47 protein-coding genes and 3 pseudogenes (1 of these 50 running past the window's edge) are annotated in these 57,671 nt (G+C 44.1%); 27 read left to right on the top strand and 23 right to left on the bottom strand.

The window, feature by feature from the left end; genetic code table 11:
- A pseudogene (locus L1D37_RS00005) lies at nt 1-1,297 on the top strand (IS3 family transposase); the annotation flags it as partial.
- 82 nt (nt 1,298-1,379) lie between these two features.
- Here the strand turns inward: L1D37_RS00005 and L1D37_RS00010 are convergent.
- Together L1D37_RS00010 and clcA are read right to left on the bottom strand one after the other, a co-directional pair.
- Nucleotides 1,380-2,360 carry a TDT family transporter gene (locus L1D37_RS00010; RefSeq protein ID WP_239846416.1) on the bottom strand — a complete coding sequence of 327 codons (981 nt, stop codon included), beginning with the start codon at nt 2,358-2,360 and terminating at the stop codon, nt 1,380-1,382.
- 229 nt (nt 2,361-2,589) lie between these two features.
- Nucleotides 2,590-3,996 (bottom strand): H(+)/Cl(-) exchange transporter ClcA, encoded by a 1,407-nt coding sequence (clcA, locus tag L1D37_RS00015; protein ID WP_210447712.1) that lies wholly within the window; start codon nt 3,994-3,996, stop codon nt 2,590-2,592.
- Between the two features lie 609 nt (nt 3,997-4,605).
- Here clcA and L1D37_RS00020 point away from each other — a divergent pair.
- From L1D37_RS00020 to L1D37_RS00040, 5 genes and pseudogenes are all read left to right on the top strand, one after another.
- Entirely contained in the window at nt 4,606-5,589 is a 984-nt protein-coding gene (locus L1D37_RS00020; protein ID WP_239846417.1) for a GTP-binding protein, read from the top strand.
- A gap of 521 nt (nt 5,590-6,110) precedes the next feature.
- A complete protein-coding gene (locus L1D37_RS00025) occupies nt 6,111-6,446 on the top strand; it encodes a hypothetical protein (RefSeq protein WP_239846418.1) in 336 nt (111 codons plus the stop codon).
- A gap of 121 nt (nt 6,447-6,567) precedes the next feature.
- Nucleotides 6,568-6,681, top strand: a pseudogene (locus L1D37_RS00030) (GTP-binding protein); the annotation flags it as partial.
- A gap of 181 nt (nt 6,682-6,862) precedes the next feature.
- Nucleotides 6,863-8,149, top strand: a complete 1,287-nt coding sequence (locus L1D37_RS00035) for a DEAD/DEAH box helicase (RefSeq protein WP_017631840.1) — start codon at nt 6,863-6,865, stop codon at nt 8,147-8,149.
- Nucleotides 8,150-8,285: 136 nt separating this feature from the next.
- A complete protein-coding gene (locus tag L1D37_RS00040) occupies nt 8,286-8,906 on the top strand; it encodes a LysE family translocator (RefSeq protein WP_239846419.1) in 621 nt (206 codons plus the stop codon).
- A 236-nt stretch (nt 8,907-9,142) separates the two neighbouring features.
- Here L1D37_RS00040 and L1D37_RS00045 read toward each other — a convergent pair whose 3' ends face one another.
- Entirely contained in the window at nt 9,143-11,170 is a 2,028-nt protein-coding gene (locus L1D37_RS00045; RefSeq protein ID WP_239846420.1) for a PhoX family phosphatase, read from the bottom strand.
- A gap of 254 nt (nt 11,171-11,424) precedes the next feature.
- Here L1D37_RS00045 and L1D37_RS00050 point away from each other — a divergent pair, with 254 nt between their 5' ends.
- From L1D37_RS00050 to L1D37_RS00070, 5 genes are all read left to right on the top strand, one after another.
- Entirely contained in the window at nt 11,425-11,766 is a 342-nt protein-coding gene (locus L1D37_RS00050; protein ID WP_008219317.1) for a YggL family protein, read from the top strand.
- A 385-nt stretch (nt 11,767-12,151) separates the two neighbouring features.
- The gene (locus L1D37_RS00055) at nt 12,152-12,835 is read left to right on the top strand and encodes a spondin domain-containing protein (RefSeq protein ID WP_239846421.1); all 684 of its coding nucleotides are present in this window, start codon (nt 12,152-12,154) and stop codon (nt 12,833-12,835) included.
- A 9-nt stretch (nt 12,836-12,844) separates the two neighbouring features.
- Nucleotides 12,845-13,525: a spondin domain-containing protein gene (locus L1D37_RS00060; protein WP_239846422.1), complete on the top strand. Its 681-nt coding sequence runs from the start codon at nt 12,845-12,847 to the stop codon at nt 13,523-13,525.
- An 81-nt stretch (nt 13,526-13,606) separates the two neighbouring features.
- Nucleotides 13,607-14,338: a response regulator transcription factor gene (locus tag L1D37_RS00065; RefSeq protein WP_239846867.1), complete on the top strand. Its 732-nt coding sequence runs from the start codon at nt 13,607-13,609 to the stop codon at nt 14,336-14,338.
- A 45-nt stretch (nt 14,339-14,383) separates the two neighbouring features.
- The gene (locus L1D37_RS00070) at nt 14,384-15,757 is read left to right on the top strand and encodes a HAMP domain-containing sensor histidine kinase (RefSeq protein WP_239846423.1); all 1,374 of its coding nucleotides are present in this window, start codon (nt 14,384-14,386) and stop codon (nt 15,755-15,757) included.
- A 64-nt stretch (nt 15,758-15,821) separates the two neighbouring features.
- Here the strand turns inward: L1D37_RS00070 and L1D37_RS00075 are convergent, their stop codons facing one another.
- Complete coding sequence (locus L1D37_RS00075; protein WP_239846424.1) at nt 15,822-16,286, bottom strand: exoribonuclease R; 465 nt, start codon at nt 16,284-16,286, stop codon at nt 15,822-15,824.
- A gap of 146 nt (nt 16,287-16,432) precedes the next feature.
- Nucleotides 16,433-17,362 (bottom strand): DMT family transporter, encoded by a 930-nt coding sequence (locus L1D37_RS00080; RefSeq protein WP_239846425.1) that lies wholly within the window; start codon nt 17,360-17,362, stop codon nt 16,433-16,435.
- Nucleotides 17,363-17,511: 149 nt separating this feature from the next.
- On the opposite strand from L1D37_RS00080, the gene L1D37_RS00085 reads away from it, so the two are divergent.
- Entirely contained in the window at nt 17,512-17,970 is a 459-nt protein-coding gene (locus L1D37_RS00085; protein WP_239846426.1) for an Lrp/AsnC family transcriptional regulator, read from the top strand.
- Between the two features lie 170 nt (nt 17,971-18,140).
- On the opposite strand, the gene L1D37_RS00090 is transcribed toward L1D37_RS00085, so the two are convergent.
- Complete coding sequence (locus tag L1D37_RS00090) at nt 18,141-18,383, bottom strand: hypothetical protein (protein ID WP_146490726.1); 243 nt, start codon at nt 18,381-18,383, stop codon at nt 18,141-18,143.
- 270 nt (nt 18,384-18,653) lie between these two features.
- Nucleotides 18,654-19,229: a hypothetical protein gene (locus L1D37_RS00095; protein ID WP_239846427.1), complete on the bottom strand. Its 576-nt coding sequence runs from the start codon at nt 19,227-19,229 to the stop codon at nt 18,654-18,656.
- Nucleotides 19,230-19,325: 96 nt separating this feature from the next.
- Here L1D37_RS00095 and L1D37_RS00100 point away from each other — a divergent pair, with 96 nt between their 5' ends.
- From L1D37_RS00100 to phaC, 5 genes are all read left to right on the top strand, one after another.
- Nucleotides 19,326-20,006, top strand: coding sequence for an SH3 domain-containing protein (locus L1D37_RS00100; protein ID WP_239846428.1), 681 nt, complete (start codon nt 19,326-19,328; stop codon nt 20,004-20,006).
- A 585-nt stretch (nt 20,007-20,591) separates the two neighbouring features.
- A complete protein-coding gene (locus L1D37_RS00105) occupies nt 20,592-21,332 on the top strand; it encodes an SDR family oxidoreductase (protein WP_239846429.1) in 741 nt (246 codons plus the stop codon).
- A gap of 26 nt (nt 21,333-21,358) precedes the next feature.
- The gene (locus L1D37_RS00110; RefSeq protein WP_239846430.1) at nt 21,359-22,570 is read left to right on the top strand and encodes an acetyl-CoA C-acetyltransferase; all 1,212 of its coding nucleotides are present in this window, start codon (nt 21,359-21,361) and stop codon (nt 22,568-22,570) included.
- Between the two features lie 121 nt (nt 22,571-22,691).
- Complete coding sequence (locus tag L1D37_RS00115) at nt 22,692-23,039, top strand: phasin family protein (protein ID WP_239846431.1); 348 nt, start codon at nt 22,692-22,694, stop codon at nt 23,037-23,039.
- Between the two features lie 75 nt (nt 23,040-23,114).
- On the top strand, nt 23,115-24,941 hold the full coding sequence (phaC, locus tag L1D37_RS00120; RefSeq protein WP_239846432.1) for a class I poly(R)-hydroxyalkanoic acid synthase: 1,827 nt from the start codon (nt 23,115-23,117) through the stop codon (nt 24,939-24,941).
- Nucleotides 24,942-25,116: 175 nt separating this feature from the next.
- On the opposite strand, the gene L1D37_RS00125 is transcribed toward phaC, so the two are convergent.
- From L1D37_RS00125 to napF, 6 genes are all read right to left on the bottom strand, one after another.
- Nucleotides 25,117-25,254: a TIGR02808 family protein gene (locus L1D37_RS00125; protein ID WP_010430103.1), complete on the bottom strand. Its 138-nt coding sequence runs from the start codon at nt 25,252-25,254 to the stop codon at nt 25,117-25,119.
- A gap of 11 nt (nt 25,255-25,265) precedes the next feature.
- Nucleotides 25,266-25,847 carry a NapC/NirT family cytochrome c gene (locus L1D37_RS00130; RefSeq protein ID WP_170964248.1) on the bottom strand — a complete coding sequence of 194 codons (582 nt, stop codon included), beginning with the start codon at nt 25,845-25,847 and terminating at the stop codon, nt 25,266-25,268.
- Between the two features lie 29 nt (nt 25,848-25,876).
- Nucleotides 25,877-26,338: a nitrate reductase cytochrome c-type subunit gene (locus tag L1D37_RS00135; RefSeq protein ID WP_017062614.1), complete on the bottom strand. Its 462-nt coding sequence runs from the start codon at nt 26,336-26,338 to the stop codon at nt 25,877-25,879.
- Nucleotides 26,339-26,448: 110 nt separating this feature from the next.
- Nucleotides 26,449-28,938 carry a periplasmic nitrate reductase subunit alpha gene (gene napA / locus L1D37_RS00140; RefSeq protein ID WP_239846433.1) on the bottom strand — a complete coding sequence of 830 codons (2,490 nt, stop codon included), beginning with the start codon at nt 28,936-28,938 and terminating at the stop codon, nt 26,449-26,451.
- Nucleotides 28,935-29,240, bottom strand: a complete 306-nt coding sequence (locus tag L1D37_RS00145) for a chaperone NapD (protein ID WP_017058194.1) — start codon at nt 29,238-29,240, stop codon at nt 28,935-28,937. The genes napA and L1D37_RS00145 overlap by 4 nt, the downstream gene beginning before the upstream one ends.
- A gap of 22 nt (nt 29,241-29,262) precedes the next feature.
- Nucleotides 29,263-29,742 (bottom strand): ferredoxin-type protein NapF, encoded by a 480-nt coding sequence (gene napF / locus L1D37_RS00150; protein WP_239846434.1) that lies wholly within the window; start codon nt 29,740-29,742, stop codon nt 29,263-29,265.
- Between the two features lie 253 nt (nt 29,743-29,995).
- Between napF and narQ the strand changes: the two genes are divergently transcribed.
- Together narQ and L1D37_RS00160 are read left to right on the top strand one after the other, a co-directional pair.
- Complete coding sequence (gene narQ, locus L1D37_RS00155; protein ID WP_123285647.1) at nt 29,996-31,726, top strand: nitrate/nitrite two-component system sensor histidine kinase NarQ; 1,731 nt, start codon at nt 29,996-29,998, stop codon at nt 31,724-31,726.
- Nucleotides 31,713-32,345 (top strand): response regulator, encoded by a 633-nt coding sequence (locus L1D37_RS00160; protein WP_239846435.1) that lies wholly within the window; start codon nt 31,713-31,715, stop codon nt 32,343-32,345. The genes narQ and L1D37_RS00160 overlap by 14 nt, the downstream gene beginning before the upstream one ends.
- A 197-nt stretch (nt 32,346-32,542) precedes the next feature.
- Here the strand turns inward: L1D37_RS00160 and dcuC are convergent, their stop codons facing one another.
- The 3 genes from dcuC to L1D37_RS00175 all read right to left on the bottom strand — a co-directional run bounded on the left by dcuC (nt 32,543) and on the right by L1D37_RS00175 (nt 35,561).
- A complete protein-coding gene (gene dcuC / locus L1D37_RS00165) occupies nt 32,543-33,910 on the bottom strand; it encodes an anaerobic C4-dicarboxylate transporter DcuC (protein ID WP_123285646.1) in 1,368 nt (455 codons plus the stop codon).
- A 447-nt stretch (nt 33,911-34,357) separates the two neighbouring features.
- Nucleotides 34,358-34,864, bottom strand: a complete 507-nt coding sequence (locus L1D37_RS00170) for a hypothetical protein (protein WP_239846436.1) — start codon at nt 34,862-34,864, stop codon at nt 34,358-34,360.
- The gene (locus tag L1D37_RS00175; protein WP_239846437.1) at nt 34,857-35,561 is read right to left on the bottom strand and encodes a winged helix-turn-helix domain-containing protein; all 705 of its coding nucleotides are present in this window, start codon (nt 35,559-35,561) and stop codon (nt 34,857-34,859) included. The genes L1D37_RS00170 and L1D37_RS00175 overlap by 8 nt, the downstream gene beginning before the upstream one ends.
- A gap of 357 nt (nt 35,562-35,918) precedes the next feature.
- Between L1D37_RS00175 and L1D37_RS00180 the strand changes: the two genes are divergently transcribed.
- The 4 genes from L1D37_RS00180 to L1D37_RS00195 all read left to right on the top strand — a co-directional run bounded on the left by L1D37_RS00180 (nt 35,919) and on the right by L1D37_RS00195 (nt 43,909).
- Nucleotides 35,919-38,180 (top strand): lipase, encoded by a 2,262-nt coding sequence (locus L1D37_RS00180; RefSeq protein WP_239846438.1) that lies wholly within the window; start codon nt 35,919-35,921, stop codon nt 38,178-38,180.
- Nucleotides 38,170-39,363, top strand: coding sequence for an outer membrane protein transport protein (locus L1D37_RS00185; RefSeq protein ID WP_239846439.1), 1,194 nt, complete (start codon nt 38,170-38,172; stop codon nt 39,361-39,363). The genes L1D37_RS00180 and L1D37_RS00185 overlap by 11 nt, the downstream gene beginning before the upstream one ends.
- Nucleotides 39,364-39,573: 210 nt before the next feature.
- Nucleotides 39,574-40,845, top strand: coding sequence for an efflux RND transporter periplasmic adaptor subunit (locus L1D37_RS00190; protein WP_239846440.1), 1,272 nt, complete (start codon nt 39,574-39,576; stop codon nt 40,843-40,845).
- Nucleotides 40,832-43,909 carry an efflux RND transporter permease subunit gene (locus L1D37_RS00195; protein WP_239846441.1) on the top strand — a complete coding sequence of 1,026 codons (3,078 nt, stop codon included), beginning with the start codon at nt 40,832-40,834 and terminating at the stop codon, nt 43,907-43,909. Before L1D37_RS00190 ends, L1D37_RS00195 begins: the two co-directional genes overlap by 14 nt.
- Before the next feature lie 144 nt (nt 43,910-44,053).
- On the opposite strand, the gene L1D37_RS00200 is transcribed toward L1D37_RS00195, so the two are convergent.
- From L1D37_RS00200 to L1D37_RS00220, 5 genes and pseudogenes are all read right to left on the bottom strand, one after another.
- On the bottom strand, nt 44,054-44,965 hold the full coding sequence (locus L1D37_RS00200) for a 2OG-Fe(II) oxygenase (protein WP_239846442.1): 912 nt from the start codon (nt 44,963-44,965) through the stop codon (nt 44,054-44,056).
- A gap of 269 nt (nt 44,966-45,234) precedes the next feature.
- Nucleotides 45,235-46,234: pseudogene (locus L1D37_RS00205) on the bottom strand (polysaccharide lyase family 7 protein).
- A 211-nt stretch (nt 46,235-46,445) separates the two neighbouring features.
- Nucleotides 46,446-47,264 (bottom strand): DUF481 domain-containing protein, encoded by an 819-nt coding sequence (locus L1D37_RS00210; RefSeq protein WP_239846868.1) that lies wholly within the window; start codon nt 47,262-47,264, stop codon nt 46,446-46,448.
- Between the two features lie 178 nt (nt 47,265-47,442).
- Nucleotides 47,443-48,339, bottom strand: coding sequence for a hypothetical protein (locus L1D37_RS00215; protein ID WP_239846444.1), 897 nt, complete (start codon nt 48,337-48,339; stop codon nt 47,443-47,445).
- A gap of 221 nt (nt 48,340-48,560) precedes the next feature.
- Nucleotides 48,561-49,277, bottom strand: coding sequence for a GntR family transcriptional regulator (locus L1D37_RS00220; protein WP_123285640.1), 717 nt, complete (start codon nt 49,275-49,277; stop codon nt 48,561-48,563).
- A gap of 317 nt (nt 49,278-49,594) precedes the next feature.
- Between L1D37_RS00220 and mngA the strand changes: the two genes are divergently transcribed.
- The 4 genes from mngA to manA all read left to right on the top strand — a co-directional run bounded on the left by mngA (nt 49,595) and on the right by manA (nt 56,824).
- Nucleotides 49,595-51,529 carry a PTS 2-O-a-mannosyl-D-glycerate transporter subunit IIABC gene (mngA, locus tag L1D37_RS00225; RefSeq protein WP_239846445.1) on the top strand — a complete coding sequence of 645 codons (1,935 nt, stop codon included), beginning with the start codon at nt 49,595-49,597 and terminating at the stop codon, nt 51,527-51,529.
- A gap of 238 nt (nt 51,530-51,767) precedes the next feature.
- Nucleotides 51,768-54,422, top strand: a complete 2,655-nt coding sequence (gene mngB, locus L1D37_RS00230) for a mannosylglycerate hydrolase (RefSeq protein ID WP_239846446.1) — start codon at nt 51,768-51,770, stop codon at nt 54,420-54,422.
- Nucleotides 54,423-54,467: 45 nt separating this feature from the next.
- Nucleotides 54,468-55,634 carry a glycerate kinase gene (locus L1D37_RS00235; protein ID WP_239846447.1) on the top strand — a complete coding sequence of 389 codons (1,167 nt, stop codon included), beginning with the start codon at nt 54,468-54,470 and terminating at the stop codon, nt 55,632-55,634.
- A gap of 2 nt (nt 55,635-55,636) precedes the next feature.
- Nucleotides 55,637-56,824, top strand: a complete 1,188-nt coding sequence (gene manA, locus L1D37_RS00240; protein WP_239846448.1) for a mannose-6-phosphate isomerase, class I — start codon at nt 55,637-55,639, stop codon at nt 56,822-56,824.
- Between the two features lie 231 nt (nt 56,825-57,055).
- Here the strand turns inward: manA and L1D37_RS00245 are convergent, their stop codons facing one another.
- The gene (locus tag L1D37_RS00245) at nt 57,056-57,346 is read right to left on the bottom strand and encodes a putative quinol monooxygenase (protein WP_239846449.1); all 291 of its coding nucleotides are present in this window, start codon (nt 57,344-57,346) and stop codon (nt 57,056-57,058) included.
- Between the two features lie 205 nt (nt 57,347-57,551).
- Nucleotides 57,552-57,671: the 3' end of an endonuclease/exonuclease/phosphatase family protein gene (locus tag L1D37_RS00250; protein ID WP_239846450.1), read on the bottom strand. The gene runs 1,251 nt beyond the window's last position; only the last 120 of its 1,371 coding nucleotides appear in the window; its start codon lies beyond the right edge, outside the window — the gene reads right to left on this strand; the stop codon is at nt 57,552-57,554.

Here is a 57,671-nt window from a genome sequence, read left to right on the forward strand (position 1 = left end):
CGTACGTAACCCAAGTTGAAAAAGGCGAAATGACTTATAAGCAAGCTCAAGAACGTTATGGGATCCAAGGTCGCTCTACCGTTTTAGTTTGGCTTCGCAAACATGGTCAACTAGATTGGTCTAAAGGAACAGAACAATCGAGAGCGTTAGGAGCGACTATGTCAAACTCTTCCTCAACTCAAACCCCAGAGCAACGAATCAAAGAACTCGAGCAGCAATTAGAAGAGACTCAGCTCAAAGCTGAGTTCTTTGAAGCGGTAGTAAAAGTCATGGATCGAGATTTCGGAGTCCGAATTTCAAAGAAGCGCAAGGCCGAGTTATTAAGGAAAAAACGGTCAGAAAGTTGACCGTCACTAAGGCTTGTCGCTTCATCGGTATTACACGACAAGCTTTCTACAAGCGCTGTGTTGCAGAAATTCATCAGACAAAGAAAGATGAATCAGTACTCGGTTTTGTGAAGGAGAAAAGGATGATGCACCCTCGTATAGGAACTCGTAAGCTCAAGTACTTACTTGCTCAGAACGATATTGAAATCGGGCGAGACCGCTTATTCTCTCTGCTGAGAATGAATCGATTATTAGTGCAGAATCGAAGGGCTTATCATCGAACCACCAACAGTAATCATCGCTTTTATTGCCATCCAAATCGAATCAAAGAAGGCTTAATACCGGAAAGACCAGAGCAATTATGGGTTGCCGATATTACTTATCTAGCAACGCGGTGTGGTAGTACTTATCTCAGTTTAGTGACGGACGCTTACTCAAGAAAAATCGTGGGCTATCACATAGGTGATGATATGAAAGCTCRCACGGTCAAGTTGGCCTTTTTAAACGCGTTGAAAGAGCGGAAGAATGCAGGTGAGCTTGTACATCACTCAGATCGAGGTGTTCAATACTGCTCTGTGGAATACCAAGAGTTGCATCGGCAGTATGATGTATCTTGCTCAATGACTGATGGCTATGACTGTTATCAGAATGCGTTGGCAGAGAGGATCAACGGAATATTGAAGATGGAGTATCTGTTGAATAAACCGAATGATTTAGATGAAGCAAAGAAAATGGTCGCTGAATCAGTAAAAATCTATAATGAATATAGGCCTCACACAGCTCTAAAATACAAAACGCCCGATGAAATACATCGAGCGTTTTAGTCAATCAAGTGTCAACCCATATCAGGACGGGTCAATTTAGATGAAGCAAAGAAAATGGTCGCTGAATCAGTAAAAATCTATAATGAATATAGGCCTCACACAGCTCTAAAATACAAAACGCCCGATGAAATACATCGAGCGTTTTAGTCAATCAAGTGTCAACCCATATCAGGACGGGTCAGGTGTAGCGCTGAATAGATAGATCTGTAGAAAAGAGAACTTGAGTTGATTAAGAGCGCTTCGCCTTTTTCGACATGTAGTGAGTATCAAAAAACTCGGGCCAGTACATTTTCACGTAACCGCCGGCGACCCAAATGACCAATATCGTAGCGATGGTCAGCTCGAAGAAACCAAACTTGTGTAGCCAGTACCATTGCGGGAATTCAGCCCCGAAAAAAGTGGTTAAGCGATGCATCGCAATGGCGCTGATCACTGATGGGAAGGTAACCGCAGCAATCGAAGGTTGGAACTTCAAACGCATTAAGCGGATATAACACAAGTAAATCAGCAGCGTCATGGTGATGGCGATGCCCGCCAATGCGCCCGTCAGAATAGGATCTGGATGATCAAAGTTGACCAAGTAAGCGGCCAAAGACAAGTTTACTGGTGCGGCCATGATTGCCAGTGTTGGTCTTGCTCTGCGCGGTAGGTTACCTTCAAATACTAAGCGGTACAGCACGACGGGCAGCATGAAGAAGTAGATGCCAATACATGTCGCGGCTAGCGTTTCTGAGAATACGGTGTGTCCAAACTGTGTGCCCGCTAATGAACTACTGATTAAACCTACTGGGTACAGAAACCAACTCGGGACGATGTTCGACATTTTGAAGTTGATGATCTGAAAACCGAAGAACAACACCATCATCGTAAAGTGCAGTAATAACGCACAGAACCAAATCGGGTAGGCGATTATTGGCGATATTTCGGCTAAGTAGTCACATAGAATCAACAGTGCCATGCTCATTGGCGCCATTAAGCTTCCGCTGAGCGGATGACGGATGTCATTGATGAAGGTATTAAAACTGGTGAGATAACGAAGTAAAACGGGCAGTAATAACAGCGCGCCGAATGCTGCAAGGTAAGGGCGAATAATCTCTCCAACCCCCGGGAGATACAGTGCCCAAGCTTGTCCTAGTCCAATTACACCAAGTGCTAAAGACGCCTGAGAGGGCGGTACATTTTTGACTTGGGTTAATCTTCTCCAGTTCAACAGCTTGCTCCAATTTATTTATAGAATGTGGGTTGTTTTCAGAATGTCAGTGCGTAATAGTTTTTTGCTCTAGTTAGAGCGTGCAGTTGTTCCATCAATAGATGTTAAGGGTATTCAACTAATTTTGAGTGGATGATACCAAGTTTAACGTTTGCTTTTTTGATTTTGATGCGGAATCGGGACATTAAGCACGTTGAATGTGTGCTTTTGTTTCATGAGTCTTTTGTAATTAACGCACTTCCTCTTGCTGAGGGAGATCTTGTTGTCTTAACTTCTCGTTTTTCAGCGTGCGGTTCAGTAGTTGGCTGTAGATCGGCTGACCCCCTAACATCTGCGCAATGATTACGGCACCTAGGCAGGTGATGATCAACGGCAGGATAAGGTAATAGTTGTTGGTCATTTCGATAACCAACAATATACCTGTAATTGGTGCTCGCACAGTTGCAGCGAATAAAGCACCCATTCCCGCAATCGCAAACATACCCGGTTCGATATTCAGTTCAGGAAAGAATGCCGCGGCGATAAGTCCAAATGCGTAACCAAAGAGTGTGCCGAGTGCGAGCATCGGCGCAAAGATACCGCCCGGAGCACCAGAGCCAAAACAAAGTAGGGTGGTGATAACACGGCCTAGGAAGATCAGTAGCAATATGTTTGTGCTGTAACTGCCGTTAGTGATGTTTGGGATGATACCAATACCACCGCCAGTCAATTCAGGAATATAAAGCAGTAACAGGCCAAAGCAGCCGCCAAGCAGGGTTCCAGTTATCAAGTAGCGTTTGCGGTCATTCTTGTGTATTGCAACAAACATATCTTGCGAAAGCGTTATTAGCTTATTGAAGATCACGCCAAACAAGCCGAACAACACGCCTAGTAATAGGAATAGCCAAAGTGCGCTCAGTTCAGGTTGTTGGTACTGAGGCATGGTAATAACAGCAGATTGACCATTGATCGAACGAAACACGATGTTGGCTGAGATCGCAGAGATGATAACGGCTTTGATTGAAATGAGTGAGTATCGAAATTGTGGTCTCATCTCTTCAACAACGAACATAATCCCAGCTAGTGGTGCATTGAACGCTGCAGCCAAGCCACCAGCCGCACCTGAAGCAAGTAATGAGTGTCGAGTATCGTCATCTTTTACTCGGAATATGTCAGTGACCATACGACCGATGCTTCCGCCCATTTGCACGGTTGGCCCTTCACGACCTAATACCATGCCTGAACCTAACGCGCCCATACCACCAAAGAATTTTACTGGAAGTACTCGCCACCAACGAACAGGTCGCATACCGTCCATCGCGCCTTCTATTTCAGGGATGCCAGAACCAGCAGCTTCTGGAGCAAAGCGGTGAACGAGGAAATAACCAATGAAGGCAAATGCAGCACTGATAAGAAAAGCAGCAAGCCAAAGTGGTAAATAGCTACCGATTTCATCTTTCAGCCAATCGGTACGAGTTTCTGTGATGAAATGAACCGCAACTTCGAAATAGGTGCCCACCACGCCAGCGAGGATTCCGACAATGCAAGAAAGGACAAGAACGGAAGCGGGTGTTTTGTCTCTAGAGAGAAATTGGTTGATAGCATCCCTTGGCATTTTTGCTAAAAGGGATTGCTTAATTCTCTCTCTATTGGTCATTTAAGTTTGGTTCCTGAGTTGATACGGGGAGGGCCTTAGTAAATTATACGCCTCCTCTGCATATCCTATAGCAGCAAAGATGCAAAGTTGAATTTCATTTATGAAAGAAGTGTATTACATAAATGGAATGTATGGACAATATAGTGGAATCGCCGTCACAGTTTTGATCGATTCTCAGGTAGCAACTTGTATTACGCCAAAAATGAACCATAGTTAAATCGTAAAGCAACATAACGAACCGCAAGGAGAAGTGAGGTTTTACACACAATTTGGATGGATTCAGAAACAAAGTTTTTAGTTCCTCGTTAAATGTTCAGGTCGATATTTAAGGCTTCCTGATTCGCGAACTCACGATTGAGTAACGAGGGTGAGGCGTACTGACAAGTACGCCTTTAGTACGTCTGGAGCATCCAAAATTCTGCTTTTCACTTTTATTATCTATTTATTTGTTCAACTCTTCACACTTCGCTAAGCACTAAATCTCTGTAAATCAGTCTGACCCTCGATTTAGTTAACCTATTCTTCTGCTCGCCAATCTGAGTATAAACAAGCGATTGGGGTCAACTTTTTGGTAATTGAGTATATACTCCCTAAAAAAGGAGAACTGATATGACCAAAAAAGTTCCTACAAACATAATTACGGGTTTCTTAGGTGTTGGTAAAACGACAGCTATTTTGAATCTGCTAAAAAACAAACCTGAGAATGAAAACTGGGCTGTTCTGGTTAATGAGTTCGGGGAGATCGGCATCGATGGCGCATTGATGACAGACCAAGGCGCTTTGATTAAAGAAGTGCCGGGCGGATGCATGTGCTGTACAGCGGGCGTGCCTATGTCTGTAGGTATTAATGCGTTACTTCGCCAAAAGCCAGACCGTTTGTTGATTGAGCCAACAGGTCTTGGTCACCCTAAACAAGTGATTGCGACGCTGACTTCAGAGCAATACACGCCGTATGTTGATCTAAAAGCGACACTAGGCTTGGTTGACCCACGCAATCTATCTAATGAAAAATACACGTCTAATCAGAACTTTAATGATCAATTGGACAGTGCAGATGTAATTCTAGGCACCAAGGTCGATCTTGTGCATTCTGAAGACATCGATGTGTTTAACGATTGGGTGACGGATCAAACGCCAGCAAAAGTTTTCCATAAGCTGATTCACGATGGTGAAGTGCCATTAGAAGTGTTGGACATTGAAAGAGTACATGGCAGTGCTTCAACTCATATTGAATCGCACCATCATGATCACGCTGAACAAGAACCTCAATTCGAACTTCCTCCGGGCGAAGCGTTCATCCGAAAAGAGAACAAAGGGCAGGGCTACTACAGTTGTGGTTGGCTGTTTGGTGCAGAGCATAAGTTTGATTTCGATGCGCTATTCTCAATGTTGTCTGATCTGACGGCTGAGCGTGTAAAAGCTGTGGTGAACACAGACCAAGGTTGCTACGCGTTCAACGTGGCAAACCAAGTCGTGTCAGTGAATGAAATCACACTCGATGGCTTTGAGTCTCGATTGGAAGTGATCGACTCGCAGCTCATGCCGTGGGGCGATCTAGAACAGATTCTACTCAAGCTGTGTGGCATCAAATAACATCATAAATTAGTGCTCACATAACCTGTTAGTCTAGAGTTATATATGTCGGTTTAATGGTTGGCATATATAACTTTATGTTCATATCTTACTATTGCTTACTTCTATAGCATTTGGTCTGGATTCATCACGCCGTTTCCCTCTCTAAATACCTATCGATATTTCCTTTACCCAGAACAGTCCTAATGAAGGATGTTTCCGGCCTCATTGATATTAAAAGAACCTCATTGATAGCTTTGGCATATTTTCATTCATATTTTGGCCGATGATACTGTAGCTCAGGTAAATCATGTGCTTACGTCACCTTTTTTGGTTACGTATATTCGCATTAGATGATGAAACCTAAAACCAGGCTAAGCACCTAATTGCGAGGTGATCTAAGCCTGATTAATACGATGAAGATAAGATGATTTTTAAAAATAGTATGAACGGCCTTGAGGTTAAACTGTGTCTTTTATTGTTTATAGGCCTAGTACTAATAATCTACTAAATAGATTCAAATATTCGATAACGGGGACATTGTGAGCGTAATTTCATTGACGGTACTTTTTTTACTTACTGGGTTGATACTCATGAGGTGTTATGGACGAAGTACTAAGAAAAAAGCTAAGCATTTCGTTTACTTTGGAGACGGATCTTATTCGGAATATCAAACTAAAAAGTTAGCGATGGCTAAGGTGACGGAAGTGTTAGTGGAAGCAAAGAAAACCAAAGCGTCTCTACGAGCTAAAAATATGCGTAAATCTGAGGTAAGATTTGCTTATCACAAAGCTGATTTGATGGAACACACTCATTATTCAAATGAGACACCAGAGAAGAGTGACCCGGACAACGCGATAAATCTTGATATTAGGTAGATGATTTTGGGGTGTACTGAGCTTCTCTACTGTTCGAACTAAGTTTTAACTCTAGAAGTTCATGCCTTGCAAAACGTAGTAAGTTGTATCGGTATTCATTAAAATGCTCATTCTGTCAGTATTGAGCAAGGTTCTCTTTGAGGGCTTTGAATCTCGATTGGAAGTGATCGACTCGCAACTCATGCCTTGGGGCGATCTCGAACAGATTTTACTCAAGCTGTGTGGCATCAAATAGGGTTTAATCTCTGTTTGAACTGAATAATCGGGTGTTTGCTTCGTCGATGGCGTGGTAAACACCGGATTAAATGAGAAAGTTTGCGTTATATCACGATAAATGTGAGATAAATCACTCTAATTACTTTATAGTGCTCGGCTGAAATAAGAATGTAGGCTGTCTGCTTAAGGAACCCGTAACAATGTCATTTTCCTCTCAAGGTTTTGCTCCTGAATTAGTCAAAGCGTTGACTGAGTGTGGTTATGAAAAACTCACTCCAATTCAACAAAAAGCGATTCCAATGGCTCGTAAAGGCCATGATATTTTTGCTACTGCTCAAACCGGTACGGGTAAAACAGCGGCATTCTCATTGCCTGTTATTCAGCACCTACTGAACAGCGGTAAAAAAGCATCTCGAGGAACGGCTCGCGGCCTTATTCTTGCTCCAACTCGTGAGCTTGCTGCGCAGATCGCTCAAAACATCAAAGACTACGTTAAATACACTGAACTAAGCGTTTCAGCGGTTTACGGTGGTAACAAGATGTCTTCACAGGTTCGTCAATTAGAGCTGGGTGTGGATATTTTGGTTGCGACTCCAGGCCGTTTAGAAGAGCACTTAGAAGCGGGTAACGTGTCTATTGCTAACCTAGAATTCCTAGTATTTGATGAAGCTGACCGTATCCTAGATATGGGTTTCATCAATGCCGTTCGTAAGATCATGTTGGATGTAGAAACCTCTCCACAGATCATGATGTTCTCGGCGACAACATCGACTCAGTTGAACCAACTGTCAGTTGATATTCTACGTAAACCAAAACGTATCAGTGTTGAACGTGAAAACTCGACGGCTGCTACTGTCGGCCACGTGGTTTACCCAGTGGATCAAGAACGTAAAACAGAACTGCTTTCTGAACTGATTGGTCGTAAAAACTGGCGCCAAGTGCTTGTTTTTGTGAACTACAAAGAAACAGCGAACGATGTAGTTAAAGAGCTTAAGCTAGACGGCATTAAAGCAGTACTGTGTCACGGTGATAAGGCGCAAAGTGCTCGTCGTCGTGCTCTAGACGATTTTAAAGAAGGTAAAGCGCGTGTAATGGTAGCAACAGACGTTGCGGCTCGTGGTCTTGATATCGAAGACTTACCACACGTAATTAACTACGACATGCCTTTCCTAGCAGAAGACTATGTTCACCGTATTGGCCGTACAGGTCGTGCAGGTAAGCAAGGTCACGCTGTGTCTTTTGTTAACCGTGAAGAAGAGCTGACTGTGGTTCAAGTTGAGAAACTGATTCAACAGCGCATTCGCCGTGTTGAGCAACCGGGTTACGAACCGAAGAAGCGTGATGCTTATATTGAAAAGCTGAACACTAAGTCGGCTTACAAAAACCGCCAAGGTCGTAAGAACAACGCGAACGAAGAGCCTCAAGATCAAGCAAGCGCAGAACGTCGTTTGACTATGATGAAGCGAATTAAAAACCGTCGTAAGTAAAATTACGGTTGGTAATGAAAAAGAGCCACTGTATTGTGGCTCTTTTTCGTTGTGTCGCTAAATACAAGGTCGCTCCTTACAAAGACAACTCAACAAGCTGAACACTCAAATAAAAATAAGTCGATAAGGTAATAATATGGATAGCGCGCTACTTTGGGCTTTTATTCCCACGTTTTTCTTTGTATCAATCACGCCCGGCATGTGTATGACTTTGGCGTTAACGTTGGGTATGAGCATCGGTTACAAGCGTACATTATGGATGATGGTCGGTGAACTGGCTGGCGTCGCTGTGGTGTCAGTGGCCGCAGTATTAGGTATCGCTTCAATCATGCTGAATTACCCATGGTTATTTACGGGCTTCAAGTTTGTGGGCGCAGGGTACTTGTTTTATTTAGGTGTTCAGATGTGGCGTTCAAGAGGCAAGTTGGCGATCAGTACTGATAATCAAGAAGCTCAAGTGAACAATGATTGGGACTTGGTGGTTCAAGGCTTTGTTACTGCGATTGCTAACCCGAAAGGCTGGGCGTTTATGATTTCTCTACTTCCTCCTTTTATTAACAGCAGTAAAGACTTAGCCCCACAGTTGTTGATTCTTGTGTCGATTATTCTTGTCTCTGAATTTGTTTGTATGACTCTGTACGCGACAGGCGGTAAGAGCCTTAAGCACATGCTTGGTAAGGCAGACAATGTGAAGCTGATGAACCGTATTGCTGGTACTTTGATGATGGGTGTTGGTGTTTGGTTGTTCGTGAGTTAACTGTGATTAAGGGTATTGCGATTAACTATTACGGGTAGAGAGATCCCCGACTCAGTCGTTCCTCCTTCTCGAGGATGACGAGCAATTGGGATGATGAGATCGAGGGCTAGGACTCTTGTTTCAACCGAAGATTGATAGAATAGAAAAAGAGCGATAGGGCATTTGGCCTTATCGCTCTTTTTGATTTTACATAGCTAGATGTTAGAAATGTTTCTGATCTTAGCCAGTTCTACCGATTAAACCGCGATTTCACCACCGTCTTCACGGCGAATGACAACCGTTGACGCTCTTGGGCGAACGTTGCCTTGAGTTTGAGCCGTTGCATCTTCTGAAGATGGCCAGTTTGCAGGGTGTTGAATATTCACAAACAGTGATTTGAAGTCTGGGCTGATAGTAAAGCCAGTGACTTCACATCCGTTTGGACCCACAAAGAAGCGTTTAAGCTGTGCTTGGTTGTTTGCATCAATCACCGCGCTGTTGCCTTTGTCATCAGTTAATTGAGATGGAACCACAGCCAGCATTTGATCGTTGGTGTAGCCAGTCACTTCGTCTGCGCCGTTATCAGTTTGAATCCACAGGATGCCACGAGCATCAAACGCTAAGCCGTCAGGGCTCGCGAACTGGTTCATGTCTGTTAGACCTGAACGGTTGATAGACTTGTCTTCCACTGCAGGAGAGCCGAATACAAATATATCCCAATCGAATTCGCCTGCCGATTTGCCTTCATCCCAACGGATAACATGACCAAACTTGTTGTTTACGCGAGGGTTCGCTGAGTTCGCTTCTTTACGCTTGTTGTTATTAGTCAACGTTAGGTAAGCTGTACCTGTCATTGGGTCTACAGAGCACCATTCAGGGCGATCCATTGGCGTTGCGCCTACAAGGTCGGCTGCGCCTGCTGTATTAATGATAAGTGCGGCTTGAGAGTCAAACGTATCACCTAGCTTGCCACCGTTAGTGGTTTTGCTGCTTAGTGTTAGCGGTAACCATGTGCCCGAACCGTCGTCGTTGAACTTAGCTACGTAAAGCGTGCCTTTGTCCATGTACTTGTCGCCCGCACTTAGTCGGTTGCTTGGCTCAGCGTCACGCGGGTCCCAATTTGCTTCAGAAACAAATTTGTACAGGTATTCGAAACGAGAATCGTGGCCAGAGTAGAATACGATCGGCTCGCCTTCAGTTAACTTACCAAATGTACAACCTTCATGGCGGAAGCAGCCTAGAGCAGAGCGTTTCTTCGCGCGAGAGTTTGCTGTGTATGGGTCGATCTCGACAATGTAGCCGTGACCGTGTGCTTCGTTACGGTAATCGTCCATTGGTGAATCGGCGGTTGGTGTTACGTCAAAGCGTGCAAACTCATCCAAGCGTTCTTGTTTGTCACCAGAAAGCGTGTCCCAACCGTAGCGTGTTTTGTCAGTAGCGATGCCGATACGTTCTTGAGCTTGTGTCGTTGTACCTTTGTTGACGAAGTAACCCGGCCAGTTCTCTTCACAAGTCAGGTAAGTGCCCCAAGGTGTGTAGCCGTTACCACAGTTATTCAATGTGCCACGAGCTTGGCTACCGTCTTGTGAGAATTTGGTTTTGGTAAACTCACTGTGAGCGACAGGGCCAGACAGGTCCATCACAGTTGCGCCAGTGTAGCGGCGGTTAAGTGGATCGTTATCGACCATTACCCATTGATTACCTTCAAGCTTAACGCGAACCACACTCACTCCGTGCGCGTTGATCTCTTTGCGTACTTCATCAATGTTAGGACGAGCGCCTTCATTGTATGTCGGACCATTAGCGTGCAGGGCTTTTTGGTCAATGTATTCGTGGTTGATCACCAACAAACCATCATTGCTGTTGCCATCAAGCGGGAAGAAGTGCATCCCATCGTGGTGCATTCCCAGTGCGTTGGCTTGGTCTTGTGCGTTGTTTGTTCCGTCTTTTAGCCAAGCATTACCTTGCTTGTTAAGTGGCGTGCCCCAAGGAACGAGCACTTGTGCTGTGTAGCCTTTCGGTACGACAACACTGTCAGTCAATGAGCCTTTAACCGATTCAAATGCTAGCGTTGCGGTGCTTTTCTGCGCGCCCGTTGCTTGCATTGTTGCGGCGTTCGCTGTGCTGTGACCCGCTAAACCAAACGCGCCAAAAGCGGTCATTGCACTGATGCCTAAACCTCCTTTTAATACGTTTCTTCTTGAAAGGTTTGCATCTAGAACTTCTTCGAAGGGTTTGTTTTTACTCTTGTTAAAACGAGTGCTATCAAATGTTTCCTTGCTCATCGCGACTGCTTCCTATTGGCTGACTTTATTATTCGTTATTTATGACTTACCCATGTACTAACGAATTGGTTAATAAGTTGGGTAAATGTGTGACCAATCGTGAAGTAGTTAAGTGACAGATTTTTATAGTTTTTATTAAGCTTTTGTTTCTGTAGCACGATTTTTGCCATAACACTTCTCATGCAAGACAAAACACTTGGGGATTGCGTTGGAACTGTGTATTAATGCTTAATCAAATGAAAAGAGAGACAGTTATGAAATTAGATAAAATCGAAAACAAAAATCGTCGCCTACGTAAAAAGCTATACCTAGGTGAATTCGCGATTCTGGGTTTTGAAGTAAGCTGCAAGACATCGATTGCTGATTTTGACCAATACGATGTGTTCATTGACGAGTTCATCGATTTCATCGACAGCATTGGTTTATGCTTTGGTGGCGGTGGTCTTGAGCTGTTTGAAGGTTTCTTGTGTTCTATCGAGCGATACCGTTCAGTAACTGAAGCTGAACAACTTCAGGTTGCACAATGGCTTGAAGCGCGTGCTGAAGTAACGAAAGTTGAAGTAAGCGAGCTTATTGACGCAAACTACGCGTTCTAAATTGATGTTGTGTTGTTAGCTTAATTTAAAGCCCAAATTCGGCTTTCGAAACGAGCAACAGTACGTCAGAACAGAGGCCGAATCGGTATGTCGATTCGGCTTTTTTGCATTTTCTTCCTTCCTTATTCTCTTTTTAATGTTTCTCTTTTGCTTTGCGAGGCGACTAATTTCGCTTAAATATCAGCGATCTATGGCTACTTATCTGGGCTGTAATAAGTTTGGATAAACTTGTGAGACTTTTATGAGAATTCAATGAAGTTGCTGATAGATTTGACCGCCATTCTTAGAGTCAACAACACCACAGTTCGTGGCTGACTAGATAACACGTATTTCGATGTTATTGATTCGCCGGTCACGAAAGGACTCAATAAAGGATGGAATCAAAATGAATAAACGTACTCAAATCAGCTTAGTGATTGGCTCTGCGATGTTCGCTTTTGGGGCTGTTCAAGCTCAGGCAGCGCAGCTTGAGGTGACAGTGACTAATGCGACTAAAGGAATCTACTTTACGCCAATCTTGGCAGCGGCTCATGATTCAAGCTTGTTCATGTTTAGAACGGGGGAGGCAGCTTCTGCTGAGTTGGAATCCATGGCGGAAGGCGGAGACATCTCGGGCTTATCTGGTGTCATCGCCAATGCTGGTGGTGTAGTCGTTGAAAACCCTGCGAGCGGTATTCTTGACCCAGGTGTCGTGACCACATTCGATATTGATACAGGTGATCTGGCTTACTTGTCGCTCGGCGCAATGTTATTGCCGACCAACGATGGCTTTGTTGGATTAGACAGCTGGAAGATCCCAACTCAAGCAGGTACCTATAAAGCCACACTGAATGGTTATGATGCAGGGACTGAAGCCAATGATGAGCTGGCTAGTAGTATGCCAAATCCTCCCTTTATTACCTTTGGTGCTGGTGGTACAGGTGTAGAGACTGCCGTGTCTAACGCTAAGGTTCATATACATCCGGGCAACATTGGTGATAGTGATGCTGCGGGTGGAATTAGTGACCTTGACAGCAGTAGCCATCGCTGGTTAAACCCTGTGGCAACTATCACGATCGTTGTGAAGTAAGGGGGATGTATGAAAGCTAGAATTTTATTTATCGCTGCTTCTGTCGCCGTATTGGCCGGTTGTCCTGATGATGACGATGATTACTACCGCTACGATGTGAGCGTTACCAACCTCACGCCCAACCAACCTATGTCGCCACTTGCGATACTGACGCACAACACTAGTTTTGAGCTGTTTGAGATCGGCCAAAGTGCTTCCGTAGACCTTGAATACTTAGCTGAAGGCGGCAGCAATGCTGAACTCATCGCACTCAGCGACAGCGACGCTAATGTTTATCAAGGCATCTCAGGTAATGGGCTGATCCTTTCCGGAGAACAAGACACAGTGTCTATTCGTGTCGACCCGAATCAAGAAGGGTATATCTCTGTTGCTTCAATGTTAGTGAACACCAATGATGCGTTTGTTGGTGAATCTGGTTTATCGCTGAAGTCGTTAGCGGTGGGCGACACGTTCACGATGAATATGAACGTGTGGGATTCAGGAACGGAACTCAATGACGAACTTGCAGCAACGATTCCTGGGCCTGCAGGTGGTGGGGAAGGCTTTAACAGTGATAGAAACGACACCGATGTAGTGAGCTTCCACTCTGGTGTCATCAGCCAAGATGATGGCTTAGCTACTTCTGCATTAAGTGGCAATCATCGTTTTCTTAACCCCGGTGCGCGAATCACGATTACTCGCACAGAGTAATTGGGTGAACACACGATGAAAGAATTCCTGCTCTGTTCCGGTCAATTGAAAAGTGGGCAGACTCCGAATAGAGCAGGGATCATGAACAGTGCTGCAGTAAATTTGATGGCAAACATTTTGTTGGTCGAAGACGATGATGACTTGGCTGAGCTGGTGCAGATGCACCTCAAGTTCCAAGGACATGATGTTGTAAGAACTAACTCAATTGAAAAGGCTCAAGCGGTATATCAGGGAAGCCAGTTTGATTTGATCGTGCTTGATCGAGGCTTACCTGATGGCGATGGTCTCGATTTCTGTCGATTGTTACGTCAGCAAGAAGACTGGACGCCTGTGCTAATGCTCACGGCAAGAGATACTGAGCTAGATAAGGTGTCGGGTTTAGAAGCTGGGGTTGATGACTACATTACTAAGCCTTTTAGCGTGCTTGAGTTTCAAGCACGAGTAAGGAACGTGTTGCGTCGCTTAAGTCACTCTGACGCAATAGTGAAAGATCCGCAATCAACCGAACCCGTAATGAGTTTTGGCGGGCTTACCATCCAACCTGAGCGTCATCAGGTTTCATTGAATAATCAAGATGTCCCATTGACTGCAACCGAGTTTACTTTACTGCACTTTTTAGCTACTCGACCGGGACGTGTCTATAGCAAAGACGAGCTGCTTAACCACGTTTGGAATACCGACCATTCTGGTTATCACCACACGGTGTGTAGCACGGTCAACCGATTGAGAACAAAGTTGGCTATGCCGAATAGCGACGATGACTTCATCAAAACCGTTTGGGGTGTGGGCTATAAGTTCGAATCGAAAGTTTAGGCCTATGTGTCGCGTCCTAAGCTTAAGAGTCATCGAGGAGAGAACATGAGTTTCAAATCGCGTTTAGTGCTATTTACCAGTTTGTGGTTTCTGCTCGTAAGTGTGGTTATCGCCTATACCTATCATTGGCAAAAAGAGACCATAGAACAAAGAACTAAGCAGAGCTTACACAAAGAGCTCGCGGTTCACATGCGCGATGATAACCCTCTGATGATTGGCACGGACTACAACCCAAAAGCCCTTAAATCCATATTTCATACCTTGATGTTGATTGGTCCCGATTTCGACATCTACTTTCTCGATAGTCAGGGCAATATCACGACACACGCCGCACCAGAAGGCACGGTCTTGGCAAACCAGATAGACTTAGCACCCATTAAACAATTCTTAAATGACGAGCCTTACCCGATTCTTGGCGAAGACCCGATCAATCCTGATTCTCGTAAGGTATTTTCCGTTGCTGCGATTGAAGAGCTGGGTTCAACCGTGGGGTATCTGTATGTATTGATTGGCAGTAATCGCCATACCGTGATTGCCAATTCACAAGTCGACACCCCTTATATGGCGCTAGCAGGTCTTATGATGATCTCTATTCTAGGTTTTGCTATCGGTGCTTACCTACTCGTAAAACGCAGCCTTTTGAATCCTATCGAAGAGGTCACCAACAAACTACAGCAGCAAGCAGAACAAGATTTCCGTCTTGACCCTAACTTTATTCACCAAGTGCCAGAGTTGGTACCGATTGCACGTTCTTATCAGTTGATGGCGAAACACATTCAACAGCAATTCTTACAGCTTGAGTATCAGTCTTCGCATCGTAGACAAAGTTTATTGCAGCTGAGCCATGATTTGAAAACACCGTTATCAAGTGTGTTGGGTTATCTCGAAACATGGAAGATCCAAAACCCACATTCAGATCCTCTGATAGATGTGGCTTACCGTAATGGCAATAAACTGTCTGAACAACTGCACTCATTACTTGATAGTGCTAAACATGACAATCCTGTTCCTACCTATCAATACGCGTCGATAGATTTGAATGGGTTACTCAGTGAGTGCTTAGAAACGATTCAAAGCCAGTACCGCCATAAAGATGTCGAACTTAAGGTGGATATGCCTGATGGAGTAAAGGCGGCTGGCGACAGTGACTTGCTTGAAAGGTTGATTTTGAATTTGTTGGATAATGCGTTGAGGCATAGCCCAAGTGGAACAGCAGTCTCACTGAGTGTCGATTTAGAGCCGGAATCGAAGCGGGTTAGAGTCGTGATTCACAACGAGGTGGAGCAGGAAGCGCCGAATGGTTCATTGGGTATAGGAACCAAGATAGCTCAATCGATACTGATGTTGCATCACAGTGTGTTAGAAACAACAAAGGCAGAGAACTCATTTCAGCAAAGCTTTTACTTGCCTTCGATATAGTTCTTTCTGCCTTTGGTATTCGCTGGGCTGTTTTGAATTGCAGCTAGCTAAAGATTAAGTGAGGTTATGCGTCTTTCTTCTCTTCGTTACCTTCATTCACTTTTGCGTAGAAGTGAAGCAACTCAGTTAACTCTTTAACCCAACCGAATGCATCTTTAGGTGCGTTCTTTAAGATCTTATCTACTTTCTCGCAGTGCACTTCAATCGCAATAGCTTCTTCAAGGTTGAAAGAGATTGAGTAGAAGTGCCAAAGCAGTAGGCGAGTCATACGCTCAATGTTCTGTTGTGAATTGTCCGACTCAGAAAACGCTAGGTTAACTTCGCCAAGTGCAATAGCTGTCATTCGTAGCATCGCATCGAATTTTGCCGACTGCATGCGCTCTTCGCTGGTCACTTCTTCTTGTTCGAACGTGAACAATTCTGTCATTGCGTCTTCAGGAACAAGGCGATGGATCATTCTTAAACTAAATTCTTCTAGTTCATGGCGAGGCATGGTGATTAAACAATTTAAGGTGTAGTCGCGTTGCATGGTGTTCTCTTGAATCTGCAAAAAGGTCGGACAGTTTAATGGAGAAGCGAGCTTAGAAAAAGCAGATTTTAGATAAGCCTATCTTTGTAGGCTTATCTGGATGCCATGTACCAGAAAACTAGTGGACATGGTGAACATTAACAGCGCTACGCTTTGCTATGACTTGGCGGCTGATATTGCATGGATTGGTCGTTTCTCATGAAGATATTGCTCGCGACTAAGCTACCAATGCAAATAGAACCAAGGGCAACCCAAGTCATTGTATCTGGCACTTCGTTAAACAGTGGAATCGCCAATAGTGTCGCAACGGCAGGTGTCGCGCTTCCAAACGCAGCAGAACGCTCAGCCCCTAAGGTATTCACCGCATATAGGTAAGTGAATGCGGCAATCAAACCCGCTCCAACACCTTGTACCATTGAATGAATGGCTAGCTCTGCGAAAGGCCATTGAGCGATAGGGGCATCCATTAAGTGACTAGGGAGCGTTTCTGTTAGGACAAGAAGCACTAATAACAAAGTAGAGCAGAGAGAAATGAAACCCGCACTGACCAAAGCATCTAAGTTGGCAACACGAGCGGAGATAGTGAAGGTTGCCCACATCAAGCTCCCGCACAGGAACAGCAAGTGACCTTTGGTGTATTCAAAATTGAAGCTACTCAAACTGCTTCCAAGGAACAACACAATACCAAGTAGCACCAAAGTTAGGCCAACGATTCGGTGGCGGCTGAGTGGTTGCTTGAAAAAGAGCACCGCAATCCCGGTAACAAACAGAGGGAGTGTTCCGGGCACTAAAGCACTGCCGTGAGAAACCGGAACGAATTGCATCGCTGTGCCTGCAACCAGCAGATAAGGCAGGCCACTACCGACAAACATACCTGCTAAGTAACGGTTAGGCACAGCTGTAATGGTACTACGCGCTTTCCACACCAAAGGTAATAGTACCAAGGCGGGAATAAGGAAGCGTGTGAGTGCGATATCTGCAGGTGTTAAAGCTGAATTCGCGCCGCCTTTTAGAGAAAGAAAAAAGCTTGCCCAGATGAGTAACGTAACAGTAATAGATAGGTAGCCAAGATTCATAATAAACAATGAAAGTGAATGATGACTCATTATGAGGGAGAGCTCGCGCCTCAAGTTGGCAAGTTTCATTCTAATTTGCCCTAACGTTGATGATTTCTGCTAATATTCTTTCAATCGTTAACGAATTTAACTAATGAATGGCTTTCACTATGGACAGAATTGATAGACATCTTCTCGAGTTATTGCAAAAGGACGGCAGGTTGACCACGGCAGAGTTAGCTGATGAAGTCGGCTTATCCCCGTCACCTTGCGCGAGGCGTATCAAAAGGCTTGAAGAAAAAGGCATTATCGACGGTTACCGCGTGAGCTTGTCCCGAGAAAAGGTGGGTGTGGCGATGAGTGTGTTTGTTGAGGTGAGCTTAAACAATCACCAAGAAGTGTCGATCGATAAATTCGAAGGTGCCATTGTCGAGATGGAGGAGGTGATCAGTTGCCATGTGGTGTCTGGCGCTTATGATTATCTGTTAGAAGTCGTTAGCCCGAACCTGATGGCCTATGAAGCGTTTACCAGAAAGCTTCAGCGTCTCTCTAACGTTAAAGACATCCATACTCATCTCGCGATAAGACAAGTGAAAGGGAACGCGCCGCTCCCTATTTATACCGACTAAGCAGAGGGAAAGGGTGAGTGTTATCGAGTAGAGTGAGCTGAAAACGAAATGGTTTGATCTTTGAATAGGGATGCGAAGGTGACAAAAGATCTTCCACAAAATGACAAACTCTCGGCAATAAAAAACGGAGCACCTCGTGAAAGGTACTCCGTATATGATAGGTGCAAAACTTAGTGATACTTAAAGTGAGAGATTGAACAATCCCCAGTTTGTGCATTAATTCTGAATGAAAAAGCATGTGAATGGTAATCCACACCATCATTCCAAATTGTTTCTCCAAATATCTTACATAGCTCTAGCTCACTTACTGAACCGAACTCTTCCATGTGTTTAGCTACAGATAAAAGTTTACCTCTTATCTCTGCAGTCCATTCCGTGTTACTCAAGCAGTTGAAAGCCATAGTTTTTTGCATATTACCTAGCCAAAATGTTTCTTGTTATTAAGTTATATGAAGATTCATGATAACAATTTTCTGGCGTTTGTAAATCTATTTTGTGATGAATATCTCACATACTCGCTTGCATTGATTGGAAATTGAACTTTATTGTTGATAGTTAGCACATTAGTTTCACAACTTATTGATAAAGCTTTGATTAACGATTTAGGGGAGTGTTTTGGTTAGAACGCTAGTTCGTTATCACAATAAATCCAGTCAAAAAGCAGTGAAAGTAGGGTTTGGATTTTAGTTTGGCACATCATTTTGCGAGGACTTTGAGTGGCGCGCTTCATCTATCATAGTGGCCTCTTGACGATACTTTGATGACAGCTGGCGGAATTTTTCGCTGAGTGTATGGAGATCTTGAGAAAGTGATTGTGAGCTTGCCACATGCACCTGTGCGCTCTCTGATTGGCGCGGAAGCTTGGCCTTTGTGCAATGCTTAGCGACAGCCTGCCATGAACGAGTGAGCGACTGAGCCCCTTCAAGTTCTGTAGATACAACGTATGCTTGCTTGAGCAAAACCTCAGACACATCATAAGCGGTATTCATATGACTTTTGAGCTGCACATTAAACCTTTCTTCGTACTTTGCCCAAAGCTCAATGATCTGTGTTTCGGTGAAATGTTTAGAGAGTAGGGTTTGGGAGTCATAGGTGGAGAGAACTTGGTTAAATTCTTTGGTGTATTGATTGTAACGCCCTTCAAATGCCAATTGACGATCCAACAATATTTGCCAGTTTTCACGGTCACAATGGCTTGCGAACGCAATATTAGTACTTAAAGGTACACCCACAATTATAACCTTCACCCAAAAACGCATGACTTTCCTCGACTTACCTTGTTCTCATTAGAGAGTATAGATGAGTGACAGCATGAGTTGATGTACACTTGAACCATACCTAAAACGGAAGAGCTGGTGGATTTGATGAAAAAAGCGCTGATCGCTTTACTTGTGTTGTTAGTACTGGGCGGAGGAGGAGTTGCGTATTACTTCTTCGTTATGAAAAAAGACCCAACACCACCAGAAAAAATTGAAGAGCCCGTTGCAGAAGTTGCTCCACAGTCTGACGCAGATCTAGAACCAATCATGGAACTTAAACCTGAGCCAGAACAGACAGAGTTTTACGTTCAAGATAGAAAACTAGAAGTGGTAGAACAGCCAGAAGTTGATGGCTTGATAACTGATTACCTCTATAAAGGCGAAAAAGTCGAAGTATTAGAGAAGCAGGGTGATTGGGCTCGCATCTCAGATTACATCGTCTTAAAAGAAGGGGGCCCACAGACTGCTGAATGGGTTTCGATGTCGGGCTTATCTAACGACGAAGTGATTATTTCTGAGAAAGAAAATAAAGAGATATTGGATTCTTACTTGGTTAAATCCGATGACCTTAAGATCCATCAAGAGAAGTTTCGTAATACGGTCGCGAAGCTGATCTCTGAAGGCGAATGTGCCCCAAGTGATTTCGAAGAATTAGGCGGTTGGGTTAAATCGGTGAAGTACAGTGACCGAGATGTCTATTTTATCTATTGCGGTGGTTTATCTCTTGAAAATAAAATTTATTTGGATGTAAATACAAATGAAATATTTACTAAGTAAGATCCACTCCGTTATTAATATTAGATGTATTAATAGCGATTAACCTTTCTATTTATTGATTTAGACCGAAAGCCTACTCTCTGTGAGAGTGGGCTTTTTATTGCCCATTTGTTTTTATCATCCTAATCAAACGGTTAGTTACTATGAATTTAAGCATTGAATTATATTGAACTCGATATAGGTTAGCTTCGATAGATTTATTAATAAGAAATAATGGTCTGATTATTATTTGCACCGTCAATTGTTTAATTTTTCAATGTTGCATTATTCTTGAAATAAGTTAAAGAACATTATTTTATTTAATGTAAACAATGGCTTATCGACTTGGTGATATAATTGAAATTAAATAAATCCACATAATATCAGCGAGTTACCGCTATTTACATGCTCATAACATTTCATGGGTTTTGAGATGCAAGTCAAGTTTTGAGTCATAACATCAAAATATTTTGTATTTGTAATAATACTTTTTGATTTTGAGATGTAGGGTTTAATTAAAGCAAAACGTAAAGTTTAATTATCAAATAAGACATTATCTTATTAACACCATTGTTATTTAATTGCTTGTAAGGGATGGAACCATTAATGAAAAAGCTTGCTTTAATTACAGGGTCAAAAGGCGGTATCGGATCAGCAATATCTTCGAAATTAGTCGCGGATGGATATCGTGTGATCGCGACCTATTTTACTGGGAATTATCAATGTGCATTAGATTGGTTTAATGAAAAACAATTCACTGAAGATCAAGTGAGACTGTTTGAATTAGATGTAACTAACACCGCTGAATGTGCACTGAGCTTAAGCAAGTTGTTGGAAGAAGAAGGCACGGTTGATGTGTTGGTAAACAATGCAGGCATTACGCGTGACAGCGTCTTTAAAAAGATGGACGCGGAAGCATGGAAAGAGGTGATTGAGACTAACCTCAACAGTCTTTTCAATGTAACACAGCCTCTGTTTGCGCCTATGTGCGAAAAGGGCAACTGCCGAGTCATCAATATTTCTTCAGTGAACGCTCTTAAAGGTCAATTCGGGCAAACTAATTACTCGGCGGCTAAAGCGGGAATGATTGGTTTCTCTAAAGCGTTAGCTGCAGAAGGCGCTCGTAGCGGCGTAACAGTGAACGTGATTGCCCCTGGCTACACAGCAACACCTATGGTTGAGCAAATGAAGCCTGAAGTCCTTGATTCAATCAAGAACCAAATCCCAATGAAGCGCTTGGCTACACCTGTTGAGATTGCAGATGCAGTGGGCTTTTTAGCGAGTGATTCCGGTGCGTACATTACAGGCGAGACTCTGTCTGTGAATGGCGGCTTGTACATGCACTAATCGGTGAACTTCAAGGGAATGGAATGATGGAAAAAGTATTTATTGTTGCAGCAAAGCGTACACCCATTGGCGCATTTACAGGTTCGCTTAAGAACGTGTCAGCGGGCGAATTAGCTGGGGTCGCGATTAAAGGTGCATTAGAAGCTGCAGACCTTCCGCTAGATGCGGTTGATGAAGTGATCGTCGGTAACGTTATTTCTGCTGGGCAAGGCATGGGCGTAGCGCGTCAAGCTTCAATCTACGCAGGGCTTGCAGAAGAAACGCCAGCGTACGGCGTCAACATGATTTGTGGCAGTGGCATGAAGTCAGTCATGGACGCTGCGGCGCACATTAAGGCGCAAGACGCTGAAGTGGTGGTTGCTGCCGGTGTCGAAGTGATGTCTCAAATCCCTTTTGTGGTTCCGCCAAGTATTCGTAACGGACACAAGATGGGCGACATTTCGATGAAAGATCTGTTGGTAGGTGATGGTTTAACGGATGCGTTTAACAACTACCACATGGGCATGACGGCTGAAAACATCGCGAATGCGTTGAACATTTCACGCCTTGCTCAAGATAACTATGCGTTAGAAAGCCAACAGAAAGCGGTCGCGGCTATCGAAGCAGGCAAATTCACAGAGCAAATCGTGCCCGTTGAAGTGAAGCAACGCAGACAGACTGTCACTTTTGATACTGATGAGTATCCGAAATCTGACGCAACATTCGAAGGCCTACAAAAGCTTCGTCCGGCATTCGACCGTGAAGGAACCGTAACGGCGGGCAACGCTTCAGGTATCAATGACGGCGCCAGTGCAATTATCTTGGCATCAGAGAGTGCAGTCGCGAAATACGGACTAACACCACTGGTTGAACTAAGCAGCTATGCACAATCTGGCTTAGACCCAAAAATTATGGGCTTAGGTCCTGTAGAAGCTGTATCGAAAGCACTCGACAAAGCTGAACTAACGCTCGAAGAGATCGATTTATTCGAACTGAATGAAGCCTTTGCAGCACAAGCGCTTGGCGTGATGTATCAGCTTTCTGAGCAACACGACCTGCCTCTAGAAGCGTTCAAACCTAAGGTCAATGTGAATGGTGGAGCGATCGCGCTAGGCCATCCTCTAGGAGCTTCAGGCAATCGAATCATTGTTTCACTTATCCATGAGATGCTCGAACAAAAGACAACTTATGGTGTTGCTTCACTTTGTGTGGGTGGAGGAATGGGAACCGCTGTTTTGCTTAAAGGTATTGAAGGCTAACCCCGACTTGCCTGTGGCAGCTTGACAATTTATCGAAGTCGCTTATCTCAATGATGAGCCTTCGTAGAAAGACGTTACCTAAACTTGTATTACTAAACTATGTATTCATCAGGAGTTACTTATGTACACGGATATTTTCAAAACAATTACTGACCAAACTGAAAAGCAATTTGAACCGTACTTCAAGTTCAACAAGTTGGTTGCAAAGAACGTCCAAACAATGACGGAACTGCAAATGAATGCGATGCAGACTTACACGGACATGGGTCTTGCACAAATGAAAGCAGTAAGCGACATCAAAGATGTAAACAGCCTAACTGCATTCAATAGCCAACAGCTAGCAGCGCTAACTCAACTGTCTCAACAGATGATGAGTGACAGCTCTAAGCTTCAATCAGTGGCTAAAGAATTCAAAGAAGATGTTGAAACACTAACAACTGAAAACTTGAAAACAGTTACACCTGCATAAATTTAATCGCCATCGAGTTAGCACAGTGTTTACTGTGAGGCTCGGTGGCGATTTTCCGATTATTGGAGTCATGTTATGTTTCAACACTTCTTTTCGGACTACCTTGTTAAACTTCAACAAACAAACCAGCAATGGTGGGATAACTTTGAACAAAACAAGGAAGCCGCGCAATCTCCCCTCAATCAAGCGATGCAAGAACTGAATTTTGATGACGCATCAAAAATCTTCGAGCAAGCCGCTAACCAACCCGCTGTTCTTCTTCAGTTACAATCCCAATGGTGGGAACAGCAACTCAAGATCTGGCAAAATGCCGCGCTGATGGGCAACACCGAGAGTGTGATAGCTGAAGATCGTAGCGACAAGCGCTTTATTGATGAGGCGTGGAAAAACGACCCGTTCTACAGCTTTATCAAGCAATCTTATTTGTTATTCAGCAAAAGCTATATCGATACCATCAACTCTATTGAAGGTATTGATGAAAAAACCAAAGAGCGTGTGGCGTTCTTTTCTCGTCAGGCCATCAATGCTCTCTCTCCAAGCAACTTCATTGCGACTAACCCAGAGCTGATGAAACTGACGCTTGAGCGAAATGGCGAAAACCTGCTTGATGGGTTAGAGCAACTACAAGCAGACGTTGAAGCGAGTGCTGATATCCTCAAGATTCGTATGACCAACAATAACGCCTTCCGATTAGGTGTTGATGTTGCAAATACTGAAGGTGATGTTGTTTTTCAAAACGACCTGTTCGAGCTTATTCAATACTATCCAAAGACACCTCAGGTGAATGCGACGCCTTTGTTGATCGTTCCGCCGTTCATCAATAAGTACTACATTCTTGACCTTCGTGAAAAGAACTCGATGGTACGTTGGTTGCTTGAGCAAGGGCATAGTGTGTTCATGATGTCTTGGCGTAATCCGGGCGAGGCTCAGAAAGACCAAGAATTCGGTGACTATGTCACGGAAGGTGTAGTGAAAGCGGTCGCGGCGATTGAAGACATTACAGGTAAAGAGCAGATCAATGCGGCGGGTTACTGTATCGGCGGCACGGTATTGGCCTCTACGGTTGCTTACTATGCGGCGAAACGCATGAAGAAGCGCATTAAAACCGCGACCTTCTTTACGACCTTGTTGGATTTCTCGCAGCCGGGTGAGGTTGGCGCATATATCAACGAAACGATCATTAACGCGATCGAGAAACAGAACGACGCCAAAGGCTATATGGATGGTCGCTCATTGAGCGTGACGTTCAGTTTGCTTCGTGAAAACAGTTTGTACTGGAACTACTACATTGATAACTACCTAAAAGGCAGCAGCCCAATGGAGTTTGACTTGTTGTACTGGAATAGTGACAGCACCAACGTGGCTGCCAAGTGTCATAATTTCTTGCTGCGAGAGCTTTACCTTGAGAACAAACTCGTACAAGACAAAGGCGTGAAAGTAGGTGGTGTTTGGATTGATTTGAATAAGATCAAAATACCGAGCTACTTCATCTCAGCCAAAGAAGACCATATTGCCTTATGGCAGGGGACTTACCGTGGTGCCTTGAACACAGGTGGCAACAAAACGTTTGTTCTGGGTGAGTCGGGTCATATCGCAGGTATTGTTAATCATCCAGACAAGAAGAAGTACGGGTTCTGGTTGAATGACAACCTTGATGATTCAGCTGATGAGTGGCTATCAAACGCGAGCCATAATGAAGGTTCATGGTGGACACACTGGGATCAGTGGTTACAGGGCTTTGAGACTGACGAGAAAATCGAACCTTTCAATCAAGGTTCTGAGCTTAATCCTGTGATTGGCAAGGCTCCGGGTAACTATGTAAAACAGGTGCTGCCGATTGTTGATAAAGAAGCGGTCGATAAAGAGCCTGCTGACACAGAAGCTCCGAAAAACGAAGCCTAGGTTTTGTTATATAAGGCTTTCTTTATATTAGCTGCGATGTCGCTTTACTAAGGTTTCATCATCCCCCGAGCAATAAACAGAAACGCCAGATAATAAAAAAGCCACTGAATTCAGTGGCTTTTTAGTGTCAACTTATCTCAAGCATAACTGGAAAAAGTTAACGCAATCTCGATTCTTAATCGATTTCTTTGTCTTTACCCATAGATAAAATCCAAAGAGATACGGCTGCAACACCTGCGAAGCCGCCCAGAATGATAACTGGCATAGCGCTGTAACCTAGGATGTGCCAAATTACGCTTTCTAAAGTACTCATTCAATCGCTCCTTATTGCCAGCCTTCAACGCCGTGCATGTCTGGTAGTTTGTGTGCAATACCTTTGTGACAGTCTACACACGTTTTCTCACCAGAAGCTAGCGCTGTCGAGTGCTGTTTCGCACTACGAGGGCTCTGCTCTGAGAAGTCCATGTAATCGAACTGGTGACAGTTACGACACTCAAGTGAATCGTTCTTTTTCAATCGAGCCCATTCACGCTCTGCTAAGTGATGACGACGCTCTTTGAATTTCTCAGGCGTATCAATCGTCTTAGAAATAAAGTGCGCATATAGCTCTTTTGATGCTTGAACTTTACGAACGATTTTATCAGTCCACTCATGCGGTACGTGACAGTCTGAACAGATTGCACGAACGCCTGAACGGTTAGAGTAGTGAATCGTCTCTTGGATCTCTTCAACAATAGGAGCGTGACAGCCAGAACAGAATTCTTCTGTGTTGGTTGCTTCCATGCCTGTGTTAAATGCACCCCAGAACAAAAGACCGCCCGAGAAACCCAAGAATAAAACAACGCCTACCGCTGCTTTACTTGGTGTCGCGAGTCTTTTCCAAAACGCTTTAAGTAATTTTATCATGTATAGCCTCTCTTACAGTCCGGCTACGATTAACGCAGTGAATCTACAGGTTTGAACTCGTTCTCAACTAGTGGTTTTGCATTAGCTTGAGGAACGTGACACTGCAGACAGAAGTAACGACGAGGTGACACATCAGCAAGAACGGCGTCTTCACGGTTCATGTAGTGAGTTACACTCACCTTAGTTGCACCCATTTCTTTCGCATTTTTCCAGCTGTGGCAAGACAGACATTTGTTTGCGTTCAAAGAAACTTCGTAGCTACGAATTGTGTGAGGTACCAATGGTGGTTGGTATACGTAATCGCTCTCTAGCACTTGGTCGCGTGGGAACTTTTTAAAGTCGTCCGCTGCGCGAGTTGCTTCTAGTTCACTTGCACCACGTAGAGATTCTACGCCACCAATGCCGCCTGGATTATCCAGCTCAGCTTCAGCTTGAACTGCACCAGCTAGTAAAAGACCAGCTGATAGTAGGGCAGTAATCAGTTTTTTCATGTTAATTTCTCCGCCTAAAGGCTAATTCTTTGAGAGGACTACTTTTTTCTAAAGTGTGAAAAAAGTAGCCGCAATATTAGATACTTAAGATCGTCTCTCTAAGCCTAGGCTTAAGCGACTTTAGTGATCTTAACTGGACACTTCTTGTAGTCCGTCTGTTTAGACAGAGGATCCGTTGCATCCAAGATCAACTTGTTGATCAGAATTCTTGCATCAAAGAATGGTACGAATACCAAGCCTTGTGGTGGACGGTTACGGCCGCGAGTTTCAACACGTACACGAACTTCACCACGTTTGTTTTCGATAAGAACTTCATCACCACGGCGAAGACCACGAGCTTTAGCGTCAGCAGGGTGGATGTAACAAAGTGCATCCGGTACTGCTTTGTAAAGTTCTGGTACACGACGAGTCATAGTACCTGTGTGCCAGTGCTCAAGAACACGACCTGTACATAGCCACATATCGTATTCATCGTTTGGTACTTCAGGTGGCGCTTCGTATGGAGCATTGATGATCAGTGCTTTACCATCTGGCTTGCCGTAGAAGTCCCAACCAGAACCTTTCTTAGCGTATGGATCTGAACCTTCTTTAAAGCGCCATAGTGTTTCTTTACCGTCAACAACTGGCCAACGTAGGCCGCGTACTTTATGGTAAGTATCGTATGGTGCTAGATCGTGGCCGTGGTCGCGACCAAAGGCTGCGTACTCTTCGAATAGACCTTTTTGAACGTAGAAACCTTGTGCTTGTGCATCGTCGTTAAGCTCTTGAGCTTCAGACAGAGGGAAAGCATCAACATTGCCGTTTTTGTAAAGCACGTCGTACATGGTTTTGCCACGGTACTCAGGCATTTTCGCAACCAGTTCTTCACCCCAAACTTCTTCAATAGTGAAGCGTTTAGAGAACTCCATGATTTGCCATAGGTCAGACTTAGCTTCACCTACCGTTTTCACTTGTTGGTACCATGCTTGTGTACGACGCTCAGCGTTACCGTAAGCACCTTCTTTCTCAATCCACATTGCTGTAGGAAGGATAAGGTCAGCCGCTTGAGCTGTTGCTGTTGGGTACGGGTCTGAACAAACAATGAAGTTGTCTGGGTTACGGTAGCCAGGCAGACGCTCAGTGTTGATGTTTGGACCAGCTTGCATGTTGTTATTACACATTACCCAGTAAGCGTTGATCGTACCGTCTTTTAATGCACGGTCTTGAGCAACAGCGTGTTTACCAGGTTTTGCTGGGATAGTGCCTTCTGGAAGTTTCCAGATGTCTTCTGCAATCTTACGGTGTTTAGGGTTAGCAACCACCATATCTGCAGGTAGACGGTGAGAGAACGTACCTACTTCACGAGCTGTACCACACGCAGATGGTTGGCCAGTTAGTGAGAATGGGCTGTTACCTGGAGTAGAAATCTTACCTGTTAAAAGGTGGATGTTGTACACAAGGCTGTTCATCCAAACGCCACGAGTATGTTGGTTCATCCCCATTGTCCATAGAGACATTACTTTGATGTTTGGATCCGCGTATTGCTTAGCAAGCTTGATCAGGTCATCTTGAGATACACCTGACATTTCAGATGCTTTTTCTACTGTGTACTCAGCAACAGACGCTTTGTAGTCTTCGAAAGAGATTGCAGTCATTGCGCCTGAGTTAGGGTTTGCTGCTGCTTTCTGTAGAGGATCATCGTCACGAAGACCGTAACCGATGTCTGTTGTTGCTTGCTTGAAGTTCGTGTGCTTGTTCACGAAGTCCCAGTTCACTGCATCGTTTTGGATGATGTAGTTTGCGATGAAGTTTGCAATCGCAAGGTCAGACTGAGGGTTGAAGATGTAACCAGTGTCTGCAAGCTCAAAAGAACGGTGGTAGTAAGTAGACAGTACGTTTACTTGAACGTGTGGGTGGCTTAGACGACGGTCTGTAATACGAGTCCATAGTACTGGGTGCATTTCTGCCATGTTTGAACCCCACAGTACAAATGCGTCTGCGTGTTCAAAGTCATCGTAACAACCCATTGGCTCATCGATACCGAAGGTACGCATGAATGCACCTACCGCAGAAGCCATACAGTGACGAGCGTTTGGATCGATGTTGTTTGAACGGAAACCCGCTTTCATCATCTTAACGGCTGCGTAGCCTTCCATTACTGTCCACTGACCAGAACCGAACATACCAACACCTGTTGGGCCGTTCTTCTTAAGAGATGCTTTCCATTTCTCAGCCATCACGTCGAAAGCTTTGTCCCAAGATACTGGTGCGAAATCACCATCTTTATGGAACTCGCCATCTTTCATACGAAGAAGAGGCTGTTCTAGACGGTCTTTGCCGTACATGATTTTTGAAAGGAAGTAGCCTTTGATACAGTTAAGGCCTTTGTTTACCGGTGCTTCTGGGTCGCCTTGAGTTGCAACCACTTTGCCGTTTTGAGTACCTACTAGTACCGAACAGCCCGTACCACAAAAACGACAAGGCGCTTTATCCCACGTGATTTTTGTTTGATCAGAGCTAGCAATCAGGTTGGTTGCTGTTGCCGGTAGTGTTACACCTGCAACGGCTGCCGCTGATGCAGCTGCGTTTGCTTTCACAAACGCACGTCTTGTCATTTTCATACTTCACCCTCAAGTTGAGAATTGTTGCTTCCAGTTTCTAAATCCGTTTCTTCTAGTCCAGTTTCGATTTGGTGATAAACCAAAGCTGTCCCTAAAACGTTCTTAATGTTGTTTATTGCTTCGATGGTGTCCGTTACAAAACCTTGGTTTTCGGTTTCTAGGACCACGATGATTTTGCCTTCAGGGCTATCTCCGTAGATCTCAGCGTTATCGAATTGCTCGATCTCTGCTTTGATCTCATTGAGATGCTCTGGGCTCACATGCACGACTAAACTTGATATATGCACTTCATTTAGTGCCATAAATTGCTCTCGTTATTTTTATTTATGCATTACTCACAAGAATAGCTGAAGTAGGGCAAACTGCTACGCAGGCTCCACAACCGCTACACTCATTTAACTCGATTTTTGGTAGAGCAACACTGCCTGCTCTAAGTTGAAATTGAATGGCCATAGGTTCACACATGTCACCACAGCTTCGGCATTCAACATTTTGTTGCGCTAAACACTTATCAGAAATACGTGCTTTTGCTTGCCAAGGCTCTCCTTGCTTTGGCGTAAAAATGGGTTCAGGACAAACGTCTGCGCATTGATAGCAGAACGTACATTCATCAATTGAGAAATCGACAGTAGGAAACCCACCATCGCCTACAATGATTATCTCAGTCTCACAACTCTCGATGCATTTACCGCAGCGAGTGCAGTCATCTGCAAAGCTTTCTAGGTTTTTAATCCAAGGCAAACGAATCTGGCTTGAATCAACTTTTCGTCTAGAAAATAGACGGCGTTTTGATAGATCTACCACTAGATACCCATAGATGTTGCTAAGATGTTGTAATTGTAGGTCATTATTCCATTAATATCTTGTAATTTGTCCTCACAAGTAGTGTAGTTTTAGAAACAATTGTATAAATACCCCCTTAGGGCTAATTGGGGGCATATATTGTCTCAGATCAATAAATTACGAAGCGAGTGATCACATATTGAATGGAGCTATGATTTTTGATGTGTGACAATACGATCTTGCTGGCAAGTCATTTATCAATAGGAAGGCTCTTTTGCTTATAAAACCGGTTTCATCTGTAACGAGTACGATAGCTAAATCACTGCTGTCTATACTGCTGTTGTCGGTTGCTACGACTGGCTTTGCTATCTTTACATTGGCTTCAAGTCTGAATGATGCAGAAGCGGTGAACGTCGCAGGTTCAATGCGTATGCAGAGCTACCGACTAGCCCATGATATTCAAATAGAATCAGTTGATTATGATTCTCATATCCGTGAATTCGAAAGCTCTCTTTACTCACCGTCGATGACCAACTTAGTAAGTTGGGAAGTTCCGACAGACATCACAGAAGACTACTATCTAATCATTGGTCGTTGGCATGAGCTGAAACGCGTATTGAACAGTGAAGATCGCAAACACTATCTCGTGTTGGTTGAAAACTTCGTGACTGAAATCGATGGCTTCGTTTTTAAGCTGCAAGAGTTCTCTGAAGATAAGCTGATTAAACTGGCGTGGGCTGGTGGTATTGGTTTAGGCGGAATTCTCGTCATATCTCTTTTTGTTGTTCACTTTGTACGTAAACAAGTTGTTAAACCTCTGCATGCCTTAGTTGGAGCTAGCCAGCGAATCAAGAACAGTGATTTTGAGGTAGAACTCAAAGTGACCAGTAGCAATGAAATGGGTATTTTGACGAAAACCTTCAACTCAATGGCGAAAGATCTCGGCGTGCTTTATCGCAATCTTGAAGATGTGGTGGATGCTAAGACGGTAGAACTACAAAATGCGAACCAGTCACTGCAGGCACTTTATAACTCGTCACAAGAGCTCACGGTGACGCGTATCGCGCCTGAAAATTTTCGAGCTATCTTGCAGCACCTCGTAAGCTTGGAAGGGATTGAATCACTGAGGCTCGAAATTGTAGATAACTCAGGCCGCTCATTGATTATGGATGAAGGCTACGATTCGAATTTAGATTACGAAAAGTTCGAGATGAAACTGGATGATAACGAACTCATTCTCGGTTACTTGTACTGTTCGTATCACCACGGGCATTCTACCAAGGCGCTGATCGAGAGCTTTATTCAACTGTTATCTCGAGCTATTTATTATAATCGCGCCCAAAAGAAAGCCGAACAGCTTATTATTATGGAAGAACGTGCGACGATTGCGCGTGAGTTGCACGATTCACTGGCTCAATCACTGTCGTATTTGAAAATCCAAGTTACATTATTAAAGCGTGTGATTGGCAAACTGCCAGAGCAACAACACAGAGAGCAGTCAGAGCAAATAGCGTCGGAAATCGGTAATGGTTTAGCAGACGCCTATACTCAGTTAAGAGAGCTACTCACCACATTCAGGTTGACTATTAAAGAGGGCAACTTTGGAGATGCCTTGAGCACCATGCTTGAGGAACTCAGTGAAAGGACCGATGCGAAGATTAACCTCACCAATAATCTTTCATCGATTGAACTTGATGCACACAGTCAGGTTCACTTGCTTCAATTGATTCGTGAAGCAACAATAAACGCAATAAAACACGCCAATGCCGACTTGATAGATGTATGCTGTATCGATGAGGACGGTGAAGTGTTAGTCGTGATTAAAGATAATGGAGACGGCTTTGACTCAAGTAGTTCTAAAACGAACCACTATGGGATGAGCATTATGCAGGAGCGTGCGGCAAGACTGAATGGCGACTTAACGATTGAAGCGGCTCAAGGTGAAGGCTGTACAGTCATATTGAAATATAAAAGTTTGAAGGAAGTTAAAGTTGACGATTTGTAAAGTAATGCTGGTTGATGATCATCCATTGATGCGCAGAGGTATAAGCCAATTACTGAGCTTTGAAGACGAATTCGAAGTGATTGCAGAGGCAAGTAACGGCACTGAAGCAGTTGCTCTCGCTCATGAAGAAGAACCTGATTTGATCCTTTTGGATCTCAATATGAAGGGCATGTCTGGTTTAGATACTTTGAAAGCACTTCGTACTGACGGTTCAAGCGCAAACATTGTAATCCTGACAGTCTCTGATAGCCCTGCAGACATTGAAGCGATTGTAAAAGCGGGTGCTGATGGTTATCTGCTGAAAGACACTGAGCCTGATGAATTGATCGAACTGCTCAAGCAAGCACACAGTGGCGATAAAGCTTACAGCAGTGTGGTTGCTCGTTACCTAAGCGACGCTGGCAGCCGCAATGACATTTTCGACCAACTGACTGAACGTGAAATGCAGATCCTTCAAGAAGTCGCGAAAGGTTACCGTAACAAACAGATCGCTGACCACCTGTTCATTTCTGAATCGACAGTTAAGGTACATATGAAAAGCCTGCTGAAAAAGCTACAAGTGCCTTCACGTACTGCAGCAACCGTTCTTTACCTAGAGCGTTACGGAGAAATGAAGTAGGGCTTGTTCCTTTGAAATTAAACTATTTCAGGCCGTGCTGTTTATTCATATTTCCACAGCTTTAACGATGTTTAGAAAGTGATATTAAAAAGGCGCTGAACTTATTAAGTTCAGCGCCTTTTTGTTTAAGCATTTTATATCAGTATTGGTGTTCTTCGTGTTCTGTCCTTGGTTAGTGGAACACAGGAACTTAAGGCTTAAGCCGTCATTGGAACCAATACCAGCGTACCGAAGATAACCGTGATAAGACCACAGATTACTGGTACTGATGTACGCTTAACAACTTCGAATGGGCTGATTTTACCCATACCTGATGTTGCCACCACCACGCCAGATACTGGAGAGATAGTACGACCTAGGTTTGATGCTTGGAGCATTGGGATGATTAGGAACGCTGGGTTTAACCCCATTTTCGCTGCTAACGATGGTGCAAGCTCTACGAAAGCATAGAAAGGTGCGTTACCAGAGCCTGTCGCGATAGCCGCAGCAACCGTAAGACCTGTCAGGATAAGCATCAGTGCGATACCGCCAGCACCTGCTGCTTCAGCAAGGCCGATTAGGTTATCAATCGCGCCGATAGACATTAGGCCTTGAGCAAATACACCTGCCGCAACCAACAGCATTACTACGCCTTTGAATGCTTCTGCCATGCCTTGGTAACAAGAGTCTAGGTCTTCTAGCGTTTTCTCACCGTCGAACTTCTTCACAACGTAATCGATGATCGCGCCAACGAAGATAGAGCCAACAACGATAGTGTAGATATCAAGCTTAAGGCCTGGAATCGTACGACCGTTGAATAGGAAAACACCGATGATTGGCAGGAATGGTAGAGCAGCGTAGAAAGCTGGCGCTGTTGTTTCAATTTCAGAAACGTCTACTTTTTCCATTGGTGTGTTTTCTTTCTTATCTAGATACTTGTTCCAGAAGAAAGCAGCTGCAGCCATTACGATGATTGCACAGATAGACACTGGCAGTACCGTTTGAACCGCAAACACATCTAGGTCTAAGCCTGACTTTTCTGCAGCAATAACAACATCACCTGATGTAGGAGAAAGAATGATTGCAGCTGGTGAAGCACATACCGCTACCGCAGCAGGGCGAGAGATACCCATTGCCGTCATCATTGGGAATAGCGTTGCCATCAATAGTACGCCAAGGCCGGTTGCAGAACTTACTGCAAGAGACATTAGACACGCTACGATGTATGCAGCAACAAGTAGTGCGTATGGAGATTTGATAACAGACAGTGGTTTAGAAAACTGTTTCACTACCACGTTGTTTGCGCCGATGTGAGTCATGTAAGAAGCGAAACCACAAAGAAGCATGATTTGCATGCCTAGGCCGCCGCCACGGTACTGAAGCATGTACTTAACGAATTCTAGTGAGTCGGTAACCATGTTACCAGTTGAAGCTACCTTAGCTGGTAAAACTGTGTGACCAATAAGGCCAGTAATAAGAAGTAGGGCAAGGCCAGCAGTTAATAATACACCCGCTGCTTTATAGCCTTTTACAATAAAGTAACCAACAGCGATGGTAATCACTAATCCGATCAAGAGCTCTAACATAGAAATCTCCACAAAGTTTAAAAAATATAAGAAAGTGTTTCAGAATATGACAATGAATGTACAGAAAACTGCACTGTGGCACGAGGCATAGTTGAGGTTGATATGATCTAAGACAAACATTTTTTTCGATGTTAATTGTGGTTGTAAATCATGCATAACTACTGTTGTTTAGATGTTAATAAACAAATTATATCGTTCATTAGAATATAGCTTGGATCACCTTTGTTGTGCGAGGTTGCATATGAAGGTTTTGATTTATAAAATTATGATTTTTCAGGCTTAGTGGTAGAAATCAAAAGGAAAGGGTCATTTCTTACATTCAGGAAGGTGGTTTTTGAATCTGAGGATTAGAAGATTAGAATCTGACGCCTACTTTATTGGGAATTAGCAGACGCCAGAGTTAAGTCACACAAAAGTTACAGAGTTCGACCTGTTGGTGAGGAAGGGTTAGTTGATATTTACGTCCGGTTCCGAAATTGAATAAGCGGGCAAGTCAGCACATGCCACCTTTTTGCAGAAATGAATCATTCCGCGTTGTGTTACCAACAATAGTTCTTTGTCGTTCAGTGGAATGTAGGTCATCGCATCGGAAGAAAGCACCGCACCTTCACTGATCATGACTTTCTCATAAAACGAGAGATCTCTATCTGGGATGATCTGTTCGTGTTGAGTCTCGTCTAACGAAATATCGTGTTGAGTGACAACGTAAGTTCCTGACGAGGTGAAACCAGCCTCTTTAGTCGAAACATATAACAGCTCGTAACTATTATTCTTCTTAAACTCAATATTCACAGAAGCTTGATTGTAAATTATTTTCTCTGGCGGATTGACCACCGATGCTGTATTGGCTAAATAGTGACCTTTAAGATGTTCTTTCGGAATAAAGGTTGTTAACCAGCCGACCAAAATACCCAATAGAGCCACGACAACGAATATCTGCTTTTCTTTATTCACAAGTAACTCCTTTAAATTCGCTAGGGAAGCTCAAAGATTTTCCTGAATTATCGATGATGATTTTTCGACCCTTATATTCATAAAGAGTGACGTTGTAGAGTTCTTTAAAGGTGAACTCGTCGGTTTCGATTGTACAAGAGATAAAATGTTGGCCTGTAAGATCTTCACCTAAGCTATTTCTGTCTAAATAGGCAAAAAAATAATGTGATAGACCCGCGGTTACCATAAATAAAGCAATTAGCGCTAACACATGATTTGTCTTTTTCGTTGGAGCTGCTTTTTCTGCTGTCGAGCTTTCTTCTATAGAGTTCTCTGTCGCTTGTTCAGTTTGTTGCGTAGATTGGGCTTGAATTTGACGCAATGCGCGTTCTTTATCTTGTGTTACTTGCCCTGCAAATCGGTAGCCTTTGCCGCGTTCAGTGACAATGATCATTCCACTCTTGTCTTCAAGCGCTTTTCGGCAGATAGAGATGGTTTGCATTAAGCTGCCATCTTCAACATAGATACCTTTCGATACCCATACTTGCTCAATCAGAACTTGGCGAGTAATCACCTCATTGGGTCTAGAGATAAAAAACTTAAGGAGCTCTGATTCGTTAGAACCTATTGGGTACGTACGGCCTGTCTTAAAGTGATGGATTTCACTCTCTTCTAAATTGACCTGTATATCATCATTGATAATAAATTCAGCAGACATCTGGGTTCTCATTGTAATAAGCGTTCTAACCTAAATATAACAAATGTCGCTACAAATATAAACTTACTGATTTCGTTGTCTTTGATGTTTAAGTTTATGATTTAAATTGGTTTGTTAACCTAATTAGATTTCCTTATATACCTTTTTGAGGTTGTTTAATGTGGTTTCAGGTGCTTGGTGTTAGTAGCTATTAGATCATTAACTGGTGACGCTGATTTAGTGGGTGTGGGTTAAGTGCTCAAATTTCTTACGTAGTTCTATCAACGTGTCATTCCAACTTCGTGTTGCCTTGCTCTCTGCGAATAAAAGTCGAACTTACCTCCGACTCAACCGGCAACTCAAATAACGATAAATCGCATGACCACACCAGTTAAATGCGAAAGCTACGAAGGAGCTGTTTTGAAAGAATTCAATAAGCCATATTTATGTGGACTAATCACGCTTGCCTTACTCGGCTGTCAGTCTGAAGACTCGACTCAAGAAGCCGTTTCAGTATTAGTTCCTTACAACATTAATGAATTACCAAAACCGAACGATGGATACGGGTATGACGACGACGGAACCATTACCGGAGTCGGTGAACATGCTGCCGCAATGTCATCGACCAATGATGCCTATTATCAGGACTACAACAATTCATACGCCGCTTTAGATGGTTGGGGACTTTGTGCAGAGCCCATTTTAATTCCTCTGCAAAGTGTTAATTCTGATAAACGCTTTCCACTGAATAATGAAACTTTATCGGGGAACGTGGTGTTAATTAATGAGTCAACTGGTGAGGAAGTTGGCACTCAAATATCAGCTGATGGTTCCAATATTATTATTCAGTGCGAGTCAGGGTTAAAAGAAGGAACGACTTATTCGATCGTTGTGACTGATGGGGTAAAAACTGAATTTGACGAACCTTTAAAAGCAGACGCTAGTTTTGATGAATTGATTTATTCAGGTGTTCCGCTAGAAAACGATAAGGAAGTAAGCATTCAGGAGCAGGTATTAAATGCGATCGATTCATATTATGCGCTTTATCCTGAGAAGGGTATTCCTGTATATGCCGCGCAGTTTAAAACTCAGAGTTCATATTCGACTTTGGATGCAATGAGAGACAATCATGTAAAGTTTAATACCAAGTTTTTAGACGGTTATAAAAAAGTTCGAGAATTTAATGGAGATTACAATCAATACAGTAAGCAATTAAGAATACCGTCTTACTTGCCTTTTACTGAAGGTCGAGAGTCTGAATGCACTATTGATGAGTTTGACCCGAAAGAAAACTGCCCACCACTCTATGAATGGATTACTAATGCTGATGGTGGCTTCCCTACTGCTGAGATGTCATCCCCTAAAGTAATTGAATTCCTCAATATCACGGCTGATATTTATTTGCCAAATTACGAAGACACTCCAAGGCCGATAGAAACGTCGACCGGATTTCCGACTGCGATATTCATCCACGGTGTTACTGCGGAGCGCGGTACAGCATCGTTGATGGCTGCGGAATATACAAAAAAAGGTTATGCCGTTGTTGCGATTGATATGCCATATCATGGGGAACGGATGCGTTATGACAACACTGATACTGACCCTAACGATGGCGAAAAAACAGGAGTAGAAATCAGTGCTCGAGCAAACAAGGCGTTCTTCATCAATATTGATTCTCCTTTAGCGCTTCGTTCTAACCTTCAACAATCTGTCTCCGACTTTTTAGGTCTTCGCTACGCGCTAAGCCAAGAATCTTGGGTAAAAAAAGATGATGTTCACTTAATTGGACAATCCTTGGGTGGAATCATGTCGGTGATGGTCAGTGAATTCAGCCAACCTACTCGTGATTTGGGTGATAACTCAGACTTTGCATTTAACACGGTGAACTTTGTTGTACCGGGACAAGGGCTAACTAATCTAGTTTTGTCTTCTCAAACCTTAGGCCCAGAAATGTCTGAAGGTGTAAAGAAATCTCCAGACGTTCAGCGTGGCATTGCTGAGACTGTCATTCCTGATATCTGTACCGCAGAGGCAACTAACCAGCAGTGCATTGAAGCGCTTCGTGAGTTTGTCGCACTTTCAACAGATAACGCGCTGCTTGTGAGTCAGTTGGAGAATGACATCTTTGATCTGGTTGTAACTGACCTTAAACAGGGGGTTCAAGCAACGATTGATAGTGCCGATCCTGCTAGCTTCATCTCTCGTCAAGTTGTGGCTGAGCAACCAACGCTTTTGTTAGCAGCTGTCGGAGATTGTGGTGAAACCTGTGATGTAGGCGTTGATTACGTACCAGACAGCGTAATTCCAAACACCGCCCCAGATAACATTCGTACTGGTACCGAGCCACTTATTACTGCTCTTGGCTTAGACCCAATAACAGGCACATCAGAAAATATAAGTGAAAAACGTGGTGCTGTAAGAACCACCACGGGTGGGCACGGTACGTATTTGTTCCCGTATGAAGGTCCTGTTGATGAAGACGGGCTACCGGGTATGCCGGGAGAAAACATATCTGATGTACTTGAAGCTGTGGACACTCAACAAATCGCCGTTGCTTCAATGGTAATGAGTGACGGTGCAGTAGTCGTCATAAATAACGAAGATCACATCGAAACAGAGGTGCCTCAAGATGAAGAATAAACTTTTATTGGGCACTGCCGCTGCACTTGTCCCTTGTCTAACCAACGCTGCTGGTTTTCAACTGAACGCACAATCTGCAACTGGTTTAGGTCGTGCATTTGCGGGTGATGCTGTCATGGCAGATAGTGCAGCGATTGTAGCTAAGAATAGCGCTGCAATGGCTTATATCGAGCAACCTATGTTGTCGGTAGGTGCTGTCTATATCGATAGCGGAATTGATGTGTCGAATGTCAGTTACACACCTTTAATGGGTGATACCACATCATTGGATGACCAAGAACTTAGCGCAGGTACGTTAGTGCCGAACATCCATTACGTCCATCCAATTCAAGACTCAAAGTTCACTTTGGGTGCTACCGTGCATTCCAATTTCGGCACTGATGTTGAGTTTGATGACTCATTTTCAGCAGATGAGTTTGGAGGAAAAACGGCACTCTCAAGCATCAACGTTGGCTTTGCTGTCGCTTATGAATTATCTGAAAAGATCAACTTGGGCGCAGGTATTGATGTTATCTACGGTGAAGGTGAAATTCACCGTACGAACCTACTTGATGTTGATGCCGACGGTTTTGGTTTAGGTGCCAATGTTGGTGCAACGTATCAGGTAAATGAGCGCAATAAATTTGGTATTACTTACCGTTATAGCCCGGATATTGAAGTGGAAGGTGACATCACAAAAGGCGGAGTTGCTGCCGACAAAATGAATGTTCCCTTACCAGACACACTCGAGTTTTCTGGGTGGCACCAACTCAACGAACAATGGGCTTTCCACTACAGCTTGCAGTGGGTGAATTGGTCTGAATTTGACTCGTTAACGTCTGATTCTTATGACGATTCTATTAAAGAATACCAATGGAAAGATGCGGGGCACGTTTCGGTTGGCGGCACTTACACCATGTCAAAAGACATCATTCTGAGAGCGGGTTACATGTATGACGTCTCTCCAACCGATGAACTGACGTCTTTATCTATTCCGGATGTCAATCGTCACTGGGTAACCGTGGGTGGTACCTATCACCTAACTCCAGCGAGTTCTGTCGATCTTGGTGTCGGGTTCATCATTGGTGAATCGCAACACGTTGATGAGAGCTTAACGACGATTCCAGGAAGCCAATCCAATATCTCTGCTGATGTGACCGCCGATGCTTTGCTCGTTGGTGTTCAGTACCAGCATCGCTTTTAGCGGGTTGTCATAAACCTTAATTATTCATTCTTATTCTTGGTTCAGCCAAGTAAACAACATCGTAAGGCTCTTTAGCGATATCGAGCCTTAATCCGAACTTATGGCTGTTGTTGGCATTGATATAAATAGCTGGATGCTTATTTAGCTCACAACGGCTGCACAGAAAAACGCTTCAAGTCAGACGATTGTAGCGACTTATGGTTATTGAACATGAAATTTAAAAAGCTTAGTAAAACCATTGCTTTGGCACTATTCGCCTTAAATACAACACCGACGCTAGCACAAGACTCACCATTGGTGCCCGTCACGGTCGAAAAAGCGCATACACAGGCTTTTACTTCATCCATTCGCGAAGTTGGCAAGATTAGAGCGACAGATTCTGCCGCGCTTACTTTCAGTGCTTCCGACAAAATTCTTACTATTCATTTCAAAGATGGCGATTCCGTCAAAAAAGGCGAATTGATTGCGCAGCTCGATAACACCAAGGCCAAAGCCGATCTTGATAAAGCACGAAGCTCACTCGCGCTAGCAAAATCAAAGCTAAAACGAGTACGTGAGTTACTAAAGAAACAACCGGATTCTATGTCTCAGCAAGATGTTGAAGAGCTAAAAGAGCAAGCGAATCTCGCGGCGGCTGATTTTCGTCAGAAAGAAGCACTGATGAACGACTATTTATTAGTAGCGCCTTTTGATGGACAACTCACTAACTTCAGTCATTCAGTAGGCAGCAAAATTGATAGTTCAACGGCATTGGTCAGTTTGATCAAGCTTGATCCTGTTGAGGTGCAGTATGCGATTGGCCAGTCTGATTTGGGTAATGCAAAGCTCGGTCAAACCGTGTCTATCCAAGTCGATGCTTTTCCGGGCGAATCGTTCGAAGGTGTGGTTGATTATATCGCGCCCGCGGTCGATGAAAGCTCAGGCCGTGTTGAGGTTCACGCACATGTTACGAACCCTGAACACCGCTTAGTTCCGGGTATGTTTGCCAAATTAAGTCAAATGACCAGTGAAGATTCAATGCAAATGGTGGTTTCGCAAAACTCGGTTCAAGCCAAGGACGCTAAACGTTTTGTATGGGTGGTGAATGGCAACAACATCGAACAACGAATTGTAGAATTGGGTGTTAACACCAATGATGGTTATGTGGTGGTAGAGAAGGGACTTGAGCTAGGCGAAAGCGTCGTAGCGACCGGACAGCAGAACCTCAAAGTTGAATCTCTGGTTAAAGTGATGAACCCAAATGCTGAGGTGAAATCCACTAAGCCAACCCAAGAGCAGCATCCAATTGAGCCTTCTGTCGATTGGACAAAACAATCGCCAAAAGTAAAAGCTGAACTGCTTGAAGAAGCGAGTACAGAACTTCCAAAAACGAACGACGTGATGGCAAAACCAGTCGAAATCGAACCATCGAAGGATTCAAAAAATACCGTAAATTCTGGCAAGGAAGCGACGACCGAGGAGAACGTGAATGAAGCTTCCTGAGATTTGTATTAAACACCCTGTATTTGCATCAGTGCTGAGTATCGCCATTGTGTTACTTGGCCTGTTGTCATTTCAGAAATTATCGATTCAGTATTTCCCTGACCACAAAACGCCTTCTGCGACGGTAACTGCTGCGATAAATGGTGCGAGTGCGGAGTTTATGTCGCGTAACGTGGCAGACAAACTGATCACTGCTGCAACGGGTCTTGATAGCGTTAAGACCATGACTACGGATTGTCAGGAAGGGACGTGTAATCTCAAAATCATCTTTGAAGACGACATAGATGAAGTTGAATACACAAGCCTGATGAACAACCTGCGCAGCAGTGTCGAAGCGATTGGTGATTTTCCGCCGAGTATGACGGATAAGCCAACAGTAACGGATGACTCTTCTGATACTAGCATGCCAAGTAACATCATCACTTTTGTGAATACTGGCAAGATGTCTAAACAAGAGATGTACGACTACATCAGCCAACAAGTTGTGCCACAGTTTAAGCATATTCAAGGTGTCGGTGGTATTTGGGGGCCGTATGGCGGCAGTGAGAAAGCGGTGCGAGTTTGGTTACAACCCGACCGCATGATGGCGCTTAATATGAGTGCTTCTGACGTAGTCGGCACGCTGAGCTCATACAATGCGACGTTTACCGCGGGTACGATAAAAGGTCAGGTACGAGATTTCTCAATCAACCCAGTCAATCAAGTGACCAGTGTTGATGATGTAAGAGACTTGGTAGTTCGTGTCGATAACGGCAAGATCATCCGAATCGGTGACATTGCTGAAGTCAAAATGGGTGAAGAGAGCCTAACGCCAAGTATTCTCCGTGTAGACGACAACCTAGCGATGTCGATTCAGGTGTTGCCGCTGAAAAGTGAAAACCCAGTGACGGTTGCCAATAAAGTTAAGAAGCAAATCGACCTAATTCAACCTCAGTTGCCAGAAGGCATTGAAATGAAAATGGTCTACAACCAAGCAGACTTTATTAAAACGGCGATTGATGAAGGCTTCATGACTCTGGTTGAAGCGATTGTTCTTGTTTCTGCTGTCGTTGTTCTGTTCTTAGGCTCTGTTCGTGTGGCTTCGATTCCGATCATCACCATTCCCGTGTGTGTGATTGGTGTGTTTGCCGTGATGCATGTACTTGGTTTTAGTATCAATGTACTGACGATTTTGGCGATCATCCTTGCGATTGGTTTAGTGGTCGACGATGCAATTGTTGTTGCTGAGAACTGCTACCGTCATATCGAAGAGGGTGAAACACCGTTTAATGCAGCAATTAAAGGGTGTCGAGAGATCGTCTTCCCTGTAATTGCGATGACCCTTACCTTAGCTGTTGTGTATTTGCCGATTGGTCTAATGGCGGGCTTAACCGCCGACCTGTTTAGACAATTTGCTTTCACGTTAGCAGCAGCGGTGATTATTTCTGGGTTTGTAGCGTTAACGCTCTCGCCAATGATGAGCGCCTATTTGATGAAGCCAGTTTCAACGCCAGCAAAGTGGTATCAAAAGGTTGATGCGAAGCTTAACGTTCTGTCTGACGTGTACACCAAGGAACTAGGTAAGTGGTTTGAGCGCAAAGGCTTGATGAGTGGTATTGCCTTAGTTCTAATTGCGTTGTCTGCGTTAGCGGTTTGGAAGATGCCTCAAGTGCTCCTTCCAACGGAAGACACGGGGTTTGTTGAGGTGACATCAACGCCGCCAACAGGAGTAGGGCGTCAGTATCATCTCGACAATAATGAACAACTCAACAGCGTGTTCAAAGGGGATGAATCGGTCGAAGCGAACCTGTCTTACATTGAAGGTACACCGACCAATCACGTTTTGTTAAAACCATGGGGAGAGCGTGACCAGTCTGCAGATGAATTAGTGAATGAGTTTATTGCCAAAGCGCAAAGTTCAGTTTCTGCGTATGGTATGTCTTTCAAGGTTCGCTCTGCGGATAACTTGAACATTGCGACTAACATGATTCTCGAACTTACGACCGTGAACCGTGATACGACAGTCTTGTCTGAAACGGCGAGCAAAGTGGTAGAGGCACTTGAGAATTATGAGGGCGTGACCAACATTAAAAACTCAATGTTGCGTGACCAATTGCGTTATGACTTATCGATCGACCGCAATGCGATTGTGTTATCTGGTGTGGATTACGGCAATGTCACCAATGCCTTATCGACATTCCTTGGTTCAGTGAAAGCGGCGGATCTACAAGCGGATGATGGCTATACATACCCAATCCAAGTTCAAGTAAACCTGAGCGATCTTGGTGATTTCAAGGTATTGGATAAGCTGTATGTGGATTCACAGTCGGGTCAAAGGCTTCCTTTGTCTCAGTTTGTATCGATTAAACAAGTGACGTCGGAATCGAACTTTAAGACATTCATGGGGAAAGACAGCGCTGAAATTACTGCTGACTTGATGCCCGGATACACGGCAAGTGATGTGAAAGCGTATATTGATGACACGGTTCCAAGCTTATTGAAACCTGCTCAAAGCTATGAATTCAACGGCATTGTAAAAGACCTCGTTGATTCAACCGCTGGTGCACAGGTGCTGTTCGTATTGGCATTGATTTTTATCTTCCTGATTCTGGCAGCGCAATTTGAAAGCTTTGTCGACCCTATGATCATCTTGCTAACGGTTCCATTGTGTATCGTCGGTGCGATTTTAACGCTGTCGGTATTTGGTCAAAGTCTTAATACCTACTCAAAAATCGGTTTGCTGACTTTGGTTGGTCTTGTCACTAAACACGGTATTTTGCTGGTGGAGTTTGCGAATGAGAAACGTAAGTCTGGTGCCAGTGCGCAAGAAGCGGCGATCAGCAGTGCACGTTCAAGATTACGTCCTATCTTGATGACGTCGCTGACGATGATCTTAGGTTCATTGCCGTTAGCGCTGGCTGATGGTCCGGGTTCATTGGGTCGTATTAATATTGGTCTGGTATTGGTCGGTGGCTTGTCTGTCGGAACTTTCTTCTCATTGTTCTTAGTGCCTGTCGCGTATGTCGGTATGGCGAACCTAAAGCAAATGGATGTGTTGACTCGATTGAGAACCAAACCAGCCTAATCTATCGAGTCGATTGACGGTTAACGTAATCGAAGAAACGAAAAAGCGCCCACCATTATTCATGGTGGGCGCTTTGTTATTTACTGTATTAGCCGTCTGAACAGGCTAATCCGAATCGAACCGATTAAACCGGTGCGTATTTATCTAGAATGGAGCAAAGTTATCAGGTACAACCGTTGGTACCGTCCAACGCTGATGAGCGTCTATCGCTTCCAATCCTGAGTTGCGCTGTGGGATCTGACCTCGGTCACCATATAACCACAATACGAAGTTAGAGCGCTCACCACTGGTAATTGGCAGTGCTGCGTGTGCTACGTTTCCTCGGTGGATCATTGCCATGCCGGGTGTAAACGTCGCCTCATTCATTTTACCGGTTGCCGGGTCATAAAAGTTGAGTGCAGAGCCTGAAAACGCTTCATCGGGTAAATTCAAATTGATATTAAGCGTGACAGAAGATGCATCAGTATGAAGGCGTAAAGATGTGTCTTTGTTCGCTTGATACTGAATAGAGAACCCAAAAGTTTGCGTATCGTAGCCCATAATTTCTGGGAACAACAAACGAGCGATTGGACGCATGTAACTGTCAAGCAGGTCGCGATAAAACGCTTGGAAACGCGGTGCTGCTAAGTAGCCTTCAGATCGGCTGTCCAGCATTGCACCACCTCGGTTGAGAACTATGCCATAAGGCGGGCGCAACGGGATTTGAGCCTTAGATACTTCTTCTAAGTAATCGCGTAGTCCGGCCAAACGCTCGGGGTCAAAAAACTGGAACTTAAACACACCAGGTGAGACTTCTTCGAGCAAGTCTTGCACTGCAATTTCTTTCGTTGGATCTTGCCAGGCCTGTCTAACGGCTTCACGCAGACGAGCGTCCAGTAATGAATCATCGAAATTTAGCTGGCTGCCTTCTGCGCTCACTTCCCACTCTTTCCAAGCTTCACTGAACAGACTTTTATTGTTGTCCCAAAACTGTTGTACAGAAGGAGCTCGTTGAAGCATCGCTTCGCGTGTTGGTAAATCGATGGCGCGTGCACGCTCTAGTTGATTAGATAACATAATGTATTCGCTCCTTTTGTTTGCTTGAGTCCAATCTATTACACCAAGGTTTGTAGATAAACGGGGCATTAAGCAAAACAGAATTAACGTTTTCTATATAATCAACAGGAAATTGAGAAGAAAGGGAAGGCGAACAAGAAGGTTCTATATTGGTGACTAAAAGCAAAAAAAGCGCATGACTGAAGGAATCAATGCGCTGTTTATAGAGAGTGGGAGCTTATCGGCTTAGAGCCTGCTGTTCGTTGTATCTAAGACTTAATTAAGCGTGATTAGTTATGATCAATATTGATCTTCGCGAAACTGACCGAGAACACTTGCCCTGCAAACTCTCTTGAAGGTTTTATTTGAGCGTAAAGGCCAGCTTTAAAGTAATACTCTTCCTCTAACCATGCCTTTGAAAGGGTAACTTTGTTGCCATCGCGGTCTTCTGTTTCGACACCCCAAGGTAAGAATTGCTCTGTTAATTCATCATTAATGAGTGTTGAAAGGTAAATACCCTGGTCATTGAGACGAATTGTGTAATCCCAATCAAGGTTCGCAGGCGCGTAGCCTAGGTTGACACTAAAAGGCTTACAGTCGCTGCAAACTTGGTTTCCTGACAGAAAGGAATCATTTAGAACGACACGTACTGGTTTGTTTTCACCATCCCACTGCAATTTCACGAGTGCTTGCTTAATGTCTTTACCATGGATTTGGCCAAGAACCACTTTTGGGTCGCTACCCGTTACATCTTTATCCGGAAATTGATCAACGCTTAGTGTTGCTTTTAACTCATGTGTTCCTGTTACTGCCCAGTTTTGCTCTTTAGTGCTGCAACGATTTTCGGAATCATAGTTGTAGAGCTCACGAAGCTCAGAGCGAACGTATTTTGTGTTTGGTGTTGTAGACACTTGGCCCCCAAGATCTACTGTAAATTTGAGACGTTCTTCGCCGTTAACTGATTCACGAGAGAACCAAGGTAGATTGGTGCCGTTGGTTAAGTACTCTTTACCATTACATTCTTGGGGGATGAGCTCGGCTGCGCTGCTACGACCATTGTTGTAGTAATCGTCGCCACTGACAGGAAGGGTGATTTTCCATTGCTCTATGTTCCAGTCACAGTCGGTACATGTTGTCAGGTCTGATTGGTCGCTTTTAGCGTTGGCTTCGCAGCCTGTGAGTAATAAACCGCTAGAAATAAGTGCAGCAATCTTGAAGTGTTTTACAGTTTGTTGAGTGTTGAACATAAAAAGTAATTTGTAATACAAAAGGTAGGCGAACTTTAGCGATAAATTACGGGGTTTTCATGGGTCCAAGAGTGGTTTTACATTTATCTGACAGAGCTTTGAGCGCTCGATTCCAAAAACACATCTCAATACAATTTTTCGAAGTAATAGAAGTAGGTGTTGGGTCAATGAAGCGCGTGTTTGTATAGGACCTAGTGATGATTTACTGGACGATCACGCAAATCCTTTTGCATGTTCGATGGGGGAAATCTTTCTTAGAAGTCGTAGTTTAGATTCATTGAACTGTAGATCTCGCTGTTGCTTTGGTCTGAGGCAACAGTGGTGTTGTAAATGTATTCGGTATCAAACGTCAGTGCTAAATTGCCCATCAGAATGTTTTTTAGATAGCCCTTTAGGTTGTAGTTTGTGTTCTCTTCACCGTAGGCCATGTTTGCAGTTGCGCCCATAGAGAACGTTTCTGTAAGCGTTAGCGAGCCATCAATACTGGCATTAACGATCAGTTCATAGTTTTCTTTGTCCGGGAACTCTTCGTCGGAGGATTGTCGTTTACTGATTCGATAACCCGGCCCCGCAGAGCCTTGAAGCTTGATTCTTTCAGTATCGTAAAAGTGACGGCCCAATCCGGTCGCGGTAATAAACTGCTTACGATAGGTACCATAGTGGTCGTGTTCAAAACGTGTTGTCGCGACTAAGTAAGTCACCTCGTTCAAGTCATAACTAATGCCATAGTTGGTGGTATAGCGATTCGTACCATCTTCATCATTTTCAGCATCCGTGTAATAGGTATCGAACTGGACTCGTTGTCCCCAGTTTTCCTTTTTGTAGCCTACGGATATTCCAGAATTGATAGACAAAGATGAACTGGTGTTTTGAGAGTAGATAAACCCCAACTTGGTTAACGTCGTGAAGGGCGATTCAACTTCTGGTTCCACCTTTTCTTCCAATATGGCTTCATCTTGTAAGGCTTGTTCTTCTGTAAGTTCAAGTTGCTCTGTCAGCTCTAGTGGTTCCGTAAGTATCGGCTCTTCGGTCGGTACCGTTTCTTCCGCGAACAGTGGCATGGATAAGACCATTGCGACCAAAGGTAACGGGTTGAAATTGGTTTTGTTTAGAGCTGTGTTTTGTATTGGACGTGTTGTTCTTGAGATAGCGTAGGTCGACATAATGGTTAGATACATAATTGATTGAACACGACCAACTAACAGTTAGTCGTGATGAGTAGTCTATGTTCGAGTCGAAAGGTGAACTGAGTTACGACGCGATAGGCAAAGGGGAGAAGATGGTTTTAATCTCAGAGAACCCGTTGCCACGATGCGGGTTGAAATCTTCAATGTGGACAAAGAATTCAAGGATCTCAGAAGGTTTGTCGTCTTCAATCAATAAGAACTCCAGCAAGCCTTTCTCGACATGGCACGAAAGAATCGTCTCATTGGAATGATCAGCCGAAACTTGCTCAACATTGATCACCACGCTTGTCTCAGGTAATACGTTGAAAGAGTCTTGAGCACATTTAAGAACACAGCTACACACATACTCTCGATACAGTGCATTACTTTCAGATAGGGACAGGGTCTCTAGCTTTACCTCACCTTGGCACAATACCTTTTTCTCTTTAGGGATGACGTTGTGCTTATTCACCTGAATATTGATTTCTAACAGGTGGCCGTTCTTATAGGTATTAAAGTTATGATTGATCAGCTTAGTGTCGACCACTGCGGCGTTCATCGTGTTTTGTTGAGCTTCAGAAAGGGCAGACAGCTTCGCTTGGCTATCGTTATTCAAAACACCTTTCGACAATTGATTGCCTTTGGCCCAGTAGCTGTAGTTCTGCACCCAATGTACAAATTCAGTTTTGTATTGTTCGATGTCTTTCTCTGCCGCTCGCTCAATATTGGCGGTGAGGGTATACAACTTGGATTTGTTGCCCAGCAGCATATCGAGCCAGTTGGGTTTGTACTCGTCGAGCGCTTCCATGGCTTTGACTTTATGGTCGAAGCGAACCGTTGGCATTACAGGAGCCGGTTCCATAGCAATCGACTCCCAATTCACTTTTGGTGTAGGAATGGTATGGACGGATTGGGTTAAGTGCAGGTGTTGATTGAACAAGGTCACTTCATTGACCGCGTCCTCAAGTTGTTTGGTATTCATCTACATTCCTGTCGACGGTTGCTCTTGTTATTTGGCGTTCATTTTATGGTCAAAGCGTGCGAACGGTATTTGAATGAAGGTGAATGATCTTTCGTGAGGTTGTTTGATATCGGTTTAGGAATATTTGGGGTGGTTGAAACTAGTATTATGAGTAGGGAATGTGCAAAAACACAGAGAACAGGCGTCCTCTGTGTTGGTTAGGTGCAGCGCTAGATTAAGTCTTATCGTTGGCGTCTTGCGACCAAAGTGAATCGGTAATCGTTAGATGTGAAGTAGTTGCGACTGTATTCAAATACTGTGTTATTAGCTAGGTAACCACGAGTACGTTTTTCAATAATCGGCTGAGCAGGGTCGATCCCTAACTGATGAGCCACATCTTCTGGTGGAAGGATCGGTACCAGTTCTTGCTCACTTCGATCAATCACCATGCCTTTGGTGTTTTCAATAAAGTCGTATTTTGATGTTTGCATCACTTGATACGTAAGGTCTGGAAACAAAGCAACAGGCAACCAAGTTTCTTCAACTGTGATTGGGTTGTTGTCGATGAAACGAACACGCTTTACGTAGAAAACCAATTCGCCTTCTTTGATATCTAGATGTTCAGACATCGCCAAAGAACAAGGCTTCATTTCAAAAGCCAGCACTTCACTGTGGGTAACCACATCCAAATGCGCCCACTTTTCTTGAAAGCTAGACTGCTTATAGATGTCGTAATTGATTTTGTTCTCTTTAACGTAAGTGCCGCTGCCTTGCACGCTTTCAAGTTCATCATTTTCGATCAGTAGCTTCAGCGCTTGTCTAACCGTTACACGGCTGACAGAAAATACTTCGCGCAATTGCGCTTCTGTTGGAAGTGCTTCTCCAACCTTATATTCACCAGAACTGATCTTTTCTCGTATTGCATCTGCGATTTGGCGATACATCGGGAGTCTTGCCATTTTTGCCTCATTTGTGCGCTAGAACAACTAGACTTTGTTCAACAACCTGTACCTTAAATACGTAAATTTGCTCTATATAAGCCTTGCTCTCAAGGTTAGTGTGAGCGTCGTATCGGTGTTTTGTAGTACATATAATACAAATTAAACGATACATAACAAGCTTTCTTAAAGGATTTACCAATACGATTTAAATACAAATTAAATACAAATATGTATTGGTGAGATCGTGATCACGGATTAAATGTCTTGAAGTTGTATTATTCCTATCGTCGACAGGGACGACTGTCGTACTAATCCGTGACTATGGGACAAAGGTTATGAAACTTACTACTCTAACGAATAAGTCGCTCGTAAATCTGCAAACTACGTTTAGCAGTCGAGAAGAAGCGATTTACGCACTTGCTGACCAACTGGATCAGCAAGGCAAACTGCACAACAAGCAAGAGTATCTTGATGCAGTATTTGCTCGTGAAGAGCAAGGCCCGACAGCGCTTGGCGAAGGTCTAGCAGTACCGCACGGCAAGACTGACGCGGTTAAAGAAGCCGGCTTCGCAGTGGCAACACTAAAAGAAGACATGAAATGGAAAGGCCTAGATGAAGACGAAGATGTGAATCTTATCTTCCTAATTGCCATTCCAAATGCTGAAGCGGGTTCTACCCACATGCATCTGCTGACTGAACTGACAACCACATTGGTTGATGACGATGTTCGTGAAGCGGTATTAAAAGCAACAACCGCTGATGAAATCTTCGCACTTCTTGATGGCGATAATCAGCAAGAAGAAAAACAAGACAACTTAGATACAAATGCGCCGACAATTGTATGTGTTACTGCTTGCCCTGCAGGCATTGCTCACACCTATATGGCAGCTGAGTACTTAGAAAAAGCGGGCAAAAAGCTTGGCTACAAGGTCCATGTTGAAAAGCAGGGCGCAAACGGTATTGAAGATCGCTTAACGGCTGAACAACTTAATAATGCTGTAGCGTGTGTTTTTGCTGCTGAAGTTGCGATTAAAGAAGTGGATCGTTTTAACGGAATCCCTCGTGTTGAAACGTCAGTTGCAGAGCCGATTAAACACGGTGAACGCATTCTAAATGAAGCGATTGAAGAGTCGAAAAAAGGTAACGGTGCAGAGCGTACAGTAGCTACTGACGACAAACCTAAGAAATTGCCACTGAAAACGGAGCTTAAACAAGCGCTGCTTTCTGGTATTTCTTACGCAGTTCCTCTTATCGTTGCTGGTGGTACTGTTCTTGCGGTTGCTGTTCTTATCGCGCAAATTTTTGACCTGCAAGAGCTTTACGCAACAAAAGATTCTTGGCTATGGATGTATCGCAAACTAGGTGGCGGCCTATTAGGTACATTAATGGTACCTGTACTGGCAGCTTACACTGCTTACTCATTAGCCGACAAACCGGCACTCGGTCCTGGTTTTGCCGCGGGTATTGCTGCAAACATCATTGGTTCAGGTTTCTTAGGCGGTGTTGTTGGTGGTTTGATTGCTGGTTACGTAATGCGTTGGGTAAAAGAGCATGTTCGCTTGGGTCCTGCGTTTAACGGTTTCCTTACTTTCTACCTTTATCCTGTGATTGGTACTTTGGTGGCAGGTAGCTTGATGCTGTTTGTTATCGGTAAACCTGTCGCGTTCCTAAACCAAGGCCTAACGGACTGGTTGAACGGTATGTCAGGCACTAACGCATTGTTATTGGGTGCGATTCTGGGTCTGTTTGTATCATTCGACTTAGGTGGTCCGGTAAACAAAGCTGCTTACGCATTCTGCTTAGGTGCAATGGCGAACGGTGTTTATGGTCCTTACGCAATCTTTGGCTCAGTAAAAATGGTATCGGCGTTCACGGTAACGGCTTCAACTATGATTGCTCCACGTCTATTCAAAGACTTTGAGATTGAAACTGGTAAATCTACATGGCTACTTGGCCTAGCGGGTATTACCGAAGGTGCAATCCCAATGGCGATTGAAGATCCAATCCGTGTAATCGGCTCATTCTTACTAGGCTCTGTGGTTACAGGTGCAATGGTTGGTGCGGCAGGTATTGGTCTATCAACTCCGGGCGCAGGTATCTTCTCTATCTTCTTGTTACACGATTCAGGTTTGGGCGCATTCTCTGCTGCTGCAATCTGGTTCGGTGCTGCCATTGTCGGCACAGTGATTTCAACCATTACTCTTCTGATGTGGCGTGGTCACGCTGTAAAAAAGGGTAAGTTTGAAGCAAGTACTGCAACACAGAACTAACCGAATTTTGAGCTCACTTATAGCTCGTCATTAAAAGCACCATATAAAAAATAACGAACAACTTGGCTGTCCTAAATACCTGTGCTCCTAACGGTTTTATTCACACAGATTTTAGGCGTGGTTTTCTGCACCCTAAATTTAGTGGTAGCCAATTTTAACCCCTTGAAAAAATTTAATTTAGTCGTATTTGAGTTCGAATTTAGGGTTTACTCGAAGCGACACATTTAGGTAAATGATTATGACTACATCACGCGTACATATTACTCCACACATGCACTGGGATCGTGAATGGTATTTCACAACAGAAGAGTCTCGTATTCTTCTAGTGAACAACATGGAAGAAATCATGAACCGTCTGGAGAGCGATCCAGAATACAAATACTACGTTCTAGATGGTCAAACTGCCGTCCTAGAAGATTACTTTGCGATCAAACCAGAGAACACAGAACGCGTAAAAGCATTGGTTGAAGCGGGCAAGCTAATTATTGGCCCTTGGTATTCTCAAACCGACACAATGCAAGTTTCTGGTGAGTCGATTGTACGTAACATGATGTATGGCATTCGCGACTGTATGAAATTTGGCGATGCAATGAAGATCGGTTACCTACCAGATTCATTCAGCATGAGTTCTCAGCTGCCGATGATCTACAACGGCTTCGATATCACGCGTGCAATGTTCTGGCGTGGTTGTTCAGAGCGTCACGGCACCAACAAAACAGAATTCTTATGGCAGTCAAACGACGGCAGTGAGGTAACGGCACAAGTGCTTCCGCTGGGTTACGCGATTGGTAAATACCTTCCACAAGATGAAGAAGGCCTGCGTGCTCGTCTAGATAAGTACTTCCCAGTGCTAGAGAAACCATCGGTAACCAAAGACATCTTGTTGCCGAATGGTCACGACCAAATGCCAATTCAAAAAGACATCTTTGAAGTAATGGACAAGCTTCGCGAAATCTACCCAGATCGTGAGTTTTCAATGAGCCGTTACGAAGAAGTATTTGAGAAAGTAGAAGCAGCACGCGACCAACTCGACACAATCAAAGGCGAATTCAACGACGGTAAATACATGCGTGTTCACCGCACGATTTCGTCAACACGTATGGACATCAAACTGATCCACGCGGAAATCGAAAACAAGATTGTAAACATCTTAGAACCTTTAGCGTCTATCGCTTGGACATTAGGCTTTGAATACCACCACGGTTTGATTGAGAAAATGTGGAAAGAGAGCATGAAGAACCACGCTCATGACTCTATTGGTTGCTGTTGTTCAGACAAGGTACACGCTGAAATCCTAAACCGTTACATCCTTGCGGATGACATGGCGACCAACCTGATTCACTTCTACAAACGTAAAATCGTTGACCATATGCCGGATCGCGAAGGTTGCGACAAACTGGCGATGTTTAACCTTTCTCCGTACGAGCGTGAAGAAGTGGTGAACACAACCATCACTATCCGTGCTCAAGAATTTTCTATCTTTGATGAAAACGCAAACCCAGTTGAGTACTTCATCCAAGACAAGCGCCAAATCGACCCAGGTAAAGTAGACCGTCAAATCGTTCACTACGGCAACTACGACCCGTTCATGGAATTTGATATTCAAATAAAACGCACTGTGCCAGCGATGGGCTTCACCACGTTACACATCCAAGGTAATGAGAAGGGCGCAGTTAAAGTTGCGGAGCACAAAGACTACTTGCTAGAGAACGAATACTACCGAATCAATGTAAACGACAACGGTACTCTGACTATTTTCGATAAAGAGACAGAGCAAGTATTCGACCAAGTACTTCGCTTAGAAGACGGTTCTGATGACGGTGATGAGTACGATTACTCACCATCTCGTCAAGAGTGGCTGTTGTACTCAGATGAATTCCCGGTAGAAACATCGATTGACCACCAAGGCTTCCAATCGGTAGCGAACATCGCTTTCCGTATGAACGTGCCTGCAAACCTGGCAGAGCGTGAAGAACGTACGGGTCAAAACGGTTTTGTAGAAGCGCAATGCCAAGTGGTATTGAAACAAGGCTCTCGCCGTATCGAAGTTCGCATGGAACTAGACAACCAAGCCGACGATCACCGCGTACGTGTTTTAGTACCAACGCCATTTGTTTCTGAAACTGTGGTTGCAGATAACCAGTTCGGTTGCATTACTCGCCCAACCAACGACCCTGCAATGTCGGTTTGGGAAGAAGAGAAGTGGAAAGAAGCACCAGTTCCTGTGTATCAGTTAATGAACTTTGCAGCGCTAGAAAACGGCAAAGCGGGTATGGCGATCATGTCGAATGGCCTGCGTGAGTTTGAAGTGATTGCATCTCAAGGTGACGAAAACAGAGATACCTTCGCACTGACATTGTTCCGTGGTATCGGCGTGTTGGGTAAAGAAGAGCTATTGCTTCGTCCGGGTCGTCCTTCTGGTATCAAGATCCCGACACCAGATTCACAAGTGCGCGGCAAGTTAGTGTGTGAATTCACACTGTGTGGTTTCTCGGGTAACCACATTGACGCGAACATCATGGCGCAAGCACGTGACAATGTCACTCAAATCGAATGTTACAACAAGATCCCTTACAACGCGATGAAGCTGAATGTGGGCGAACAAAACCTACCGATGAGCTTCAGCTTGCTATCGAAGCAACAAGCAGGTGCGGTATTAAGTGTGCTTAAGAAAGCTGAAGACGAAGATGCACTGATCATGCGTGTCTACAACCCGGCAGAAACAGGTTCAGTGTCAGATTCAATTTCGTTCACTAGAACCGTTTCAAGTTGGAAAGAGACAAGCATGGACGAGCGCGTACGCGAAGGTGATGCAGCAACTGAAACCTTTGGCGACTTATCTTTTGGCGAATTAGCATCTTGCCAAGCAAAAACATTCCAAATCAAATTCTAATTTCGATAACCCGCTCACCTTGGTGGGCGGGAATGGTGAACGACAATGAAAATTGTAATTGCCCCCGATTCATTCAAAGAATCACTCGACGCTCATCAAGTTGCGTCTTGCATTGAGCGCGGATTTGCTGATGTTTTCCCTTATGCAGAGTTCGTAAAACTGCCTCTCGCTGATGGCGGTGAAGGTACCGTAGATGTGCTGTTGACCGCGCGTAATGGTAAGAAACAGCTGCTACAAACAACAGACGCACTAGGTCGAGAATGTACGGCATATTGGGCTTCGTTAAAACAGACAGTTGATGGCGCTAACGTAAAAACTGCCTTGGTGGAATTTGCTCAAGCATCGGGTTTAGACCGATTAACTGTAGAAGAAAGAGCACCGTTAATCGCATCTTCGTTTGGTACCGGGCTATTGATTAAAGATGCATTAGATCAAGGTGTTGAACAAATCATTATTGGTTTGGGTGGCAGCGCGACCAATGATGCAGGTGCAGGCATTTTACAAGCGTTGGGAGGCAAGTTATTAGACAAGCAAGGCAACGAGTTATCTGGTGGCGGCGCCGAATTAAGTCTGTTAGCAAGCATCGATCTTGATGGACTGCACCCTAAATGCAAGGAAGTGACGTTCGTGGTCGCGTGTGATGTGAATAATCCATTATGTGGCGAAAGCGGAGCAAGTGCCGTGTTTGGTCCGCAAAAAGGTGCCTCACAAATTCAAGTTCAACAGCTTGATGCTGCCATTGGGCACTTTGCCGACATTGCTCAGGCGCAGACAGGTGTTAATCATCGCGACAGCACGGGCTTTGGTGCTGCTGGTGGAACACCCCTAGGGTTAAGCCTGGCATTCAATATCCAAATTAAAGCGGGTATCGAGATGGTACTGGATGCGTTGGATGCGGATAAGGCTCTTGAAGGCGCTTCATTGGTTGTGACGGGTGAAGGGCAGATGGATAACCAAACCCTGCAAGGTAAGACTCCATTTGGTATCGCTCAGCGTGCTCAAAAACTGAATATTCCGACCATTGGTATCGCTGGCTCTTTGGGTAAAGACGTTGAAAAGCTTTACTGCTCAATGTCTAGCCTGTTTGGAACTGTACGTTCACCTCAGTCCTTAGACCAAGTTTTATCAGAAGCGAGCCAAAATCTGACTCGCAGTGCCCGTAACATCGCTGCCACGCTCAAGCTTGGCGGCCAGATTTTTAATGAGAAGTAATTATGTCTCTATTTAAACTCGACAACGTTATTCAAAACTACGCATGGGGAAGCAAAGACTCCATCAACCAACTGTTTGGTATTGTGAACCCAAACCAAGAACCGCAAGCAGAAATTTGGATGGGAGCTCATCCAAATGGTTGCTCAAAAGTAGGTGATACCGGTGAGTCGCTTTCTCACATGATTGATGAAAATAAAATCGACGTCTTAGGCGGGTACACGGCGGCACGTTTCGGTGAATTACCTTTCTTGTTTAAGGTGTTGGCGGCCGAAACACCGTTATCGATTCAGGTTCACCCGAACAAGCGTAAATCTGAATTAGGTTTTGAGCGTGAGAATGCACTCGGCATCCCTTTGAATGCGTCAAATCGTAACTACAAAGATCCAAACCACAAGCCTGAGCTGGTTTATGCGTTGACCTTCTACAAAGCGATGAATGGCTTTCGTCCAATCAACGATATTATTGCATTGTTCGAAGAAACGGATATTCCTTCGTTAGCGATTGAGCTTAATGTGCTTAAAGCCAATGCCGACAGTGATTCTCTGAAATCTTTCTTTAGCGCAATTATGTCGCTTGAAGGTAAGCGTAAAGATGCTGCACTTAATGAGCTTTATGCTGCACATGCGCGACCAGCCAAAACGGTCATGGGGCGTGAAGCTCTTCAATACAGCATTGAGTTCAAGCAGCATTATCCAGGTGATATTGGCTTATTTGCGCCATTAATGCTTAACACGGTTGAACTGGCGCCCGGTGAAGCGATGTTCCTGTTCGCAGAAACCCCACATGCTTATGTTCAAGGTACGGGTTTAGAGATTATGGCAAACTCAGACAATGTGCTGCGTGCCGGTCTCACTCCCAAATATATCGATGTACCTGAGCTTATCGACAACACAATCTTTGAGCCGATTAAGCCAGAAGATATCCGCCTTAAACCTGTATTGAAAGAGGGCAAGATGAGCTATCCGATTCCAGTGGATGACTTTGGTTTTGATATCTTGTCTGCGACTGATGAGAGCAAGTCACAGTATCTACGTAGCGCGGAGATCTTGTTCTGTGTGGAAGGAGAGGCGACCGTCACTTCAGAAGGACGGTCAGTTTCTCTTAAGCCCGGAGAGTCGGTCTTTGTAAGTAGTAATTCAAGCGTTTACCAATATCAAGGGAATGGCATTTTGGCTCGTGCTTTTAACTAGTGCCCCCGTGCTAGCGATCAGCAAAAGAAATGTCAGAGTGCCACTGTAAAGTGGTACTCAATATTGGATTGATGGTTGTTACCTATCTGTCTTTGACAGTCATGATTATTGACCATACCCGCTACTCTGGCGGGTTTTTTTCATTATTAGAATGATTAGATATAAGCTTGTAGAAAAGACAAACCCTGCAACCAGAGCAGGGTTTTTATTGAATCAGTATTGAGTGACTGGTTAAGCAATATGCGTCATTTTGTTAAGCATAAAGGTTTCAATACAACCTTCAGTCGCAGCCATGTAGTCAGCGATGTGTTTGCTCGCTAAGTGTTTCTCTAGATGAGCTTCAGACTCCCAGTTCTCATGAAAAACAAAGTGAGCAGGGTTACTGTTATCTTGGTGCAGATCGTAGTTAATACAGCCGTCTTCAACACGGGTTTTATCGATCAGTTTAATCATCTCTGATTTAACTAGCTCAGTTTTGTCTTCTTTAGAGACGATCGTTGCAATAATCGTCAGTTTGCTCACTTTCAATTCCTCGGCTTTAAACTCTATAAGTTAAAGTAATATAGTTATAAATTCTGATTGAAGAAAGAGTTCTGAAATCCAATAACTATGGTTCTTTGCATCCACAATTCAAACTCGAGAGCATAGTTCTAGTGGTAATCGGTTAAGCTTATTAAAAAAAGCCCTCATAGCAATATGAGGGCTTCTTAGATCTCAATTGATTGGCTTAGTTACTGAAGTCCGCTTTCACCCAGATCATACGGTGGTCAGATGAAACATCTTTACCGTTACCATCATCACCAATTCGTGAGTCGTTGAATAGCTTACGCCCTTCTTCATACGAAGC

It is taken from the genome of Vibrio sp. Isolate33 (genome assembly GCF_022397895.1).
GTDB lineage: Bacteria > Pseudomonadota > Gammaproteobacteria > Enterobacterales > Vibrionaceae > Vibrio > Vibrio pomeroyi.

Coding starts and splice junctions, on each gene's coding strand:
- clcA (WP_210447712.1), bottom strand. CDS start 3,996: ATGACCAATAGAGAGAGAATTAAGCAATCCCTTTTAGCAAAAATGCCA.
- L1D37_RS00020 (WP_239846417.1), top strand. CDS start 4,606: ATGACCAAAAAAGTTCCTACAAACATAATTACGGGTTTCTTAGGTGTT.
- L1D37_RS00035 (WP_017631840.1), top strand. CDS start 6,863: ATGTCATTTTCCTCTCAAGGTTTTGCTCCTGAATTAGTCAAAGCGTTG.
- L1D37_RS00040 (WP_239846419.1), top strand. CDS start 8,286: ATGGATAGCGCGCTACTTTGGGCTTTTATTCCCACGTTTTTCTTTGTA.
- L1D37_RS00045 (WP_239846420.1), bottom strand. CDS start 11,170: ATGAGCAAGGAAACATTTGATAGCACTCGTTTTAACAAGAGTAAAAAC.
- L1D37_RS00050 (WP_008219317.1), top strand. CDS start 11,425: ATGAAATTAGATAAAATCGAAAACAAAAATCGTCGCCTACGTAAAAAG.
- L1D37_RS00055 (WP_239846421.1), top strand. CDS start 12,152: ATGAATAAACGTACTCAAATCAGCTTAGTGATTGGCTCTGCGATGTTC.
- L1D37_RS00060 (WP_239846422.1), top strand. CDS start 12,845: ATGAAAGCTAGAATTTTATTTATCGCTGCTTCTGTCGCCGTATTGGCC.
- L1D37_RS00065 (WP_239846867.1), top strand. CDS start 13,607: ATGAACAGTGCTGCAGTAAATTTGATGGCAAACATTTTGTTGGTCGAA.
- L1D37_RS00070 (WP_239846423.1), top strand. CDS start 14,384: ATGAGTTTCAAATCGCGTTTAGTGCTATTTACCAGTTTGTGGTTTCTG.
- L1D37_RS00075 (WP_239846424.1), bottom strand. CDS start 16,286: ATGCAACGCGACTACACCTTAAATTGTTTAATCACCATGCCTCGCCAT.
- L1D37_RS00080 (WP_239846425.1), bottom strand. CDS start 17,362: ATGAATCTTGGCTACCTATCTATTACTGTTACGTTACTCATCTGGGCA.
- L1D37_RS00085 (WP_239846426.1), top strand. CDS start 17,512: ATGGACAGAATTGATAGACATCTTCTCGAGTTATTGCAAAAGGACGGC.
- L1D37_RS00090 (WP_146490726.1), bottom strand. CDS start 18,383: ATGCAAAAAACTATGGCTTTCAACTGCTTGAGTAACACGGAATGGACT.
- L1D37_RS00095 (WP_239846427.1), bottom strand. CDS start 19,229: ATGCGTTTTTGGGTGAAGGTTATAATTGTGGGTGTACCTTTAAGTACT.
- L1D37_RS00105 (WP_239846429.1), top strand. CDS start 20,592: ATGAAAAAGCTTGCTTTAATTACAGGGTCAAAAGGCGGTATCGGATCA.
- L1D37_RS00110 (WP_239846430.1), top strand. CDS start 21,359: ATGGAAAAAGTATTTATTGTTGCAGCAAAGCGTACACCCATTGGCGCA.
- L1D37_RS00115 (WP_239846431.1), top strand. CDS start 22,692: ATGTACACGGATATTTTCAAAACAATTACTGACCAAACTGAAAAGCAA.
- phaC (WP_239846432.1), top strand. CDS start 23,115: ATGTTTCAACACTTCTTTTCGGACTACCTTGTTAAACTTCAACAAACA.
- L1D37_RS00125 (WP_010430103.1), bottom strand. CDS start 25,254: ATGAGTACTTTAGAAAGCGTAATTTGGCACATCCTAGGTTACAGCGCT.
- L1D37_RS00130 (WP_170964248.1), bottom strand. CDS start 25,847: ATGATAAAATTACTTAAAGCGTTTTGGAAAAGACTCGCGACACCAAGT.
- L1D37_RS00135 (WP_017062614.1), bottom strand. CDS start 26,338: ATGAAAAAACTGATTACTGCCCTACTATCAGCTGGTCTTTTACTAGCT.
- napA (WP_239846433.1), bottom strand. CDS start 28,938: ATGAAAATGACAAGACGTGCGTTTGTGAAAGCAAACGCAGCTGCATCA.
- L1D37_RS00145 (WP_017058194.1), bottom strand. CDS start 29,240: ATGGCACTAAATGAAGTGCATATATCAAGTTTAGTCGTGCATGTGAGC.
- dcuC (WP_123285646.1), bottom strand. CDS start 33,910: ATGTTAGAGCTCTTGATCGGATTAGTGATTACCATCGCTGTTGGTTAC.
- L1D37_RS00175 (WP_239846437.1), bottom strand. CDS start 35,561: ATGTCTGCTGAATTTATTATCAATGATGATATACAGGTCAATTTAGAA.
- L1D37_RS00180 (WP_239846438.1), top strand. CDS start 35,919: ATGACCACACCAGTTAAATGCGAAAGCTACGAAGGAGCTGTTTTGAAA.
- L1D37_RS00185 (WP_239846439.1), top strand. CDS start 38,170: ATGAAGAATAAACTTTTATTGGGCACTGCCGCTGCACTTGTCCCTTGT.
- L1D37_RS00190 (WP_239846440.1), top strand. CDS start 39,574: ATGAAATTTAAAAAGCTTAGTAAAACCATTGCTTTGGCACTATTCGCC.
- L1D37_RS00195 (WP_239846441.1), top strand. CDS start 40,832: ATGAAGCTTCCTGAGATTTGTATTAAACACCCTGTATTTGCATCAGTG.
- L1D37_RS00200 (WP_239846442.1), bottom strand. CDS start 44,965: ATGTTATCTAATCAACTAGAGCGTGCACGCGCCATCGATTTACCAACA.
- L1D37_RS00210 (WP_239846868.1), bottom strand. CDS start 47,264: ATGGTCTTATCCATGCCACTGTTCGCGGAAGAAACGGTACCGACCGAA.
- L1D37_RS00215 (WP_239846444.1), bottom strand. CDS start 48,339: ATGAATACCAAACAACTTGAGGACGCGGTCAATGAAGTGACCTTGTTC.
- L1D37_RS00220 (WP_123285640.1), bottom strand. CDS start 49,277: ATGGCAAGACTCCCGATGTATCGCCAAATCGCAGATGCAATACGAGAA.
- mngA (WP_239846445.1), top strand. CDS start 49,595: ATGAAACTTACTACTCTAACGAATAAGTCGCTCGTAAATCTGCAAACT.
- mngB (WP_239846446.1), top strand. CDS start 51,768: ATGACTACATCACGCGTACATATTACTCCACACATGCACTGGGATCGT.
- L1D37_RS00235 (WP_239846447.1), top strand. CDS start 54,468: ATGAAAATTGTAATTGCCCCCGATTCATTCAAAGAATCACTCGACGCT.
- manA (WP_239846448.1), top strand. CDS start 55,637: ATGTCTCTATTTAAACTCGACAACGTTATTCAAAACTACGCATGGGGA.